61 protein-coding genes and 2 tRNA genes (1 of these 63 cut by a window edge) are annotated in these 54922 nt (G+C 63.0%); 14 read left to right on the top strand and 49 right to left on the bottom strand.

The window, feature by feature from the left end:
- Positions 1-32 precede the first annotated feature (32 nt).
- The 34 genes from JYP46_RS09155 to JYP46_RS09320 all read right to left on the bottom strand — a co-directional run bounded on the left by JYP46_RS09155 (position 33) and on the right by JYP46_RS09320 (position 24623).
- Entirely contained in the window at positions 33-320 is a 288-nt protein-coding gene (locus JYP46_RS09155) for a hypothetical protein (RefSeq protein ID WP_206547930.1), read from the bottom strand.
- A gap of 10 nt (positions 321-330) precedes the next feature.
- On the bottom strand, positions 331-3582 hold the full coding sequence (locus JYP46_RS09160) for a DUF4815 domain-containing protein (RefSeq protein ID WP_206547931.1): 3252 nt from the start codon (positions 3580-3582) through the stop codon (positions 331-333).
- A gap of 2 nt (positions 3583-3584) precedes the next feature.
- Positions 3585-4715 (bottom strand): phage tail protein, encoded by a 1131-nt coding sequence (locus JYP46_RS09165; RefSeq protein WP_206547932.1) that lies wholly within the window; start codon positions 4713-4715, stop codon positions 3585-3587.
- Positions 4712-5566 (bottom strand): baseplate assembly protein, encoded by an 855-nt coding sequence (locus tag JYP46_RS09170; protein ID WP_206547933.1) that lies wholly within the window; start codon positions 5564-5566, stop codon positions 4712-4714. The genes JYP46_RS09165 and JYP46_RS09170 overlap by 4 nt, the downstream gene beginning before the upstream one ends.
- A 37-nt stretch (positions 5567-5603) precedes the next feature.
- Positions 5604-5978, bottom strand: a complete 375-nt coding sequence (locus JYP46_RS09175) for a GPW/gp25 family protein (protein ID WP_206547934.1) — start codon at positions 5976-5978, stop codon at positions 5604-5606.
- A 5-nt stretch (positions 5979-5983) separates the two neighbouring features.
- Positions 5984-6178, bottom strand: coding sequence for a hypothetical protein (locus tag JYP46_RS09180; RefSeq protein ID WP_206547935.1), 195 nt, complete (start codon positions 6176-6178; stop codon positions 5984-5986).
- A gap of 12 nt (positions 6179-6190) precedes the next feature.
- A complete protein-coding gene (locus JYP46_RS09185; protein ID WP_206547936.1) occupies positions 6191-6448 on the bottom strand; it encodes a PAAR domain-containing protein in 258 nt (85 codons plus the stop codon).
- A complete protein-coding gene (locus JYP46_RS09190) occupies positions 6448-6882 on the bottom strand; it encodes a phage baseplate assembly protein V (RefSeq protein ID WP_206547937.1) in 435 nt (144 codons plus the stop codon). Before JYP46_RS09190 ends, JYP46_RS09185 begins: the two co-directional genes overlap by 1 nt.
- A gap of 3 nt (positions 6883-6885) precedes the next feature.
- Positions 6886-7644, bottom strand: coding sequence for a hypothetical protein (locus tag JYP46_RS09195; RefSeq protein ID WP_206547938.1), 759 nt, complete (start codon positions 7642-7644; stop codon positions 6886-6888).
- Positions 7644-8021 (bottom strand): hypothetical protein, encoded by a 378-nt coding sequence (locus tag JYP46_RS09200; protein WP_206547939.1) that lies wholly within the window; start codon positions 8019-8021, stop codon positions 7644-7646. Before JYP46_RS09200 ends, JYP46_RS09195 begins: the two co-directional genes overlap by 1 nt.
- 5 nt (positions 8022-8026) lie before the next feature.
- Entirely contained in the window at positions 8027-8398 is a 372-nt protein-coding gene (locus tag JYP46_RS09205; protein WP_206547940.1) for a hypothetical protein, read from the bottom strand.
- A 136-nt stretch (positions 8399-8534) separates the two neighbouring features.
- Positions 8535-9545 (bottom strand): major capsid protein, encoded by a 1011-nt coding sequence (locus JYP46_RS09210; protein ID WP_206546821.1) that lies wholly within the window; start codon positions 9543-9545, stop codon positions 8535-8537.
- A 9-nt stretch (positions 9546-9554) separates the two neighbouring features.
- Positions 9555-9938: a head decoration protein gene (locus JYP46_RS09215; RefSeq protein WP_236042152.1), complete on the bottom strand. Its 384-nt coding sequence runs from the start codon at positions 9936-9938 to the stop codon at positions 9555-9557.
- Between the two features lie 3 nt (positions 9939-9941).
- Positions 9942-11009 (bottom strand): head maturation protease, ClpP-related, encoded by a 1068-nt coding sequence (locus tag JYP46_RS09220; RefSeq protein ID WP_206547941.1) that lies wholly within the window; start codon positions 11007-11009, stop codon positions 9942-9944.
- A gap of 24 nt (positions 11010-11033) precedes the next feature.
- Positions 11034-11297, bottom strand: coding sequence for a hypothetical protein (locus JYP46_RS09225; RefSeq protein WP_206547942.1), 264 nt, complete (start codon positions 11295-11297; stop codon positions 11034-11036).
- A complete protein-coding gene (locus JYP46_RS09230) occupies positions 11294-12877 on the bottom strand; it encodes a phage portal protein (RefSeq protein ID WP_206547943.1) in 1584 nt (527 codons plus the stop codon). Before JYP46_RS09230 ends, JYP46_RS09225 begins: the two co-directional genes overlap by 4 nt.
- Positions 12874-14988, bottom strand: coding sequence for a phage terminase large subunit family protein (locus JYP46_RS09235; protein WP_206547944.1), 2115 nt, complete (start codon positions 14986-14988; stop codon positions 12874-12876). Before JYP46_RS09235 ends, JYP46_RS09230 begins: the two co-directional genes overlap by 4 nt.
- Positions 14985-15602, bottom strand: a complete 618-nt coding sequence (locus JYP46_RS09240) for a hypothetical protein (RefSeq protein ID WP_222474026.1) — start codon at positions 15600-15602, stop codon at positions 14985-14987. Before JYP46_RS09240 ends, JYP46_RS09235 begins: the two co-directional genes overlap by 4 nt.
- A 137-nt stretch (positions 15603-15739) precedes the next feature.
- A complete protein-coding gene (locus JYP46_RS09245) occupies positions 15740-16315 on the bottom strand; it encodes a hypothetical protein (RefSeq protein ID WP_206547945.1) in 576 nt (191 codons plus the stop codon).
- A gap of 198 nt (positions 16316-16513) precedes the next feature.
- Positions 16514-17134 carry a transcription termination/antitermination protein NusG gene (gene nusG / locus JYP46_RS09250; RefSeq protein ID WP_206547946.1) on the bottom strand — a complete coding sequence of 207 codons (621 nt, stop codon included), beginning with the start codon at positions 17132-17134 and terminating at the stop codon, positions 16514-16516.
- A complete protein-coding gene (locus tag JYP46_RS09255; protein ID WP_206547947.1) occupies positions 17134-18384 on the bottom strand; it encodes a helix-turn-helix domain-containing protein in 1251 nt (416 codons plus the stop codon). The genes nusG and JYP46_RS09255 overlap by 1 nt, the downstream gene beginning before the upstream one ends.
- Positions 18381-19076, bottom strand: coding sequence for a hypothetical protein (locus JYP46_RS09260; protein ID WP_206547948.1), 696 nt, complete (start codon positions 19074-19076; stop codon positions 18381-18383). The genes JYP46_RS09255 and JYP46_RS09260 overlap by 4 nt, the downstream gene beginning before the upstream one ends.
- A complete protein-coding gene (locus JYP46_RS09265) occupies positions 19073-19621 on the bottom strand; it encodes a hypothetical protein (protein ID WP_222474028.1) in 549 nt (182 codons plus the stop codon). Before JYP46_RS09265 ends, JYP46_RS09260 begins: the two co-directional genes overlap by 4 nt.
- Positions 19618-19920 carry an HNH endonuclease signature motif containing protein gene (locus JYP46_RS09270; protein ID WP_206548100.1) on the bottom strand — a complete coding sequence of 101 codons (303 nt, stop codon included), beginning with the start codon at positions 19918-19920 and terminating at the stop codon, positions 19618-19620. Before JYP46_RS09270 ends, JYP46_RS09265 begins: the two co-directional genes overlap by 4 nt.
- Positions 19921-19949: 29 nt before the next feature.
- Positions 19950-20237, bottom strand: coding sequence for a hypothetical protein (locus JYP46_RS09275; protein ID WP_206547949.1), 288 nt, complete (start codon positions 20235-20237; stop codon positions 19950-19952).
- On the bottom strand, positions 20234-20527 hold the full coding sequence (locus JYP46_RS09280; protein WP_206547950.1) for a hypothetical protein: 294 nt from the start codon (positions 20525-20527) through the stop codon (positions 20234-20236). Before JYP46_RS09280 ends, JYP46_RS09275 begins: the two co-directional genes overlap by 4 nt.
- Entirely contained in the window at positions 20524-21210 is a 687-nt protein-coding gene (locus JYP46_RS09285) for a hypothetical protein (protein WP_206547951.1), read from the bottom strand. The genes JYP46_RS09280 and JYP46_RS09285 overlap by 4 nt, the downstream gene beginning before the upstream one ends.
- A complete protein-coding gene (locus tag JYP46_RS09290; protein WP_206548101.1) occupies positions 21210-21479 on the bottom strand; it encodes a DUF2312 domain-containing protein in 270 nt (89 codons plus the stop codon). Before JYP46_RS09290 ends, JYP46_RS09285 begins: the two co-directional genes overlap by 1 nt.
- A 116-nt stretch (positions 21480-21595) precedes the next feature.
- Positions 21596-22756 (bottom strand): DNA polymerase III subunit beta, encoded by a 1161-nt coding sequence (locus JYP46_RS09295; RefSeq protein WP_206547952.1) that lies wholly within the window; start codon positions 22754-22756, stop codon positions 21596-21598.
- The gene (locus JYP46_RS09300; protein WP_206547953.1) at positions 22746-22934 is read right to left on the bottom strand and encodes a hypothetical protein; all 189 of its coding nucleotides are present in this window, start codon (positions 22932-22934) and stop codon (positions 22746-22748) included. Before JYP46_RS09300 ends, JYP46_RS09295 begins: the two co-directional genes overlap by 11 nt.
- A gap of 94 nt (positions 22935-23028) precedes the next feature.
- A complete protein-coding gene (locus tag JYP46_RS09305; protein WP_206547954.1) occupies positions 23029-23292 on the bottom strand; it encodes a hypothetical protein in 264 nt (87 codons plus the stop codon).
- Positions 23289-23771, bottom strand: a complete 483-nt coding sequence (locus tag JYP46_RS09310; protein WP_206547955.1) for a hypothetical protein — start codon at positions 23769-23771, stop codon at positions 23289-23291. The genes JYP46_RS09305 and JYP46_RS09310 overlap by 4 nt, the downstream gene beginning before the upstream one ends.
- A gap of 300 nt (positions 23772-24071) precedes the next feature.
- Positions 24072-24146: transfer RNA gene (locus JYP46_RS09315), tRNA-Met, on the bottom strand.
- A gap of 297 nt (positions 24147-24443) precedes the next feature.
- Positions 24444-24623, bottom strand: a complete 180-nt coding sequence (locus JYP46_RS09320) for a helix-turn-helix domain-containing protein (RefSeq protein WP_206547956.1) — start codon at positions 24621-24623, stop codon at positions 24444-24446.
- A gap of 6 nt (positions 24624-24629) precedes the next feature.
- Between JYP46_RS09320 and JYP46_RS09325 the strand changes: the two genes are divergently transcribed.
- From JYP46_RS09325 to JYP46_RS09360, 8 genes are all read left to right on the top strand, one after another.
- Positions 24630-25445: a LexA family transcriptional regulator gene (locus JYP46_RS09325; protein WP_206547957.1), complete on the top strand. Its 816-nt coding sequence runs from the start codon at positions 24630-24632 to the stop codon at positions 25443-25445.
- A gap of 108 nt (positions 25446-25553) precedes the next feature.
- Complete coding sequence (locus JYP46_RS09330; RefSeq protein ID WP_206547958.1) at positions 25554-25778, top strand: hypothetical protein; 225 nt, start codon at positions 25554-25556, stop codon at positions 25776-25778.
- Positions 25779-25898: 120 nt separating this feature from the next.
- Entirely contained in the window at positions 25899-26039 is a 141-nt protein-coding gene (locus JYP46_RS09335; RefSeq protein WP_206547959.1) for a hypothetical protein, read from the top strand.
- A complete protein-coding gene (locus tag JYP46_RS09340; protein WP_206547960.1) occupies positions 26039-26284 on the top strand; it encodes a hypothetical protein in 246 nt (81 codons plus the stop codon). The genes JYP46_RS09335 and JYP46_RS09340 overlap by 1 nt, the downstream gene beginning before the upstream one ends.
- Positions 26277-26564, top strand: a complete 288-nt coding sequence (locus JYP46_RS09345; RefSeq protein WP_206547961.1) for a hypothetical protein — start codon at positions 26277-26279, stop codon at positions 26562-26564. Before JYP46_RS09340 ends, JYP46_RS09345 begins: the two co-directional genes overlap by 8 nt.
- Complete coding sequence (locus tag JYP46_RS09350) at positions 26561-26845, top strand: hypothetical protein (protein WP_206547962.1); 285 nt, start codon at positions 26561-26563, stop codon at positions 26843-26845. Before JYP46_RS09345 ends, JYP46_RS09350 begins: the two co-directional genes overlap by 4 nt.
- 2 nt (positions 26846-26847) lie before the next feature.
- Positions 26848-27030: a hypothetical protein gene (locus JYP46_RS09355; protein WP_206547963.1), complete on the top strand. Its 183-nt coding sequence runs from the start codon at positions 26848-26850 to the stop codon at positions 27028-27030.
- Positions 27030-28070, top strand: a complete 1041-nt coding sequence (locus tag JYP46_RS09360) for a tyrosine-type recombinase/integrase (protein ID WP_206547964.1) — start codon at positions 27030-27032, stop codon at positions 28068-28070. Before JYP46_RS09355 ends, JYP46_RS09360 begins: the two co-directional genes overlap by 1 nt.
- Positions 28071-28149: 79 nt before the next feature.
- Here JYP46_RS09360 and JYP46_RS09365 read toward each other — a convergent pair.
- Positions 28150-28225 (bottom strand) — tRNA-Glu (locus JYP46_RS09365).
- A gap of 99 nt (positions 28226-28324) precedes the next feature.
- A complete protein-coding gene (locus JYP46_RS09370; protein ID WP_206547965.1) occupies positions 28325-28699 on the bottom strand; it encodes a fimbrial protein in 375 nt (124 codons plus the stop codon).
- Between the two features lie 26 nt (positions 28700-28725).
- Here JYP46_RS09370 and JYP46_RS09375 point away from each other — a divergent pair, with 26 nt between their 5' ends.
- Positions 28726-29775: an RluA family pseudouridine synthase gene (locus JYP46_RS09375; protein WP_206547966.1), complete on the top strand. Its 1050-nt coding sequence runs from the start codon at positions 28726-28728 to the stop codon at positions 29773-29775.
- 196 nt (positions 29776-29971) lie between these two features.
- The gene (rpoH, locus tag JYP46_RS09380; protein WP_113153384.1) at positions 29972-30895 is read left to right on the top strand and encodes an RNA polymerase sigma factor RpoH; all 924 of its coding nucleotides are present in this window, start codon (positions 29972-29974) and stop codon (positions 30893-30895) included.
- 112 nt (positions 30896-31007) lie between these two features.
- Here the strand turns inward: rpoH and JYP46_RS09385 are convergent, their stop codons facing one another.
- Both JYP46_RS09385 and JYP46_RS09390 read right to left on the bottom strand, forming a co-directional pair.
- The gene (locus JYP46_RS09385) at positions 31008-32474 is read right to left on the bottom strand and encodes a RodZ family helix-turn-helix domain-containing protein (protein WP_206547967.1); all 1467 of its coding nucleotides are present in this window, start codon (positions 32472-32474) and stop codon (positions 31008-31010) included.
- A gap of 75 nt (positions 32475-32549) precedes the next feature.
- Positions 32550-33848 (bottom strand): adenylosuccinate synthase, encoded by a 1299-nt coding sequence (locus tag JYP46_RS09390; RefSeq protein ID WP_206547968.1) that lies wholly within the window; start codon positions 33846-33848, stop codon positions 32550-32552.
- A gap of 240 nt (positions 33849-34088) precedes the next feature.
- On the opposite strand from JYP46_RS09390, the gene JYP46_RS09395 reads away from it, so the two are divergent.
- Both JYP46_RS09395 and serA read left to right on the top strand, forming a co-directional pair.
- Positions 34089-35264 carry a phosphoserine transaminase gene (locus JYP46_RS09395; RefSeq protein ID WP_206547969.1) on the top strand — a complete coding sequence of 392 codons (1176 nt, stop codon included), beginning with the start codon at positions 34089-34091 and terminating at the stop codon, positions 35262-35264.
- 77 nt (positions 35265-35341) lie between these two features.
- Positions 35342-36940, top strand: coding sequence for a phosphoglycerate dehydrogenase (gene serA / locus JYP46_RS09400; protein ID WP_206545739.1), 1599 nt, complete (start codon positions 35342-35344; stop codon positions 36938-36940).
- A 38-nt stretch (positions 36941-36978) separates the two neighbouring features.
- On the opposite strand, the gene JYP46_RS09405 is transcribed toward serA, so the two are convergent.
- Entirely contained in the window at positions 36979-37872 is an 894-nt protein-coding gene (locus tag JYP46_RS09405) for a DMT family transporter (RefSeq protein WP_206547970.1), read from the bottom strand.
- Between the two features lie 265 nt (positions 37873-38137).
- Between JYP46_RS09405 and JYP46_RS09410 the strand changes: the two genes are divergently transcribed.
- Entirely contained in the window at positions 38138-39502 is a 1365-nt protein-coding gene (locus JYP46_RS09410) for a sugar transferase (protein ID WP_222474032.1), read from the top strand.
- 94 nt (positions 39503-39596) lie between these two features.
- The gene (locus JYP46_RS09415) at positions 39597-40520 is read left to right on the top strand and encodes a sugar kinase (protein ID WP_206547971.1); all 924 of its coding nucleotides are present in this window, start codon (positions 39597-39599) and stop codon (positions 40518-40520) included.
- A 1-nt stretch (position 40521) separates the two neighbouring features.
- On the opposite strand, the gene pbpC is transcribed toward JYP46_RS09415, so the two are convergent.
- The 10 genes from pbpC to JYP46_RS09465 form a co-directional block, all read right to left on the bottom strand.
- Complete coding sequence (pbpC, locus tag JYP46_RS09420; RefSeq protein ID WP_206548103.1) at positions 40522-42591, bottom strand: penicillin-binding protein 1C; 2070 nt, start codon at positions 42589-42591, stop codon at positions 40522-40524.
- A 27-nt stretch (positions 42592-42618) separates the two neighbouring features.
- Entirely contained in the window at positions 42619-48081 is a 5463-nt protein-coding gene (locus JYP46_RS09425) for an alpha-2-macroglobulin family protein (protein WP_210346597.1), read from the bottom strand.
- A 133-nt stretch (positions 48082-48214) separates the two neighbouring features.
- Positions 48215-48988, bottom strand: a complete 774-nt coding sequence (locus tag JYP46_RS09430; RefSeq protein ID WP_113153393.1) for an aspartate/glutamate racemase family protein — start codon at positions 48986-48988, stop codon at positions 48215-48217.
- Positions 48989-48992: 4 nt separating this feature from the next.
- Positions 48993-50309 carry a TRAP transporter large permease gene (locus JYP46_RS09435; protein ID WP_113153394.1) on the bottom strand — a complete coding sequence of 439 codons (1317 nt, stop codon included), beginning with the start codon at positions 50307-50309 and terminating at the stop codon, positions 48993-48995.
- Positions 50309-50806 carry a TRAP transporter small permease gene (locus tag JYP46_RS09440; protein ID WP_206547972.1) on the bottom strand — a complete coding sequence of 166 codons (498 nt, stop codon included), beginning with the start codon at positions 50804-50806 and terminating at the stop codon, positions 50309-50311. The genes JYP46_RS09435 and JYP46_RS09440 overlap by 1 nt, the downstream gene beginning before the upstream one ends.
- Before the next feature lie 119 nt (positions 50807-50925).
- Positions 50926-51939 (bottom strand): TRAP transporter substrate-binding protein DctP, encoded by a 1014-nt coding sequence (gene dctP, locus JYP46_RS09445; protein WP_206547973.1) that lies wholly within the window; start codon positions 51937-51939, stop codon positions 50926-50928.
- A gap of 72 nt (positions 51940-52011) precedes the next feature.
- Complete coding sequence (locus JYP46_RS09450) at positions 52012-52995, bottom strand: 3-hydroxybutyryl-CoA dehydrogenase (protein WP_113153397.1); 984 nt, start codon at positions 52993-52995, stop codon at positions 52012-52014.
- Positions 52995-54071, bottom strand: a complete 1077-nt coding sequence (locus JYP46_RS09455) for an NAD/NADP-dependent octopine/nopaline dehydrogenase family protein (RefSeq protein WP_206545731.1) — start codon at positions 54069-54071, stop codon at positions 52995-52997. The genes JYP46_RS09450 and JYP46_RS09455 overlap by 1 nt, the downstream gene beginning before the upstream one ends.
- Positions 54072-54130: 59 nt before the next feature.
- Positions 54131-54571, bottom strand: coding sequence for a RidA family protein (locus tag JYP46_RS09460; RefSeq protein WP_206547974.1), 441 nt, complete (start codon positions 54569-54571; stop codon positions 54131-54133).
- Positions 54568-54922 carry the 3' portion of a MarR family winged helix-turn-helix transcriptional regulator gene (locus tag JYP46_RS09465; RefSeq protein WP_222474053.1) on the bottom strand. It continues 170 nt past the right edge of the window, so 355 of the gene's 525 nt are visible here — the last part of the coding sequence; its start codon lies off the right edge, out of view — the gene reads right to left on this strand; the stop codon is at positions 54568-54570. Before JYP46_RS09465 ends, JYP46_RS09460 begins: the two co-directional genes overlap by 4 nt.

Below are 54922 nucleotides of genomic sequence, written 5' to 3' on the forward strand. Positions count from 1 at the left end.
GCCGACGCTGCAAGCGGGAAACTCTGGTCGGGCTACGCCCTCCCGACGTTCCCCGCTTGCAGCGCAAAGTGGACTACTTTTGCGCCGCCCAATGGCCGACTTTTACTCCGCCGTTGACACGCGGCGGCAAGTCCGGTGATGTCGGAAACCACATGCCCATGGCCATTCTCGGATTTGAGCGCGAGCGACACGAGAATGTTTGCAATGTCCAGGTCGATGCCGGTGATTGCTCCGATCAGGCGCGCAACATCATCCTGCAACTCGTTCTCCTTGAACGGCAGCGGATAGTTCCTGTTCGGCGTGGTGTTTTCTACAGGCATGATACCCTCATCATGGTGCGCTGATGGCGCGGAAATCGTAGGCCATGGGCCGGGCGGAAGGCGTTCCTGTCAGCGTGATGCGAAGCCGGCCGACCGGGTTGGCGTCATGCCCGTCCATCTGGTAGCGCCGTTCGATCCAGCGGGGATCCGTCATCGGGCTTTGAAGCACCTGCGGCACGGCGGTCCAATTGTCGTCTGCCGCGTCCGCCTCAAGCGTGATCGCCGCCCCGCTGGGAATGTTGGTTTTCAGGTAGGAGATCAGCTTGATCGCCGTTCCCATGTCGAAAGCACGGGTGATGTAGGTGCCGGCATTTCGCACCTTGCCAGACACCGCCAGCACCACCGGGAACAGAATCGGCGACACCCTTTCAGACCCCATCAAGACGGCGCGCACCTGCACCGGCCCGCTATAGTAGTCCTGCCGTTCCCATGCCTGGCCGGGCTGCAGGATAGTGATGGAGCCATCACTGAGCTCAACCTCGAAATGCATCGATGCGGCGGCGGTCGGCAGTTCAACGTCCGCCCGGATGACAAGGTCGCTCATGTCGGCAGCGGTGAACGTGCCCACATCAACCGTCTTGGTCACGGGCGCGAAACGCGCTTCAATGAGCTGGAACGTTACGTCTTCGCCCTGATGCGGTGTCCAGGTCCGTGCGTTGGCAGAGGTGAGCATGGTGCCGACCGCATAGGGCTGCGAGGCCACAGGCATTTGCGCCACAGTGTCGAAGTCGCCCAGCGCGGCCGTATGGATCGAATGATCCGCATCGTCCGTCTTGATGACGAATGCATACTCCACGCCACCAGAAAGCCAGACGGGATAAGGCAGACGGATTTTCGTCCACTCGCCAATCACAACCGAATGCATGGGATGCAGCGCCTGCGAGATCACCTTGCGCGTCGGAATGCCGTTCTCCACCTCGACGATCTCAAGAACAATCGAATTGTCAGGATTGCCGATCTGGCAAACCTTCACATTCACACCGGCGATATGCCGACCGCCGACGAGCATGAAGGTCTGGGCGATGGGATCGGCGCTGCCGCTACTGTCGCTCCACTGGAACTCCACGCGCGGCGGGGGATTGCGCTGCACGGTTACGTCGCGGCTGACCGTGGTGGTGATGACACGGCGCAGCGTCGTGATTTCAACGGAGCCCTGCCCGATGAAAACGGCTTCCGCCTCCGAGCCGCCTGCCCCCTTCGCATAGACCAGCTTTGAACCGGCTGTGACGTTTTGGGGAATTGTGAAGGTGCCCGAAATCCTGCCTTCAGGATCGGCCGTTACCGGCCCGGCCGGTGTGATGTCCAGATCATCGAAAGACAGTTCTTCCAGAATCTCCCCGGCGAAGAACCCCTCGATCGAATAGCTGATTTCGATCTGGCGCAGGAACTGCAGCAGTTCTTCACGCTGGTCCACGGTGCTGGTTTCGGCAGTCTGACGGCGCGTCGTCGTGGTGGTCTCGGAACCCCATGCCGTGCGGTTTACCTCGGTCTGCACGTCGACAGGGACGGCCACGGCCTGCGTGCTGTCGGACGTCCATTCCGTTGCCGTCTGCGTCCAGTAATCCACCGGCGGGTTAATCCGCATCTGCGCCGGCATGGGCTCGAAGTTCATATAGGGATTGATCTTGGTGCAGCGCGTCGCAAGCGGCTGTTCAATGGCAACCTGCTCGGTCCAGTCGAGCAGCGCCACGTCAGTCAGATTGATTGAATGAAACGTCGGGTCGATGGCAAGGCGCACCAGCCCGTCAAACACGGCGGCTGTCTGCGCCTCGCCCTGATCGCGATAACGATCAGAGGTGAACGGGTCGACAAACACACCATGCTTTGAAATCGGCTCGCGGCTGTCGATATCGCGCTGCAGGCGCTCAAGCGCGGTCAGGTCGTAGAGATCGATCAGGCTGTTATACATCCGGTCGATCTTCGCCATGGTGTAGGCGCGCACACCGATATTGCGCACTGCCGGCCTCTCACCCCAGCGGTTTTCGATCATCGCCAGAGCAAGAACGTCCGCCGGCACCTGCGGCGGCAGCGGATTGGAGCGGCTGGAAATGCCCTTGATGTAGACGGGCGCGCCTTCTTCATCGAGCCCGAGAACGTCGATGCGTGGAAGCTGGAAATCATAGTCGACGTGGACCTGACCGCCGTTGACGCCGCCGGCAACCTTAATCGTGGTCGCCGTGATTTCCGTTGGAAGGACCGCGCCAAGGAAACGATATTTCACGGTGTAGGAGCTGCCGGCAGCCGGCTCGGAACCACCGGGACCCCATGAAACCCGGTCTCCGCTACGGGCGTAATCAGTGCCGGCCGCATAGGTCGTGCCGCCCTGCTTCACTTCCATGATGGCCGTGACGCCGGTGTTTGCCAGAGTGTCGAGCCCGCCGGCGGTCCCGCCCCGCGTCACGGTCTCGGTGACTTCCTTTTCAACCAGCACCTCGTTGATCGTGGCAATCGGTGCATGATTAAGCGTCAGCGTGGTCGGGTTCGCCCCGAACGTGTGCACCTCGGTCGGGATCCGCGAAAGATCGGACTGTTCTTCCTCGCGGTGGCGCATGGCCGCTTCACGCGTCCGCTTGAACCCATTGATGTTGGCGACACCTGCCTCAATCGAAAACACCTGGTCGCCGGCATCCTTGCCAAGCGCCGTCACCCGGCAGCCAGTGACGATGTAATTGCCATTGGCGTCATAGTCGTAGACCGCAAGCTGCGCATTGATGCCGGTCAGGTTCGGGGGCGGCGTCTGGTCAATGGCAACGCCGTCTTTCAGGAGATAGACCTGATAGAGATCGCCCTCACCGCCATCGCCGGCAAAACCCCACTGCAGCGAGACGATGCCGCGCGCGGCACCCGGCTCACCCTCGGACATGGATCCGGGATGGAGCCCATGGAGCGCCGGCTCGTCAATCTCGGTCAGCCATTCCTGTACCAGCCGCACGCCGACGCTCACGGCGCCGGCCATGGGAACACCGACAAGCATTGCCGCCGGCACATCCAGCACACGGCCCGCAACATAAATGCGGCCGGGGACAAGCGATACGGTTCCGGCGTCCGGATCGATGATGATGTCTGCACCCTCGACGCGGTCGCCATCCCGCGCGACCAGATCACCAACGGCCCTCAGTTTGCGGTGCGCGATGGTCTGAGCTTCAACCATCTCGGCGGCCTGGCCGATATGCCCCTCGCGCGTGACAACGCTGTCCCAGGTCGGGAAGGCCGACGCCCGGTCATATGCACCGGGCAGGCCGCTTTTGTGTTCATATGCCATGGTCAAATCCTGAATATGCCGCGCATGCGCTGCCGGTCTGTCTTGCCGATCTGGTCTGCACTGGTGGGAAAGTCTCCGACGATCACGCCGCCCGAAAGCGTGTCACCGCCCAGCCACTGAACTCCGGGTTTCGTCTCCGCCGGCGGCGCACCGCCAATCACCAGAGACCAGGAAGCGAACGCATCGCCCTCGCCTTCGGCGAATGCGGAAAGCGCCTCCACAAAGATGCGTGACGTGAACTCGTCCGCAGGCTCATAGGTGGACCCGCCCGCCTCAAACCGGCCGGCGAATGCAGGGATGACGCAATGGACCGAGCGCGCCTTTCGATAGCCGATGACGCTGCCGTCACTCCGACGAAGCACCGCCCAGAACGATTTGCCGAGAAGGCCGGCGGCAATCGCCTGCGCACGCGCTTCCTCGCCATCTGATGACCATTGGATGCCTGCCGTCGACCATGGGAACGCACCCCAGGCAAGACCGCTCCCCACCACCGGCTCGATCCACACGCCAAGTGCGGTCAGTTCCGTTTCCGTGAACCTGTGTTCGCCGCCGGCAGGCTCGTGTGTCCGTCCGAATGACCATTTGACGCCGCCCTCATGAAGCCGAACGCCTGACACATCGCCCCAGATGCTATTACCCCAGCGCGACCAGCCCCATTCAAATTCCCGGACATTGTATCCGTCATAGCCGCGCCAGAACTCGGAGCGCGCAGGCTGCGAGAGCCGCACCACCGCCTCGATCGTGTCGAGGTGCGCCTCATCATCGCGGACCCTGTCCAGATCGAGCTCGAACAGGTTCCAGCGCATGCGTCGCGACGGCGCTTCATGGATCAGGTCATAGGCATAGCCGATCCACGAGAGCGCACGGCGCACCCCCTCCGGGGTTCCCCTGACACGGCTCCACGGCACACCATAGAAAATCACGGTCGCGAGGTCGGGCAGGTAAGGCGTGATCGGCCCCAGCCCATACTCCATCACGAGTGCAGGAAGGATGCTCTCGTTCGGCACCCGATATTTGAAGGCATGGAGCGCCTCGATTGCCGGCGCAAGCTCGGGCCGACGATCAAGGGCTGCGGAGACGGCCTGCTCGGCCGCACTCGAGCTTGATGGCAGGAAGTGCTGGCGCTCACTCACCGTGCCCGCCCCTTATAGGTGAGATCGATGACACCGAACTTCGCCGCCTGATAATCGGCCATTTCCAGATTATCCGTCGGCGTCGCCAGTTCGACGCGCTGGACACCGGGCTGGTGCAGCGTCGCGATAAGCCAGGACCGGGTGACATCGAAGCCCAGTCCGCCCTCACCCGCCAGGGTCTTGCGCAGGCTCGCTTCGAGATTGTCGAACACGGTCTGTGGCGCGTCCGGATGGAGCCAGATGTCGGCAGCAACATCGATGATCGCAGCCGTTGCCGGAACCACTTCAAGGCAATCCGAGATCACACGGACATCATCCGCCGTGACAACGGACCGAACGGCATCGAGCAGAGCCTGATCAGCCTCCCCGTAATTGTCCGCCGCCAGCACCGAAACATACACGTCCGGCCTGTTATGCCCGCGATAGACGGCCGCGTCCCTGACGCGCGGGCTCGCCCGCAGCGCCGCCGCCCGATACCAGTCGGCAGGCCCCGCCGTTGAACGCCCGATAATGGAGGCAATCACGCGACTGCGCAGCGCATCGTCCGTTTCCCCGTCAAGGCGAACGACATCATAAAAGCCCGCGAGATGCTCAAGGTCTGCGCCCTGCGCATAAAGGAGCAGGTTTGAGCGGGCGGCATCATTGATCCGCGCCCGGAGGAGCATTTCGCGAAACGCACAGGCCTCGGCGACGATCTTGACCGGATCGGTCTCGAGCATGCCCACGTCGTAATCGATGCCGGCAGCGAGAAGGCGTGCCCGCACATCCGAAAGCAGATCCGCAAGGATGACCTCATAGTCGACAGCCTCGAACACCTCCGGCCGGGGAAGGTTCTGCAACACCTGCGCCATTATCGGCTCCTCTGGGCATCAACGGGTTTTCTGGCCATCAACGGTTTTTCTGGAATGTGAACGACGCCGACTGGTCGCTTGCGACGGTAAAGTCGCCAAGATGCCCCTTCGGGTAGTAGAGCCCTGAAAGGTCGAGCCGAACGCGGCCGGTTTCATCCGCTTCGGTGACCTGACAGCCGGTCACTGCAAAACGCGGCTCCCAGCGCGCGATGGCCAGGACGACGGCGGTATAGAGCGCCAGAATGACCTGATCGCTGAATGGTCGATCAATCAGGTCCATCAGCTCGGATCCGAACTCCCGCCGCATGACGCGTGCGCCGATACGCGTTCTCAAAATGACATCGACGCTCTGCCTGACATGCGCGAAGCCCGAGAGGGACTGCCATGCAGTCTGGTCTATGCCGGCGCTCACTCCATTCACTCCGACTTGACGGTGTCGGGTTTGACGGCGGCCTTCCCGCCAGCCTTCTTCGAAGAGGATGGCAGGCCCAGCTGATGCCCACGCGGCGGCAGGAAGGCCCGGGCTACACCGTCGGGCATCGAAACCTCCTTGTCAGAGGCTTCAAACCACGTGCCGCCATAGAACCCGCTGGTGTTCACGATCACTTTCATAATCAGCTCCTGTCAGTCACAAGACCATTTTTGAGCGCCGGAGATCAGCGATGCGCCGCATGCCGTCCTGTCTCCGTGTCGCGCGATTTCGCTGCCTTCGCAGAGCCAGCGGGATGAGCCATCAACGATCGGATTGACGCCATGGATCGGGCAGGCGTAGAGATCACCGCGGCGCGCGATCAACTTTCCCTCGCACCACCAGCCGGACGCCGAAGAGACGACCTGGCCCCCATGCGAACCCGCATCTCCAAGCCTGACGATTTTGGGCATCAGCGCAGGTGGCCGCTCTGTCCGACGAGTTCGATTTTGGGCGCAACCACCCTTGCCTCGCCTGCACCGATGAGAATGGTCACGTCTCCATGGACGACCATTGCCTCCGGACCATCATGAGGCCGCGGATTGCTGTTGCTCGGCGTCGACATATCGATGACCGCATCTGTGAGATCCCCGCTTTCAGAAACGAGATCGACCTGCTCCCCCACCGTTGGCGGGATATGGGACTTGATCCCGCCGGCCGCGATCTCCTTCCACGGCACCCATGGCGAGAGGAACGGCCTGTCGCCATCAGAAATCCGCACCCGGGCAAGACCCTTTTTGAGATCCAGTTCCGCTACAACGCCGGTTCGCTTGCGGTTGCGGCCCCGCCGTTCCAGCTCGGCGATTCTGCGCTCCGCCTCCACGATCCGGTCGATAAAACCAGCCATCTCTCACGCTCCCGAAGTGGTGACGGACTGGATCGTCGCACCGGGAGACACCTCGCCCGCAAGCATGGCGGTGAGTTCTTCCAGCGTGAGACCATAGCGCCGCCGGGTTCCCTGATCCGCGCCTTCAGCGCCTGAACCAAGCAGCGCATTGATCGAGGCAAGATAGGGGTGGTTCTCTTCCTGCATGGCACTCAGGAGACGGGCCCAGATGCTGGTGTCCGCAATCTCTTCGCCAAAGACAGGGTCTGCAAGCAGATCAAGGGTCAGGACGATCTGTTGCGCGGCAATCCGCACCCCCTCGGCATCCGAGGCACGGCGACGGTCCACCCTGACCACCCGGTTCGAAAGCCCGCGCCATATCTCTGCCCAGGCGTTCTCCGGATCGGAAAGCGTATTGGCGATCTGCCGCCCCACACTGTCCAGATAAAACTCCATCGCCGCATCGGTAGCCGGAATGCCGATACCACCAAGAACGGTTTCGCCGGTCTCCTGATCGAGTTCCGCCATGGTTGTGGTGATGCCGTATTCAATCACCAGCTCCGTCAGCCCTGCCCGGTGCAGCGACCGACCGCCAGCCTGATCTGACGCTTCGCTGCTGTCCACATAGACCGCGATGAACGGCTTCTTTGCCTCCGTGCGCAATGCGCCGGCACCGTCGACGTCCAGAACACCGATCTGGCTGTCCAGCACATTGTCACCGACCAGCGTTCGCCCCTTGATGGCCCCGATCGTCGCCAGTCGAACAGCAATCCGGCTCAACATCAGACTTCCCCCAGCTGCACGACCAGACGCGTCATATGGCGGTCGTCGACACCTAGAACCTCAAACCACGGCTCTCCGGAGCGTTCCGTGGCCTGCACGCGGTCACCGACATTCACGACAAGGTCCGGATACGCGATCCGGTCGACATGCAGTTCGCCCCGTTGCGCCGATATCCGCGTTCTCCAGGACCTGGTCAGACTGCCCGCGGCACTCGTTTCCTTGCCCCCGCCAATGCGCAGAACCGCCTCGATGGCGCGCTGTTCGCGACCGGGATCCAGCATGCCATCCTTCATGAATGAGAACCGCACGGGCTCGGCCATGACCGGGTCGACCTCGCCCATGAGTTCTTCCGCAAGCCCGCGAAACTCGGAGCGCATGACAGCTACTCCGTGGAAGCTGCGCCGGAAGCCCCGCTCTTGCGGGCATCGGCCAGTGCCCGTTCAGCCTCTTCAAGCGCTGCCTGCGCCTTCCCCTGGCTCTCCAGATCCTGGGCAGCCTCAAGCGCGGCGCGGGCATCTTCGACGGACTTTTCCAGATCCGCGAATTCAACGGGCTGAGGCTCAACCTTCTTCTGCGCAGCCGGCTTCATCTTTTCGGCGTCATAGGCAAAGCGGTCATCCGTCAGCTGACGTCCATATGCGACCGGCACGCTGACCGGCTCATGAGGCGGCACCGTCTTTTCCTTGCCGCCCGTGATCTCTGCGGGGAGGATCCCGCCGAACGGAAAAGCAATGCGCATTGTCTTCTTGGCCATGGGTTTTCTCCTGGTTTCCGCATGAGAAAGAACTGGTCCGGGCTCCGGGTGGCTTGCCCTGCCCGCAGATCTTTCCAATGGGGAACGGCCCCGCGCATCCCGCGCGGGGCTCGCCACCTGCCTTTACGGCTTCACATCAGGTGAGCGTGAGTTTGCGAAGCGTGCGGGGATTGGTGCAGATCGAGATCGCGTTCATCTGCACTTCGAGGTTCCGGCCCTTCCCGTTCAGCGTCGGGAACTGCTTCATGTAGAAGGGAACGCCGACGGTGTTCACCGTTTCCTCATAGTCTGCCGGTGCGAACCGGGTCAGGAACAGGTCCGGCACACCCTTGACGATGACACGCGCCTCGTCGGGCGCGATGTAGGGAGAACCGAGATCTGCCGTTGCCTTCGCGCCCGTGCGATAGCGCTCCCAGGTCGCGCCGCCGAACTCGTAGACATCGGGAACATCCTGACGAAGCACCGCCGCACCATTGTGGTAGAGGAAGGTTTCCTGAACCGTCTTGTGCGTCCACAGGGCGCGATGGAAATCACGGCCGGTGAAAACATGCAGGCCCTCATAGGGCTCATCCAGATCGTCTTCCAGGCTGTAAACCACATCCTGCCAGAGCGAACCGACCTTCGTGGTTTCGACGTCGAGTTCGAGCGAGACGGCTGCCGGGACGGCAATGCCGAAGCGCGCATAGAGATCATGCATCACCCTGCCGCTCTTCGAGGTGACAATGCCCTTGATGGCGCCGACGCGCTGATGCTCCAGCGTCATGGTCAGGTCACGCGCATGGCGCATTCCCTTGCGCAGCACCCGCTCCTCAAGAACCTCGAGCTGATCCTCCGTTCCGAAGGCGCGCACATTCTGCACCTCGTCGGCCTTCACGGCATCATCCCGCTCATAATGGTCGATGTCGAAGGGCACGCGATTGCGGCTCGTGTCACCGCTGGTTTCACCGGGACCACCACGCTCTGACGGCTCGACCAGAGACAGCTTGCCATTCTGCTCTTCGATCGAGATCCGTGTGGTCGTCACACCGTCTTCGTCAAAGATGCCAAGCGCGCTGATCTGGCCCGGCCGATAAGGCTCATGGTTGATCGCGGCGGTCATCGTTTCGATGGTGAAGCCCTCACCATCCCAAATATCTACTGCAGGCATCGGCCCCTCCTATCGTGCGATGATGGTGGCGGCGGAGAGCTGTTCCAGCTTCGCCGCGATCTTGCTCGCATTGTCGACGGTCGCATCGAAAACGAGCATCGGTTCCTTCACCTCGGCGTGCCGGGCGATCACAACTGCCTCGACATCTTCGCTGGTGGCGTCCACGCGATAGGCAAGAACCGCCATCGCAGTCTCAGCACCCTCCTTGCCAACGACCTCGGCTTCCGGTGATGCGATGCACTTTTCGGATGCCGTGATCCTGCCGAGGACGGTGCCGGCCTCGAGCTTTCCGGCGCCCGACGCGATGGTGATGACGTCGCGCGAGATCTTCCCGTTGCCCTCCGACAGCACGAAAGCGAGGTTGCGTGCGCCTTCCGTTTTGGTTTCCAGCATGGATCAGCCCTCCCTGGACTGCTTGCGGCGCATCGCATAGATCTCGCCGCGGTTGATCGAAGCGCGCACGCGCTGTTTCTGCCCTTCGGGCTGCGCCTGTCCGGATGCCGCAACGCGGCTCTGCTCGTAGCCTGCCGGGTTCGGCTTATCCGCATCGTCTGCCGCCTGCGGCGCGGATTTGGGGGCAGCGGCGAGCGCTGCGACCGCTTCATCCACCGACATCTCGGTTTCGTAAGCGAAGTGCTCGGCAAGGCCTCCCCGATCCTTTGCCTCATCGCTGGTCATGATGGCCTTGATGCGCGCCTTGGCGGCCTTCGCTCCTTCGGCCTGGGCAGTGGCGACGGCTTCACTGTTACCGGCGGCCGTCGTGTCCGCCGTCTTCTCCTTGGACATGGAGTTCTCCTTCTTGTGTCCGGTTGCAGCGGCGGACGAGCCCGCCTTTTTCCCTTTCCCGCGGAGGGTCCAGGCGTTTTTTGCAGCGAGCGTGCGAAGCTCTTTCGGGGCATGTGCGAAGACGCGGTAATCGAAGGCGGCAAACGCCTCTGCCTCATCGCTTTCCGCCGATGTGGCAAACCCCAAATCAACGGCTTCCTCGCCGTTCATCCAGAGCTCCTTCTTCATGTCCTCGCGAATATCGGACGCGGCGAGGCCCGTGCGACCGGCATAGATGCCGGCCATCTCGTCCGCCCACTTGTCCAGCACGCTTCGCTGTTTGTCGTGATCGTCGGCCGTGCCAAAGGTCACCGTCGCGGGGTCATGGATCATCATGAGCGAACCGGTGCGCATGATCCGCCTGTCACCCGCCATCGCGATGATCGAGGCAGACGAGGCGGCAATCGCATCGACATGCACCGTCACCTCGCCCTTGTGGGCCGTCAGGGCATTGTAGATCGCAAGCCCCTCATGGACGTAGCCGCCGGCGGAGTTGATGCGCACCACGACATCCGTCTCGCGCCCCAGTTCCATCAGCGCGTTGATCACGTCTGTCGACGTGAACCCCTCATCGAAATAATCGTCGCCGACGAAACCGTACAAAACGATTTCGCCGTCCTTCAGGATTGATCCTGACATGACAGTCTCCAGAAGTTTCAGGCTTCAGATGAAGCGAATGCGCTTTGCGAACCGCCGGCGGCGACCGTTCCCCCGGGAAGCCGCGCAGGCTCCCTCATACCGCTCGATCTCGCGCTCGAGCGCTTCAAGGTTGGCGCGCGAATAGCGCACCTCATCATCGCCGAAGCGAATGACTTCCGCCTGTCCGCCGGCAACAATCTGAAGCCGCACAAGCTTCAGGTTTTCCGCAACGGTACAGGGGTCGGACACATCGAATGTGCGTTTGCGGATCGTGATGCTCGTGGTCATTCTGCACCAGGCTTTCGCTCGAATTCCTCACCCGGATCGACAGACGGTCCACCGGCCCGGCGTTCAAACGGCGAGGCCATCCCCGCTTCACGATAAAGCGCGTGTTCACGAACGCGCTGCTCAAAGACTTCGTCCGGGTCGTAGCCAAGTTCCGCGCACTCGGCCGCAAGCGTCGACGTTCCATTGCCGAGCCGTTCGCTGGCAGCCTTCGCGCTTTTTCCGTCGTCGGCCGACGGCTTGGCCGGCCCCTGCCACAGCGCCCAGCAGACCGCGTCACGGTTTGCGGCAAACGCCCGATAGCCGCCCTTGAAGGGAATCCGCCCCTCCCCGATCGCCTCATCCAGCGCGTTTTCATAAATCGCCTGCGCGATGGGACCGGCTAGACGCTCACGACGCCGCATCACCACCGGCCAGATCGAGGAGTTCTCCATCCGGACCGACGAATAGGTCGAATTGCTGTGATCCATCGTCAGCCCGCCATAGGTAATGCCGATGGCGCGGGCCATGTCACGCGACAGTGCCGACCAGAGCGGCTGGAACTGCGGTCCCGGCGTGCCGGTGGACAGGAGCTTCAATTCTTCACCCGGCGCGAGATGCGACACCTGCGGATCCCCGCTGATGTTGATCGCGCTGTCGGCGGCGCGATCGAACGATGCCGCAAAATAGTCTTCCATCTCGCCGCGCAGATCATCGTCTTCAATGGCGGCGAGCGCCTCAAAGGCATCCTTTGACGGTGCCTGACTGGTCAGCGCCGCAGCAAAGACCGTCTGCAGGATGGCCGTCTGAACCGTCGCATCGACAAGAATCTCATGCTGGATATGCTGCCGGAAGCCGGGAGCGATCCTGCTGATCCCGCGCACATCCGTCGCATCCATCGGGTCAAAAACATGGATAACCTGCTGGCGCCAATCGGCGTCATGGGCACGGTAATCGCGCTTTACCCGGATGCCGGTTTCCTTGTCTTCAAGACGGTAGGCGACGGGCCGTCCATTCGGGTCATGGATCACCCCCTGAAACAGCCCCTCCATCTCGTTGGTGTCCTGAACGAGCCTTGTGGGCGGCGACATGCAGACCTTCGTCCCGCTCGTCAGACCGTAGCGCTTCCGTTCAGCCATGGTCATGTAGGACATGACGCCAAGCGCCTCGCCATAGACCATGTCCCAGCGAAGGGCGATGTCGATCATCTGCGGCACGGTGAACTTGCCGCGCAGGTCGCATTCCCGCGGGTTCCACGCCCAGCGTTTCCACCAGCGCTTCACCATCCGCGAAAACTCGACGGTTTCCTTCTGGTCATAGCCAAGCCGCGAAAGATCCGGCTGCGGGTTCAGCACAAGCTCGATCCCCACCGTGTCCGCGATGACCTGATCGACAGCCCCGCGCAGGCGTCCTGAGTTCTGCACAAGGTCATTGGCAATCGCAGCGGCACGCCGCCAGGCAACACGGATATCGTCACGGCTCGCGCGCAGGGTCGACGGGCGCGTGCTGATCACGGCGGAACGCGTGTCGCGCAGGTAGGACGCCTTCGGCATCGCCTGCCGCACGCTCCCCGCCTTCACCCGTATCCGCTGCTTCGCTGTCATTTGCGCTTTGCCCATTTCTTCCGGTTTTGAGAACGTCGCTCGGCGCGGTCCGACCTGCCCTTGCGCGACTGTTTCGTGAACGGTCCTTCGTCGGCAGCCTCAAACAGATCGGGCTCCGGTTTCCTGCCATGAACCTCAAGAAGAAGATCCGCCCAGCGATCAGCCGTCAGACGACGTTTGTGCTCGAGATGCCATGCCAGTGCGAATGCGTAGACCGTCGCGTCAAACCAGTCGTTCTTGCGACCGACAATCCGCTTCCACTCCCGTGGCGCTTTCGGACTGATCAGCCGCCGCGCACGCCGGCTCACGCTCGCCCTTGCCTCTTCATCCGGGTCGACCAGACGTTCGGCGGTCATTTCCTGGGCGAACTCTTCGTCACACAGGTCCGGCGGCATATGCAGCGTGTTGCGCGGCCAGATGCCCTTTTGATCCGGCCCCTGAACGAGATTGGCGAGGCCGGCCATGATCTCGGTTTTGATGTCGTAGTTTCCGACCGGGTAGAGGAGAACCTTCGCGACCACCCGCCTTCTCTGGTCCCGGATGTCCTTCTTTACCGGTGTACCAAGCCACGGCAGCCCCTGGCTGTGCCGGCCATCGACGGCAAAAACGTTCGGGCGGCCGGCGCAAAACCGGTAGACGCGATCCGTGGCAAAGCCCGAATCCACGCCCGACAGATCAATGCCCTTCTCCATGTCGCCGTCAGTCGGATAGGTCCGGCCCAGCGCATCCGCCAGTTCGATCCATGCATCATCAACCTGATCGGGCGCGCCTTCGAAGATCTCCCGGTCGATCAGCCAGCGCTGGCCACGCGGGCCGATGGCCCAGACCAACCATTTGATGCCATATCCCTGAACGTCCGCAGCCGAGACCACGAGTGCAGCGTCGCGCGGAATGCGCCGGGCCGGTGTGCGATACCCGCGCACCGCCTCGACGATCTTTTCCCATTCAACAGCGACGCCGCCGGGATCATAGGGCTCTGCCAGATCCTGCTGACAGAACACACGCATCTTCGTGGTGTCGCCCTGCGCCTCCTGGAACCGCGCCCATATGTCGGCAAAACGCTCGCGCGGCGCATAGGCTGCCCAGAGATGATAGCTCGGCTGCCAGTCCCGGCACCGCCCCTCAAGCGGCGGGCAGGCCCATTCCTCGATCTCGGATGCTGGAATGGCGTGTGGAACGGGATCCTCGCCCTCGCGGACCCGTCGTGCAATCCAGCGACCGCGCGCATTCATGTCGAGCTTGTGCCCGTCCAGCATCACGCCGTCGCAAACCACGCATCGCAGATGCACCGGCAGATCCTGCTCGGGCTCCGCTTCACGCATCTGATCGAAGGCAAGCGCCTGAAACGTGTCGCAATGCGGGCACGGCACATAGAAGAACCGCTGATCCCCGCTCTCGAAATCCGCAGAGATCTCGCACTCACCCGTGACGCCCGGCGTGGAGCCCTGCCACTCCTTGGCAAGATCGCCATACATTTTCTGACGGGCACGCGCCTGATCTCGGGGGCTGCCGCGGCCATCCACATCCTTCGGATACCCCGTGACCTCATCCATCGCCAGATACTTGATCGAGACCATCTGCAGGCCCTTGGAAGAACCGGCGTTCACGATCTGGCAGAAGCCGCCCGCATAGCGCTTGAACGATGTCGTCGAGCCCTGCTCATCCCGGCTGTTGACCGGCAGCACCTTGTGCGCGATGCGCGGGCTCGCCTCAATCGTGGGCTGAAGCTTCACCCGGTTGAACTTCGTCGCCTCTTCAAGCGTGGGCAGCACGATCATCATCGAGCCCGGCGCCTGGTCCACCACGAAGCCGAACCAGTTCTCGATCGCCGTCGACTTGCCGAGCTGCGCAGCCCACCGCGCGGTCACCCGGCGCGCGGGATGATCCGGATGGAGGCAATCCTGCGGCTCCCGCAGATATGGAACCCGGTCGGTCCGGAATTTACCCGGCCATGGCGAACCCGATTCAGCCGAGACGACCCTGTAGCGATCCGCCCATTCGCTGATCGACAGATCCTCGACCGGGCGACTGGCTGCCTCAAGAGCCTTGAACAAAACCGCCGCACCATCAGACAGCTCCGGAAACCTGAGCCGCGTTTCATGAAACGTCATGAATGGAGCGCGTCCATGCCCGTCTCGCCCTCACCGCTCGGTGCTCCGGCTCGGCTGAGCGCATCGAGGCGACCGAGGATTTCGCGATGAAACACATCCAGTCCGGTGCGCGCAAAACCCTTCAACGCAATGCGGACGGTTCGTTCATCCCAGCCATATTTGAGCGACACCGTTGCCGCCTCGGTCTCTATCGCACGCTCAAAGGCGCTCTGCATCAGCGCAACGGCATCACGCCCCGCCTGATCCACTTCGGAGGTGGGCGTAAGCTCCTTGCGGCGCTCCGCCACGTCCATCTCGCGCAACTCGGCATCGGCCTGCGCCTTGCGCGCTGCGCCATCGGACTGGCTGCCGGCAAACCGCGTGGCCGGTCGCTTCGCAACACGTTCGCCTGCCACCGGTTCGACAGGGACAGTGCGGATGCGGATATTCTCGCCGCGATGCGCAACCAGCGCGTCATAATCAACCAGGTTCGACTTCCCCGATCGCCTGAGCGGCAACGCCTCGGAGTGCTGCTTCAGATACCGCGACAATGTCGAACGGTCCACGGCGTCGCCGGCAGCAGTCAGGCGCGTGGCGGCTTCCGTGATCGAGATCCAGTCACCGTGTTCCATCATTCGCTATCCGTGCATCTCACGTGTGCAGCACGTGTATCCGTGTACCGGTTTCAAACCCGCCTACTGGCGAAAACCCGGGCGCTTTCCGCACCGTGGGGCTGGCAGGCAAAAATACGGTCCCTAAACCCTGTCGGGGGTCATTTGAGGAGGCGGCCCAGCTCATGCTCGACGCGACGCGGGAGATTTGCCCGAACCGAGGCCTGAAACGCCTCGGCCGTCTGGCCCTTGACCATTTCGGCAGGGATGACGACGCCGCTCTTCTGCTTTTCGAACTTTCGTCCCCATTTGGGGTTTGACGTCTCTGGGAGGAACACGTGCCCCCCCATGCCCAATCGGACGCGACCAGGAAACTTGCCGCCCCGGATAAAGGTATGGGGAAAAACCTTTCGCTTTCCGAATGGAGATGCACTGACGCCCTTGCGGGTTTCGCGCGCCGAAAAATACTTGAGGGCGATGTCGCCGCCCCGCGTCCGCATCACGTAGTTCAGGCTTTCGAAGCTGGGCCGGGTGACCTTCACCGCACGCACAATCATCTCGCGCTCGAGGCCTGTCTGCTTGGTCAGCGCGCGAATGACCTGCGTGCGCGCCATGTCACCAGTACGGGCCACCGCCCTTCGCAACGCATGGGGAGCTTTCTCACCCAATGCGCCGATCTGATTCTCGAACCGCTTCAGACCAGCGACTGCGTGCCACCGGATTGCCAGTCCCGACATGAAGGCTCCATTCGATGTGAAACGTCATGAGCACTTCTGTTGGAAGCGCCGAAGCATGGGTCAGAATATTTGATAAAGCTTCGCCATGAGGCCCGATGTTCACCGGCTGATCGCCGTCTCATCAAGCTGGGTTGCCGCGGCGTCGAACGCTTGAAGAAGCGCCTGCGTCCTGCGGCAGTGGCCTATGGGCAGAAACCGCTAAGCCAGTTTCGTCAAATGGTCAATCCCAATCCGGCAAGGCGTCATACGCCCGAATATGTCGATCTCGATATCGACCTCATGACCGCTGCCCTCATCCTTCGAGACGATCCCTTCCAAAGAAGCGAACGGGCCGAGCGTCACAACAGCCCGATCGCCAGCCAGAAAAAGCTTCGACTTATCAACTAGCTCACCGGAGCAACCTGATTGAATTTTCGCGATAAATCGCTCCGGTATTGGCTGCGGCGTTTCACCATTTCCAAGCAGGCAATCGACGCCGTCGAACGTCATCAGGCCAAGCCAGGCCGCCTCAAACTTCACCAGACGAACGAAGAAGTAACGGGAGTAGAGCGGGCTCTCGACAGCAACCTTGATGCGCTTGCGAGGAAGCCTTTTCACAACTTTCTCGGTCGGGCAGTAGACGGTGATACCCTGCTCCCTGACCACATCGGCGACCGAATCAGCATTCGGCTTTTTGGTGCGGACCACATACCAGAACATCTCATCGTCCTGTGCCGCAGCCTGATCGCGAAGCCAACAGACCATTTCACGAACCTTGCGGGATTTCTGCCAGGCGCGCTCTTCTCGCTCGCTCAGTTCGTGCACCAGACCCTCACGCATCATTCCGCCGCCTCGCTGGTCTCTGCATCATTGGCACTGATTGCCGCTTCGAATTTCCTCAGCCCACCCGGCCCACCTGCCGGGAAATAGACCACACGCTGCTCCCCCGTATTCGGGAGCCATGGCCACCCTTTCCGCTCATGAAACAGCTTCCATTCCTCCCAGCGCTCTGATCCGACGAGCACCGGCTCCATCAGCCCTGCAAACGCCTGCAGCGCAGGCGCCACAGAAACGCCCTGACGATTTGCCGCCCGTTCATGCATCGCGTTCACCACAGGCCAGCCATATCGGGCCTGCCGCTCGCGAAGGACTTCGCCAGCGTCAATGACACCCTGATCAATCATTCTGCGCTGCGCAGCCGTCATCGGGGGTGCATCCTTCGGAGCAACAGTCAAAAACTGCTTCACGCGCACCAGCCCCCACAACGCACCCCATGGCTTCGCCAAGAGGTTTTCCGGAGCACGCTGTTCCGGCAGAACCACACCCTTCCAGAGCTTTTCGGAGAAGTACGTCGAGGGAGCCGGCACATGCCGTTTGCCCTGAGACTTCAGCAGCGCAAACCAGCGATCACGCTTGCGTTCAGCGTCGGCGCGCTCATCCGCCGTAAGCGCAAACCATGGACGCATTGCCGGTTTCTTCGGCATCCCGGCAAACCCCGGCCAATCTTTCACCACCCGCCAGAACGCCCGTTCCACCGATTTGGGATCCTCGCTCTGCGATCCATCTTCCGGATTTTCCAGATCATCCCTCTCTCGCGCGCCTTCGCGCGCCCTCTGAGAGGTTCTACTGGTAGGTTCTATGGGAGGTTCTTCCTTATAGGCCCGGAACTGATTGCCGGTAGGCGTGTCGTCAACTGCCGGTAGGTCGGCGTCTGGTTGCCGGTTGGTCCTACCGGCAGATTCTGCCGGTAGGCCATCAGTGACGGCTGCGTCTGAACCTTTGCCACTCCGGCAACGCTCCACCCCATCAAGAACGCTCACATCCAGCTTGAGCACGATCATGTCGGCAGCGCGCGCGCCGTTGCGCCGGGTGCGTCGCGTGCGGGCGATCAGCCCCCAGTCCTCCAGCCGCTGCAGCCATTCGCGTGTGGTGCGCTCGCTCACTTCCGCATCCTGCGAAAGCTGCTCCTGGCTCGGCCAGCAGGCCGCCTTCTCGGCGTCGGCATAGTCAGCAAGGCAAAGCAGGATCGCCTTTGCAGCCGGCGAGCCGAGGCGCTGCTCTTTCGCCCATGCAGATGCTTTCCAGCTCATTCCGCGGCCTCCAGCGCAAAATCATCGAGGGCAGCACCGCCCCATTGGTCGGCCATGGCCTCCGCCATGCCGGGGAAGAAGCGGCTGCGCTCCTTGCCGCGATCCGCACCCGGCGACATCCGCCACACGCGGTTCCAGCGCTTCCATTCATCACTGCCCTTTTCGGGCTCCGGCAGCCGGTCCGTCTCTGCAAGGGCAGGAAGCCCGCGCAGATACCAGCCCGTCGCCTTGTATTCCGGATTCCCAAACCAGAACGGCTGCACGATCTGCGGGCGCGGCAGGTCAGCCGGCATCCGGGCCTTGGCAAGGTCGTGCATTTCCGGGTTTTCAATCGCCACGCGGGGAATGGGCGCGCGCCAGCAGGCAACGAACAGGTCAATGCCCTGCTCGAACTCCGTCTTCATGCTCTCCCACGTGCGGCCCTTGGGCAGCTTCTTGGGCGGCGTCATATTGCCCGCGCCCGATAGCCAGCGACGGCCAGACCGGCACAGCCGAGTGCATGGCGGATGCGCGACAATGAGCAGATCCCAGCCATCATGCAGGATCTCGCGCACATCGCCGACGATATGCCGGTTGCTGCGGTCATCCGCAGGCAGCAGGTCGCAGGACCACGCATCATGCCCGCGCGCGGCAAAGGCCCGCCGCACGATGCCCGAATACTCGCAACCCACAAGAACGCGGAGACCATTCATCCCACAGCCCTCCAGGCCTTGAATGCAGCTCTCAGCGCCTTCCAGCGCTCGGCCGCCTGTCCATTTCCGTTGAGTTCGCGCCGCGAGGTGATCGCGAGGATCGAGCGCAGCTTCACCACCGCGCGGTCCTTCGTCAGCGGCGGTTCCAGCCCGTGCTGCTCCGCCAGAAAGCGGCGGAAGGCGGGCTCATCGCATTTCATGGTTGCCTCGGCGGCAAAGTCGCGCGGCGCGTCCTGCCGGACCGGTTCGGCCTGCTGGCGCGTGGCCGCTCCCCTGCGCGCCTTCTCAATGGCGCGATCCACCAGCCCGAGCAGGAAACCGGCCATCTCCGGTGCGTCGGCGATGAAGGCGATCTCGTCAAACGTGGCGCGCGGCGTGAACCGCGCCAGCTCAACGAACTCGCCGTGCTCATCGCGCGCTTCCAGAAACTCGCCATGATCATCCATGGAGCGGTGCCAGCGCGCAGGCTGGATCCGCGCCAGCCTGTCGCGGGCTGCCTGAAGACGCTGCAATTCGGTTCGGGGTTCTCTGGCGGCCATGTTCATTCGGCTGCCTCCAGCGCCGCAGCGGCAGCCGCCGCCCGGCGCTTCTGGTTCTGGCGGTGCGTCACAAGCTCCAGATGGCTTTCCCGCACGCAGAGGCGCTGCCGGCACTTGTGGTCGAGCTGCTTCTTGCCGGGAATGAACCCGTTCTCGTTGGTCCACGAAACCTTGTGCACGGCCACGGTCTGCCCATCGAGCGACATGCGGGCATACTGCCCGCCGCGCCCGTCGCCGCTGGTCGGCCCGGTCCAGATATGGCAGGGCGTCTCATGGCCAGTGTCGACCACCTCAACGCGCGCCATGATCTTTTCGCGAATGCGCTCACGCCGGCTCACGGGAACCTCCCGTGCTTGGTCATCACGGTTTTCAGCCGCCGCGCCGCCGCTTCGAGGTTCCTGCGCGCGCGAACTTCCGGCCCGCCGGCAAACTTCGCCTGCTGCAGTCGGTCAAATGCTTCGCCAACCTGACGACAGGCGTTCATGACCTCCTCATCCGCCTTGCGCACGACAACGCGCGGCGCGGGCACGCGCAGCTTCTCCACCTCTTCCATGAGCACCTGACCAACCACACCGGCCAGCCGCTTCTTGATGCCGTCGATTTTGTCGATGGGCGCCGTCATGTCCGGCCCCCATCAGCAAATGCGCCCAGCTGCGCGCCGAACTCGGCAAGCGCGTCGGCAACAGCGGGCTTCAAGCGCCCCTGCCCGTCCCGCACCGAGCGCATGGCGTTGAGCCGCAGCTCGAGATAGGCCTCGCCCGGCTCAAACTGCCGCTTGCGGCAGATCTTGCGGATGACGCCCTGATACTTGCTCATGATCATGTCCGGAGCAGCCAGCAGCAGCCGCGCGAGCGCACGGCTATCCTTGGCGTCGTGCATCTGGCGCAGAATGGGGAGCATGGTGTCGGTCATTCCGCCGCCTCCACGCCAAAGAGCTCGGACTGCGCCAGGTTGACACGATCCATCATGCGAAGGACGGTTTCACCGGTATGGGCGCGGTCCCAGACAAACCAGCCATTCAGCATCGGCGGCGCGCCCTGCCCCGTGAAATCGATCTTCCAGCGCATCAGATAGACCCGTGCCGGTGGGCACCTGGCCCAGAGCGAGCCCAGTCCAGCAGCAGCCGGCCAAGACCAGCTCAGCAGGAGCGCCATGTATTCGACGTCCAGATCTTCAAGCGCATGACGGATCCAGCGGCCGCGCCCATCACGCCAGTTGCACTCGTTGAATGGAGGATTGGTCACTATCGCGCGGGAGGGTCGCGACGCCGCGGAAAACCCATAGAAGCTCTGGATCAGCGCACCACAGCCACGATCCACCAGATCGGACATGAACACGTCATGTCCCTCCGCCTCCATTTCACGCCCCATCGCCCCGTCACCGCAGGCCGGCTCCCACAGCGTTGCGAAATCGCCAAGGCGTTTCCGCTCAGCGTGGAGCAGCGCGCGAGTGGGTTCAGGCGGCGTCGGGTAAAAGTCTTCTGCCGCGCGCTCCAACTCATCGACGACAATGACCTCGCCATCGGCTCCAACCACGGAAACCGGCTTGCTCTTTTTCCCGGTCGCCCGAAACAGACCGCGCGCGGATTGCGTCATCACGCCATCCCCAGCGCGGCTTTGTAGAGGTCGATCATCGCCTCTTCTTCCTGTCGCTCCGCCTGATCCTTCTTCCGTAGGCGGATGATCGCGCGCACGGCCTTGGTGTCGAAGCCATTGGCCTTCATCTCGGCGTAGACGAGCTTGATGTCGTCACCGACCGACTTCTTATCTTCCTCCAGGCGCTCGACCCGCTCCACGAACGCGCGCAGCTGACCGGCGGCAACCGTGTTCACACAGGCCTCACCAGTCTCTTCCTCGGAGAACATCGCTTCATCGGTTGAAGCCTCGGGCTCAGGCTCTGTCGCCTTGCGCGCCGCAGCCTTTTTCGCCTTTGCGCCAGCCGAGTGTTTGGGCTCACGCGCGCTCCACGGATCATGCTCCATCACGCCACCTGCTTTTCGGTGGCCGAGGCGGGCTGCGACCATTCCCGCAGCGCCTCATTGGCCAGATCCAGCCCCCGCGAGCCTGCCCGCTGCGGCATGAGCAGGGTAAACGGACCATCCTGCGAGCAGCGGAAAAGGCTGACCGACCCGGCATCACGTACGAACATGGAAACGCGGACTTCCGCTGGAAACGCTTCGAGAACACTGGCCAGATAGGTGCTGTTGAACTCGATATGCGCATCCGCAGCGACACCGCTGATCGCCACATCGGAAAGATATTCACGCGCCATCAGGCCATGGTCCGACGCACCGCCGAGAGCTATGCTCTGCTGGTTGTAGGCAAGGGCCACGCCCCGCAGGCCACCCGTGGCGTTCAGTGCAGCCGACACCCGGCGCACAACCTTGAGCAGCGCACGGCGGTCCAGTGTGAGGCAATGGCAATCTGCCGAAATCTCAGGCACGACACGACGCCAATCAGGATAAGTCCCGTCGATCAGCTTCGACGTGATCCTGACACCTGGCATGTCGAAACGCATGACTGGCTGCTCATCTCTCCCGGTGAAAATGCGAGAGGGATCCGGAAGCTTGGAAAGCAGCGCCAGACTGGTCCTGCTGATTATTGGTGCACAGGTCTCACCGGCGAGTTCCGCCACGGGATAGACCGCCATGCGGTGCCCGTTGGTCGAAACCATATGCCCGTCGGCAAGGCAGATGCCGTTCAGGTAGTAGCGGGTTTCTTCATCGCAGACGAACGGAAGGCAAAATCGCATCCCCTTCTTGAACGCCGCACCATCCAGCGCCATCGGCTTGAAAAACGCGCCAGACATCCGCAGGTCATCACCCTCGACGGTCGGCAGGTCATATCGCCCACCGGAAAACCGCAGCGTTACCCCCTGCGCACCCGCCTCCAGAGTGATCGTGTCATCCCGATCGATATGCCTCACCAGCGCAGCAAGCGGTCGATGCAGGATCGACGCCTTGCCTTCCGCTCTGGTTACCGCGAGATCCACCTCAACATAATTGTTCAGGTCCGTGGCCCGAGCCGTCGCGCCATCAAACTGCACACTCTGCATAAGCGGCACTGCAGATGCCTTTGGCACCACGCGCCCCAACACATCGAGCGCACTCCTGAGCGCGCCTGCGGTCGTCTCAAGTCTCATGGCTTTCTCCATCGGTTGAGGCCCGATACGTGTCACGTAGACGCCGCTGAATGCGCAGCAGCGCATCACGCACAGGCAGGTTGCGCTCCACGTCCATGCGCGCGGCATCATCCGGCGCACGCTTCGCAAGCGCGGATCCGGGCAGGGTCAGGTTTGGGCTTTTATCCTGGCTGCGCATCAGCCGGCCCTCGGTGTGATGGCGGCGAGCCAGAGTAGCAGGAGACAGAACAGCAGAACGGCAAAAGCCGCCGCCCGCCATGCGCGCGCCGCCGTCATGCCGCCTTCTCCTCAGCCACGCTTTCGCAGCGGGCCAGATAGTCGCGGTGAAATGCGCAATAGCGGCTGTGCTGCCCGCCGCCGGCCCAGTTCTCTGGCTCCACAGCGGCGGCACAGAAAAACGTGGTGCCCGGCTCACGCCGCACGGGAAAGAGGCAGAAAGCCCCTTCGATCTCCAAAAGGCTGCGCCCGCCGGCCACGCCAGCAGGCGCTTCCGGCGCATTGCGCTCCTGCACCATGTCTTCGACGGAGCGGATCATCGCGCGTCCCCGAGCTTCGCTGAAAGCCTGTAGAGGACTGCTTTTGCCTCTGTGACTTCACGGAGCAGATCGCTCCGATCAGTAGCGTCGAGACGCTTCCCACTGGTCAGCAGGCCAAGCAGCAAATTGACAACGTCGCCGGTTTCCTTGGCAATCGCCTGCGCATCACCGAGATGAAGATCGTCTTCTTCTTCCGCGCCAATGGGGCGTAGTTCGAACCCCTGCATTCTCGCCAACACCCCGGTTATCATCGGGGCGCCGTTGTGCCGGTCGAGCTCAAGTATAATGTCGAGCGGTACGAAGTGATCAGGCTCGGCCCTGCCGCCGTATTTTGAAAGGGCGGCCTTTTTCACTCGCGTATGAGGCTCGAATTCGGCCCCACCCGCCATTTTCACCGCCCGTGCGGTGATGGATTTGAGGCGGCGTCGCTCGTCATCTGTAGACTCGCGAGGAATGATGCGAAGTTCATCGCCAGACATTCAGGAAACTCCAGGCAAAGCTCGACCGGTCAAGGAAACAATTGCGAAAATTGTTTCCGTGATCGAAAGCGCGTGAATTGGTTAGCGTGCGGGCATGGAGCAGAAGCCAGACACCCGCGAAATCATCGGCCTATGGCGGCGACCGGAGAGCGCCCCGAGGCACGCCCTCCGGCCCCTTCTCGCTCTCAGGGTTATGGGTTTGCGCCACGCAAGGCTGCGACCGCAGCCCGCCCGTTTTTTCGGGCGCGTTGTCCGCAGGCCAGCGGGGCGAAGCCTCGCGCTCGGCCGGGAGGGCGCAACTGGTTGCAGGGGGCAGATTCGAACTGCCGACCTCTTGGGTATGAACCAAGTGGGATACCGCTTCCCCACCCTGCTGAAACTGATTTGCTGCGCCGGCCTCAAGGTCGCACACGGCGCGCAGAAGGCGCGGAATGCCTGCAGCCCTGGCGCGCTCGGCGGCCATGTCGGCAATCAGCGCGTCGACACTGGCGAACCTCTCATAGGCGGCAATCGCCTTGAGCAGGATCATCATGGCCGGCGAAACGCGAATGGAAGAGGAGGCCGCGCCTGCCGGGAAACGAGCCCCGTAACCCGCAGGCGCGGCCAGCGCCACATTTCCGGGGAGGAGGTCGGAAACGCGGTCTTGGGAGGAACAGCGTTGACGAAGCGCGCTCATTCGGCGGCCTCCCGAATAGGTCGGAATGACGTTGCGGTCGTGAACAATTCTTCAACGCCGTTGCTGTCTGCAGCATCAGCCAACATCGAGAGGAGCCGCAGAATGGCACCACTTGGCTTTCGCCCATTCTCCAAATGGGAAACGGTTGAGCGGTCGACGCCGAGAAACTCGGCCATCCGCTCTTGCTTCCAATTGATGCGCAGGCGAAGCGCTTTGACGTCGCAGATATCACTCATGGCGGAAACGTGCATAACGCACGGTTCATTGTCAAGTCGAAACGCACGGCTCAACTGTGCATTTTGCACATGATGGAACACGATGACAGGCCAGACAGCGCCAAAAGGCTTGAAAAGGCGCGCATCAGCAGAGGCTTCACGAGCGCAGCGGACGCCGCCCGCTACTTCGGATGGTCCTATGACACATACATCCAACATGAGAACGGCACACGCGGGATTGTCCGCGCCGCACAGAGATATGCGAAAGCGTTTCGTGTAACGCCTGGCTGGCTACTTACAGGCGAAGGCGCTGGGCCAGGCGAACTGCCTGTGAACGGTGTAACGAGCGCAAGGATGGTGCGAGTGAAGGGCTTTGTCCAAGCTGGCCACTGGGCCGAAACGTGGGAGTGGCCGGATGACGACCAGTATACGGTTCCAGTACCTTTTGACGAGGGACTTTCGCCTTTCTCGCTCTACGGCGCAGAAACACGCGGCCCATCGATGGACAAACGCTACCCGCAAGGCACCGTTTTGATCTTCACAGACGCCATCGAGACGCACGAAGACGTCGAGATTGGCGCACGCTATATCGTCGAGAGAGAACGGCCGGACGGAATGCGCGAAGCCACGGTAAAAACCCTCTGGCGAGATGACGCAGGTGAAATGTGGCTCCTCCCCGAGTCAAACGATCCGCGCTTCCAAGAGCCTATACCGGTAAACGGCGACGACGACGATACCATCCGCATTGTCGGTCGCGTGCGTTACGCCGTCTCCCGAGAATAGCGAAAACGAGATAGCGTGCATTATGCACGTTTTTTCTTGACATAAATCTGTGCGTTATGCACTCTTCTCTCATTCCCCACCCGGGGACCACTCGAACGGAGAGATGCAATGATCCAGTTTCAGAAGGCCGGAAATCCGGCCACGGAAGCCGCCCACATCGAAACCGACCCCGTGAAGCTCATGGCCGACGCCATGCTGGTCATTCAGGGCGGCGGGCGCACGGTTGACCGCGATGCCCTTTCCCTTGAGGGCTTTTCCGCAGCTGAGATCGACAAACACGGCGTCGAGGCCCGCGACCTTGCCAATGCCCTGTCGCAGAGGCGGGCGGCATGAAAGCCGCCCTCGCCTTTCTGGCACGCCGCCGCATCGAGCGCGCGGCCATGATGGCGCTGGCCCTCGCCTACGGCGTCGGCCTGCCGCTCATCTACGCGACCACGTGATGAGGGCGGCGTCATGTCTCCCGTCCTCGCCACCCTCGCCGGCGCAGCGTTCGGCCTTTGCCTTGTCGCGGCGCTGATCATCGCCCTGAAACGCCGCGAGCGCCGCACCGGCGCCGACGATTTCCTTTCAGACAAGAACGATTGGGGAATGTGATGGCTGCGCAGCCGCCGCCGCTGACCAAGCGTCAGCGCCACGTCCTTTTTCTGCAGGGCGCGCTGAACCGCGTGGCGCACTGCTACACCCCGCCTGCCCGACCAGATGCACTGGCCGAGTTCCTGCTCGGCGGCGAAATGGTCGACCGCGGCTACATCGCGATCACCGATCTGGCCGGCGCGAAATCCTTCATCGACGACATCAGAACAGGCCGCAGGCCGGTTCGGGAGGAAGCCCATGGCTGACCGCACGAACACCAAATGCCGCAACTGCGGCAACGCCATGCCGCCATCCAACTTCCGCGCTTGCGAGGCCTGCCGAGCCGAATGGCGGCAATACGCCAGAAAGCCCGGAGGCCCGGCCGAACAGCGCGAGCTGCTTGAAGAGCTCATCGCCGTCACGAAAGACGTGACACGCATGCTTGAGGCCGTCCGCTACACCTCCGGCCTGGGCCAAGGCCAACTCGACCGCCTGCAGAAAGCGAAATCCGCGATCATCAGGGCGGAAGGAGCATTCAAGCAATGACCATCGAAACCCATGACGGCCGCACGCAGGTCACCTGCGACCACTGCCCGGCCTGCTACCCGAACACCTACGCCCGCGAAGATTTCGACGTGATGATCGCCGACGCAAGAACGGCCGGCTGGCGCATCGTGAAGGCGAAGGTCGACTCGGCAAGCGGCGAAGGCACGGTCGAGCTTTTTGGCCAGACTCCACGGATAGCCGGGGCGAAATTAAGGAGACAGCCCTATCTCCACGTCTGCCCGAACTGCCAGTCGCTGCCTGAAGAGCATCGGAGGATCTAGGTATGAGCCGCGCACTCGCGCTTACACAAAGACAGGTCCGCGCCCTTTGTGAGGGGGCGAAGAAGGCGGGTTTTGCCCCCATTGTTCAGATTGGCAACGTCCTGGTACGGCTTGTTCCGGAGGAGCACGCCATCCCCGAACGCCCGGACGGCAAGCTTGACAAAGAAGAACAGGGCTATTTCTGATGTCGGATATGCCGCGTCGTCGCAAACCATATGTCCAGAAGGAAATCACACGCCACAACACGACAGTGTGGTATTTTCGGCGCGGAAAAGGCCCAAGGATCAGACTCCCTGGCCCCTATGACAGCGATGAGTTCAATGCAGCTTACGAGGCTGCACTTTCCGGCGAAACACAACACCGCCGCTCCTCGCTGCTGGAACACAGGCAGGGGTCGGTAGCCTGGCTCATCCGACAGTACCGGCTCTCTGCTGCATACCGGAATCTTGCCGACATCACGCGAAAGAATCGTGACGCGATCCTGAAACAGGTCGAGCAGACCGCGGGCAACCTCACTGCGGCAAAAATCACGCCGGACCACATTCGGGCTGGATTGAAACGGCGAGAAGGAAAGCCAGGATCTCAGCGCAACTTCCTTCGCGCCATGCGACACCTTTTTCAGTGGGCGGTGCCAGAGCACGTGCCATCCGATCCAACGGCGGGGGAAAAGGTAAGGATGCCGAAAACTCAGGGGCACGCACCATGGTCCGTCGACATGATCGACAGATACCACGCCAAGCACAAGCTGGGGACAAAGGCGCGGCTTGCGATGGACCTAATGCTCTATACGGGCCTTCGCCGATCAGACGTGGTCAGACTGGGCCCTCAGCATATACGTGACGGTGTGTTGACGATCAGGCTCAAGAAGTCGCAGGAACTCACCGAAGTGATCCTGCCCGTGCTTCCTCCGCTGAAGGAGAGCATCGACGCCACGGAAGTGGGTGACCTGGCGTTTCTGGTAACGCAATACGGGAAACCATTCACTGCCGCCGGTTTTGGCAACTGGTTCGCGGATCAATGCATTGATGCCGGCGTCGAAGGGCGGGCGCATGGCCTGCGCAAGGCAGCAGCAACCTTCGCGGCAGACAATGGGGCCACGCCTCACGAACTGATGGCGATCTTTGGATGGCAGAATCTCAAGGAGGCGGAGACCTACACTAAGGCCGCCGATAGGAAGCGCGCAGCTCTAAAGCGTGCGCATCTCATTCTCAGGACCAAAGCATGAACTTCTATTCCCGCACCTTGTTCTCCGGTGCGGGGATTTGGCCGGAAAGCCAAATGAAATCAATGCCACTGGAACGGAATGGCACTCCCAAGGGGACTCGAACCCCTGTTTCCGCCGTGAGAGGGCGGCGTCCTAGACCGCTAGACGATGGGAGCGCAGCGATTGCGGCGATATAGGCGCGTTCGCGGCCGAATGCAACAGCCGTTTTGCGATCTTTGTGAATTCGGCCAAGTTTTTTTGGCCGACCCCGATCATCAGGGCTGCAACGTAAACCGTGCAGCCATGTTACCGTTCGAAAGATCGTAAAGACGAAGCTCTTCATCGCCATCGGCCAGACGCACATGCAGGGAGATCCGCGCGCCGTCGAGCGACTGCGAAAGAACCCGTGCGCCCTCAGGCAGATCGATCACGCCTTCCATGGCGTCACCCGGCAGGGCAATCGCGTCCGCCGGCTCCTCCGGCTTCTCGCTCAGCGTCTTGTAGACAAAGGCGAGCACGACCGCCATAACCGCGGTGAACAGAATGGCCAGATTGATGCCCATGAAGCGGACCATCTTGCGGCGCACTCGCTCGGCTGCCGGATCGAGCGTCTCCTGCTCCGGGGTTTCCTGTTCTTCTGGCGTGGCCATGTCTCACCGTTTTGAAAGCAATCTCAATGCGCGATCCTGATACCGAAGACCACAACGAATGGGAAGACGCAGACGCAAGCAAAGCGTTCACCGTTGACCCCGAAGACGCCGGAGAGCGGCTGGATCGCTGGCTTTCGGGCCGGCTGGGCGCGGCGGTTTCACGCAGCCGCCTGCAGTCGCTCATTCGCGCAGGCGCCGTTCGCTGCGACGAAATCCCGGTCACCGAGACCAAGCACAAGGTTGCGGAAGGCGAGGTTTACGCCCTCATCGTGCCCGAGGCGGAGCCGGCGGAACCGGAGCCCGAACCCATCCCGCTCGATGTTCTCTATGAAGACGCCTCGCTGATCGTCATCAACAAACCGGCTGGCCTCGTGGTGCACCCCGCCCCCGGCAACTGGTCGGGCACACTGGTCAACGCGCTGCTTCACCATTGCGGCGACAGCCTCGCCGGCATTGGCGGCGTGCGCCGACCCGGCATTGTTCATCGCCTCGACCGCGACACCACGGGCGTAATGGTCGTGGCCAAGACCGACAATGCCCACCGCATCCTGTCGGAAGCCTTTGCCGATCACGGTCGCAGCGGCGACCTGGAACGCGCCTACACCGCCCTTGTCTGGGGCGCGCCGGAGCGCATGGCAGGCACGATCGACGCGCCGCTTGGCCGCCATGCGCAGAGCCGCACGCTGCGCGCCGTGGTGCCCGCCGGCCGCAGCGACGCCCGCCACGCCGTCACCCGCTACAAGGTCGAGAAGCGCTATGGAACCGATGGCGCGGGCAATGCATTTGCTTCACGGGTGGAATGCCGGCTGGAGACCGGACGCACGCACCAGATCCGCGTGCACATGGCGCATATCGGCCATCCGCTCATCGGCGACCGGGATTACGCCCGCGCCTTCCGCACCAAGGCCAACAGGTTACCCGAGGAGATACGCCCCACAGTCGCCGCTTTTCCGCGTCAGGCTCTGCATGCTCACCTTCTCGCCTTCCGGCATCCGGAAACCGAAGAACTGATGCGTTTCGAGGCCGATCTGCCCGCCGATCTGCTGGCATTGACAAAGGCACTTGATATTTTGTAATAGTCGGTACAATAATAGTGTCCACCATCTGGTGACACAATGTTGACAGCAGAGTGAGACTTTAACTGTCGGGAATCGTTCCTATATGGGATATGGTGCGGTGCATCAAAGATGATCGCGCTGTTTCCCATCCCAGCAAACGCCAAGACATAAGGCGTCCCCGCATGAGGGCGGATCCGGCAAAGGAGGGTGCTTAATGGCCCAGACATTACCCAGCGTCGCCACGGGCGAAGGCGGTCTGACCCGCTACCTGGAGGAAATTCGCCGTTTCCCCATGCTGCAGCCCGAAGAAGAGTACATGCTTGCGAAGCGCTATTCGGAGCATGACGACACGGCGGCTGCGCACAGGCTCGTGACAAGCCACCTGCGCCTCGTGGCCAAGATCGCCATGGGGTATCGCGGTTATGGCCTGCCGATCGGCGAAGTCATTTCCGAAGGCAATGTCGGCCTCATGCAGGCCGTCAAGAAATTCGAACCGGAGCGCGGCTTCCGCCTCGCCACCTATGCGATGTGGTGGATCAAGGCCTCGATCCAGGAATATATCCTGCGCTCGTGGAGCCTCGTGAAGATGGGCACCACGGCCAACCAGAAACGGCTGTTCTTCAACCTGCGCAAGGTGAAGAGCAAGATTCAGGCGCTCGATGACGGCGACCTGAACCCCGAGCAGGTTTCCGAAATCGCCACCCGTCTCAAAGTGAGCGAGGAAGAAGTCGTGTCGATGAACCGTCGCCTGTCGGGCGATGCGTCCCTCAACGCGCCGATCCGCGCCACGGAAGGCGAGTCCGGCGAGTGGCAGGACTGGCTGGTGGATGACGGCGAGAGCCAGGAAGACATGCTGGCCGAACAGGATGAGCTGGAGACACGCCGCCAGATGCTTGGCGACGCCATGTCCGTGCTCAACGACCGCGAGAAGCGCATCTTCCAGGCACGGCGTCTTTCCGAAGACCCGCTGACGCTGGAAGAACTGTCGGGCGAGTTTGACATCAGCCGCGAGCGCGTTCGCCAGATCGAGGTCCGCGCCTTCGAGAAGGTGCAGGAAGCGGTGCAGAATTCGGCCCGCCAGCAGGCGCTGGCTGCGAAGACACTGGCCGCCGAGGCCCATCGGCAGGCAGGCGCCTGAACGCGCCTTCCGCAATTGAGAATGAAAAAAGCCGGCGGTGATCCCGCCGGCTTTTTTGTTTCATCCAATTTCACGCCTGCCGTCAGACAGGGCGCCTGACCTGCAAGAGGCTCTAGCCGCTCGTCGCGTTCTGCCAGGCTGCCAGAACATCGTTGAAGACCTTCTCGCCTGGAATGCCCTTCTCAAGGGTGATGAGCGCACGCCGTCCGGACTTGTAGACGATGGGAATGTCGATCCAGCGCTGGCGACGCAGCAGCAGAAGATTGGTCTCGATATCGGCCGCGCTGTCGCTGAGCGCCACGAGGAAGAAGCCATCTGCAATCTTGGCCGGAATGCCAAGCAGCGGATTGCCCGTATCCTGCTCGGAGCGCTTCAGGGAAACGCGCAGGACATTGTCGATGCTGCCGCCCTCGAACTCGTCGGGCGTCAGGAAAATCACTTCCATGATGTGGCTTGCCGGCAGTGATTCATCCGCATTGCGGCGGATCGTCATTTTCAGCTGCAGGTTCTTCTGGGGAATGGTCGCCTCGGCGCGAATGGCCGGCTCCGGCGGAAGATCATTGCCCGGCGATTCCTGCACCACGGACCAGACCACGGCGCCGACATCGGCAGAGCCCTGCGAAACGCTGGTGCGCTCTTCATAGAAGATCGCCTTCTGGCCAACCGGAAGCGCCTGATCGGCACCCGCATCGCCATTCTGGGCAGGTGCGCCCTGCGAAGCCCCGTCACCAGTCTGGGTCGCCTGCGCGACCGAAGTCCCCTCGCCCACTCCCGACTGCCCGCCAGCCGGCCCGTCATCCACCTCGCGGCCATCGGGCAGGAGGCGCTGCGTAAACTTGCGCGCCGGTTCGGGCGCTGCCGGCTCGGCAGTGGCGTCTTCGCCGCCTGCGGCCGCAGTGTTTGCGCCGTCGTCTCCGGAACTCTCACCGGCGGCAGGCGTGGCCGCCTCACCGCTGTCGGTCGCGACCTGCTCCCCGCCGCCACCGACGAGACCTGCAAGATCGTCCTTGTAGAACCATGCACCCGCGGCAATCGCCACGAGCAGCAGAAGCGCCGCGATCAGACCGCCGGAAACGCCCTTGCGCCCCTTGGCGCGCGGCGGCGGGGGCGGCGTTTCCAGCCCCGCTTCCGGTCCATCGACGCCACGATCCCTGTCGGACGCCTGCTCTTCCACACCGGCAACGACAGGGTCTTTCGCACCGTCATCCGCCTTTGCGGCATCGCCGGTTTCAACAGGGGCGGGAGCCTTCTCGTCAGGCCGTGCGGCGAAATTGCCGTAGAGCGGGTCGGCCGGTTTTACCGGGTCGACATCAAGCTCGGCAAAAATTTGGTCCAGCTCGTCCTGATCAGGCTCTTCGGGCGGTGGCGGTGGTGCGTATTCAGCCTCAACCTTGGCGATGGCGTCTTCGAGCAGCTTGCGCTGACGTTCCACCACCGCCGCAGAGGGCGCCGGCTTCACGCTGGCAAGCTTGTTCTCGATTGTCATTCGGGCTTTCTGATAAACGCGCTCACGCGCTTCCGGAGAATTCTCCGAAAGCGCATCGATCGTTTTCTTCAGAACCGCAGAAAAATCCGCCATGCCTTATCAAACCTGTTTTACTTTTTTGATCGCGCAGCCGCCCCACGGACACGCAAAGCAGTTCTGCCCGCGAAACTAGTCCTGAAAAGGATCGGTCACAAGTATGGCGTCTTCGCGTTCGGGGCTGGTGGAAAGAATAGCCACCGGCGCGCCGATCAGCTCCTCGACGTGACGCACATATTTGACAGCCTGCGCCGGCAGGTCCGTCCACTTGCGCGCGCCCTTGGTCGTGCCCTTCCAGCCTTCCAGCGTTTCATAGACCGGCTCGAGGCGCGCCTGTGCGCCCTGGCCCGCCGGCAGATAATCGATCAGTTCGCCATCGAGCTTGTAGCCCGTGCAGATCTTGATCTCGTCCATGCCGTCCAGAACGTCGAGCTTGGTCAGCGCGATGCCGTTCATGCCGTTTGCGACAACGGCCTGACGCACGAGAACCGCATCGAACCAGCCGCAGCGACGCTTGCGGCCCGTGACGGTGCCGAATTCATGACCGCGCGTTCCGAGGAACTCGCCAACCTCGTTGTCCTGCTCGGTCGGGAACGGACCTTCGCCAACACGGGTCGTGTAGGCCTTGGTGATGCCGAGCACATAATCGATGGAGCCCGGCCCGAGACCGGAGCCCGTAGCTGCCTGACCGGCAATCGTGTTGGAGGAGGTCACGAAGGGATAGGTGCCATGATCGATGTCGAGCATGGTGCCCTGCGCGCCCTCGAACAGGATGCGCTGGCCGGCGCGGCGCGCGTCCTCGAGGATCTTCCAGACGCGATCCACATAGGGAAGGATCTTGTCGGCCACGGATGTCAGCTCTTCCATGATCGCCTCATGCGTCACTTCTTCATGGCCGAGGCCACGGCGCAGCGCATTGTGGTGCGTGAGCAGACGGTCGATCTTCATCGGCAGCGTGTCGGTGTTGGCCAGATCCATGACGCGGATCGCACGACGGCCGACCTTGTCTTCATAAGCCGGGCCGATGCCGCGGCGGGTGGTGCCGATCTTCGTGCCGGAATTGGATGCGGCGTCCTCACGGAAACCGTCGAGTTCACGATGCAGCGAGAGAATGAGCGCCGTGTTCTCGGCGATCTTCAGGCGGTCGGGGGTGACATTCACGCCCTGCTCGGCCAGACGGCCCATCTCGGCGACAAATGCATGCGGGTCGAAGACCACGCCATTGCCGATGACCGAAAGCTTGCCGGGACGCACGACGCCGGAGGGCAGCAGCGAAAGCTTGTAGCTCACACCATCGATGACCAGCGTGTGGCCGGCATTGTGGCCGCCCTGAAAACGCGCAACCACATCGGCGCGTTCCGACAGCCAGTCAACGATCTTGCCCTTGCCTTCGTCGCCCCACTGCGAGCCGACAACCACCACATTTGCCATGAAAAAGTCCTTCCCGGCGCAACGTCCGGCGGGTCCCCCGCCTGGATGATTAAGAAAACGAATGGCCTCTATAGAGCCTCAAGGCTCCCATGGAAACCATGCTGGCATTGTCGCTGCATGTTTTAACGCCGCATCGGGCGATCATGCCGCACTTGACTGGAAAAACGGATCGGCGTAACTCCGTCCGTGGGCCACCTCTCCCCACCGAGAGGCGTGCTATCTGTAAGGATAGGATATATCATGAGCGCACTCCCCACGCCGGACAACCGTCCGGCCAATACCCATTTTTCTTCAGGTCCCTGCACCAAACGTCCCGGCTGGTCGCTTGACGCGCTTGCCGACGCTCCCCTTGGCCGGTCGCACCGTTCGTCCGTCGGCAAGGCGAAACTGGCAGAGGCCATCGACCTTACCCGTGAAATTCTGCAGGTGCCCGCGGATTACCGCATCGGCATCGTGCCCGCATCCGACACCGGCGCCGTCGAAATGGCGCTCTGGTCGCTTCTCGGCGAACGCGGCGTCGACATGGTTGCATGGGAATCCTTCGGCGCCGGCTGGGTGACGGATGTCGTCAAGCAGCTCAGGCTCGAAGACGTGCGCCGCATCGAAGCCGACTACGGCGACCTGCCCGATCTCGGCACAATCGATTTCGACCGCGATGTCGTCTTCACCTGGAACGGCACCACTTCGGGTGTCCGTGTTCCCGATGGCAATTTCATTCCCGCCGACCGTGCGGGCCTGACGATCTGCGACGCCACCTCGGCTGCATTCGCCCAGCGCCTGCCCTTCGACAAGCTCGATGTCGTCACCTTCTCCTGGCAGAAGGTTCTGGGCGGAGAAGGCGCGCATGGCGTCATCATCCTGTCCCCGCGCGCCGTCGAGCGTCTGGAAAACTACGCACCGGCATGGCCGCTGCCGAAGATCTTCCGCCTCACCAAGGGCGGCAAGCTGATTGAAGGCATCTTCCGCGGCGAGACCATCAACACGCCGTCCATGCTTTGCGTGGAAGACTATATCGACGCGCTGAACTGGGCGAAGTCCGTCGGCGGCCTCGACGGTCTTGTCGACCGCGCCAATGCGAACTTCGCCGTGATCGACGAGTTCGTGCGCAAGAGCGACTGGCTCGATCATCTGGCCAAAGTGCCTGCCACGCGCTCCAACACTTCGGTCTGCCTGTCGATCGTCGATCCCGAGATCGCCGCACTCGATGCGGCCGATCAGGCGGCCTTCGCCAAGGGCATGGTTTCGGCTCTCGCCAAGCAGGGTGTCGCCTACGATATCGGCCATTACCGCGATGCGCCTTCGGGTCTGCGGATCTGGGCCGGCGCGACTGTCGAGGCATCCGATCTGGAAGCCCTGATGCCGTGGCTCGACTGGGCATTCCAGTCGCAGAAGGCCGGCCTCAAGGCCGCAGCCTGACAGGCTCACGCTGAATTTGCGGCTCCGCGCGCGGAGCCGCCACCCCTGATTTCATTGCAAAGCAACAGGAGGCCCTGATGGCGCCCCGCGTACTCGTATCCGATAAACTTTCGCCCACCGCCGTTGAAATCTTCAAGGATCGCGGCATCGAGGTGGATTACCTGCCCGACCTCGGCAAGGACAAGGAAAAGCTCCTCTCCGTCATCGACCAGTATGATGGCCTCGCCATCCGCTCGGCGACCAAGGTCACCGAAAAGCTGATCAACAACGCCACCAATCTCAAGGTTGTCGGCCGCGCCGGCATCGGCGTCGACAATGTCGACATTCCGGCTGCCTCGCGCCGTGGTATCATCGTGATGAATACGCCTTTCGGCAACTCCATCACCACCGCCGAGCATGCCGTCGCCATGATCTTCGCCGTTGCGCGCCAGATCCCGGAGGCCAACACCTCGACCCACGAAGGCAAGTGGGAAAAGAACCGCTTCATGGGTGTCGAGATCACCGGCAAGACGCTGGGCGTGATCGGCTGCGGCAATATCGGTTCCGTGGTCGCCATGCGCGCCATCGGGCTCCGGATGCACGTCGTTGCCTTCGATCCGTTCCTTTCGGCAGAGCGCGCGGCAGAGCTGGGCGTCGAGAAGGTCGAGCTTGAAGATCTCTTCAAGCGCGCCGATTTCATCACGCTGCACACGCCGCTCACCGACAAGACGCGCGGCATCATCGACAAGGACGCCATCGCCAAGATGAAGAAGGGCGTGCGCATCATCAACTGCGCGCGCGGCGGTCTGGTCAACGAAGCCGATCTGGTGGAAGCACTCAAATCGGGCAAGGTCGCAGGCGCCGGCATCGACGTGTTTGAGACGGAGCCGGCAACGGAAAACCCGCTCTTCAACATGCCCAACGTGGTCTGCACCCCGCATCTGGGCGCATCGACCAGCGAGGCTCAGGAGAACGTGGCCATCCAGGTGGCCGAACAGATGTCGGATTACCTGACGAAGGGCGCGGTCACCAACGCGATCAACATGCCCTCGATCAGCGCCGAAGAGGCGCCGCGCCTGAAACCCTTCATCAAGCTCGCTGAAGTGCTCGGTGCGTTTGTCGGCCAGGTGACCGACGAAGCCATCGAAGAAGTCGAGATCCTGTTCGACGGCTCCACCACGGAGATGAACCGCCGCGCGCTGATCAGCGCCGCCCTTGCCGGTCTGATCCGTCCGCAGGTGGCCGACGTCAACATGGTGTCCGCACCGGTGATGGCCAAGGAACGCGGCATCATCCTGTCGGAAGTCAAGCGCGACAAGTCGGGCGTGTTCGACGGCTACATCAAGCTGACCGTCAAGTCCTCGAAGAAGACGCGCACCATTGCCGGCACGGTGTTCTCCGACGGCAAGCCGCGCTTCATCCAGATCAAGGGCATCAACCTCGACGCCGAGGTCGGCCAGCACATGCTCTACACGACCAATTACGACGTGCCGGGCATCATTGGTCTGCTGGGCTCGATCTGCGCCAAGCATCAGGTCAACATCGCCAACTTCCAGCTGGGCCGCAACCGGCCGGGCGGCGATGCGATCGCTCTCCTCTATCTCGACGCGCCGTTCCCTGCGGATGTCCTGAAAGAGCTCCGCGCAACCGATGTCATCCTGTCCGCCAAGCCACTCTCGTTCGACGTGGCCGGATAAGCGACCGGTTTCAGAATCGGGAAGACAGAATGCCGGCGCTATGCGCCGGCATTTTTGCGTCCGCTGTGTTCTGCCAGCCAGATGCCGCCGAGCACCAGCGTCAGCGCAACGGCGTGATAGGCAAAGAAGTCCTCGCCAAGAATGACGATGGAAAGAAGCGTCCCGAAGATCGGCACGAGATTGATGAACAGCCCGGCACGGTTGCCGCCGATCAGTTCATTGCCGCGAATATAGAGGCTCTGGGCGAGGAGCGACGGGAACACGACCACATAGCCAACGACCATCCAGCCCTGTGCATCCGGCACGATCAACCGGTCCGTCGCCGCCTCCCAGGCGACCAGCGGGAACGAGGCGAGAAGGGCAAACAGCGACAGCACGAACATCAGGCTCAGCCAGTGGATATCTGGCTTGAGACGCAGGCCGACCGTATAGGCTGCATAAAGCAGGACCGCGACAAGCATCAGCGCATCGCCGAAATTCACATCCAGATCGAGCAGACGCGCGAACTCGCCGTGGCTCGCGACAATCGCCACCCCCACGAGGGACAGCATGAACCCGGCAACCTGCAGAGCGGTCACGCGGAGCCGGAAAAGAAGGAAATTCACGACGAAAATCACCATCGGGATCGCCCCCTGCTCGATGGCGATGTTGATTGCCGAGGTGAATTGGGCGGAGCTGTAGAACAGCGCGTTGAACCCGGTGAAGCCCATCATGCCAAGAAACGCCAGAAGCGGAAGCTTTGCGCGAATGGCCGGCCAGTCACGCTTGAGATGCGGCCACGCGAAAAAAACCAGCAGTGAGGAGCTGAGGATCCAGCGCAGCGTTGTCAGCATCATGGGCGAAACATGGCCGACAGCAAGGCGACTGGCCACGGCATTGCCGCCCCAGAACAGGGTTGTCAGACACAGAAAAATATAGGCTTGGCGATACATGAGACGAAACAACCTGCTGAAACGCGGGCTTGATAGGACCTCAGTGGCCAAACGTAAATGCCAGTGTCACAATTTGACAGCCGCACCATTGCATAAGGGGCGTTGCTGAGTTCAGAAACCGGGGCAAAGCGAATCGGCGTTTTTCATGAATTACTTGCTTCCAACTGGTTGTAAATAAAACATAACCAACTGAAGATTGCGAAGGTGATCAACATATGGCAAAGCGCAATGATGGTAGCTTGTGCATGCTGGACAGGAACAAGATTTGAACGACGCCTCCAAACCAACGGGAAAAAAGTCCGCTCCCGTTGAGGACAAGGCCAGACGCGCTGCGAAGCGCAGCCCGTCTTTGGAGGCAACGCCCGATCTTGAAGATGTTCTCGATCGCGGTGCATCCCTGCGCAAGCGCCGCCTGCTGCGCAATCTGCGCCCCATGCTGCCGGAAATCCTCGCTGCGGGCGTTCTTCAATGCCTTGTCTATACGGCTTTCATCCTGAATGCATCGCGCAGCGACTGGGGCAATCTCGCCATCGTCTGCGCGATCCTGTTGGCGCTGCCTTTCGTCATAGCGCTCGCCTTGCTTGGTTTTCGCCGGCAACGAAACACGTTCACGATCGCCATCTTCATCACATTCGTGGTCTTCACAACGGCCGTTGCCTTTCTCTCGGGCCTGCGCATTCGGATCAGTTATTCTGCTTTGCTGGTCGCCTATCTGGTCGCGAACGTGTTGATGTCGATAGCCAATCTGCGTCTTCACCGCTCGCTGGAAGATCACATCGCGCTTCTGGATTTTCCAGGCGCAAGGCAGGTGGCCTCCCGCCTTTCAGGCAAGGTCGCCGTCATCACCGACAAGAATGCCGATATCGGCGCTTACGACCGCATCCTGATCGACAGCAAGACCCATCACAATCCCGAATGGTCAGGCTTTCTGACCAAGGCCTACATGGTCGGCGTCGATGTCACGCCCTGGTTCAATTTCCTCGAACTGCGCGATGGCCGTGTCGATGTCGATGCATTCGACGTCTCGCATCTCGCATACACGCCCAGCCAGATCTATTATTCCAAGGCCAAGCGCGCGCTGGATCTGTTTGCCGTCATCATCACAGTGCCGCTCACCGTGCCGCTGGGCTTTGTGATCTGGCTTTACATCCGCATGCTGGATGGCGGCACTGCCATCTTCGTGCAGCAACGCCGGGGCTATGGCGGCCGCTCCTTCAACATGCTGAAGTTTCGCACCATGTATCATGGCCGCCAGGGCGGCTCGACGCAGGTCAACGACGACCGCATCATCAGGGGGTGCCGTTTTCTGCGCCGGCTGCGGCTCGATGAACTCCCCCAGCTCCTCAACATCTGGCGCGGCGAGATGAGCCTTGTGGGCCCACGCCCCGTGGCCGAATACGTGGCGCAGGCGAGCGAGGCGGAAGAGCCCAAATTCATTCACCGCACCATGGTTCTTCCGGGCATCACTGGCTGGGCACAGGTGAATTCCGGCTATGCAAGCACGACCCGGGAAGAGATCACCAAGCTCTCCTACGACCTCTACTACATCAAACACCTGTCGTTTGATCTGGACATGCTGATCATTCTCTCGACGATCAGAACGGTCCTGTTCGGGCGCGGCGCACGCTGAAGCGCCCCCGTACACGGCACAACATTCCACCCGCAATAAAAATGCTCTAAAGAGAAGCCCGCGCACGCTGCGACAACAGGAGGAGACTGCCGATATGAGCCATCCGAAGATCATCTGCATGGGCGAACCGCTGATCGAGTTCAACCAGGTGGACGACACGGGCCGTTACCTCTTCGGCCATGGCGGCGACACCTCCAACTGCGCCATCGCAGCCGCGCGCGCCGGCGCATCGGTCGGGTTCTTCACCGCGCTCGGCGCAGACGAGTTCGGTGACAGCCTGATGCAGCTCTGGGCAGACAATGGCGTGGACGCCCGCCATGTCCTGCGCAATCCGGATGCCCATACGGGTGTCTACTTCGTCAGCCATGGCGAGAACGGCCACGTCTTCTCCTATCTGCGCAAGGGTTCGGCGGCGAGCCGCGTCGCCCCGCGCGACCTGCCCCGCAGCGCCATCGAGAATGCCGACATCCTGCATGTCTCGGGCATCTCCATGGCCATCAGCGCCGATGCGAGCGATGCGGTTCTCGAAGCGATCGACATTGCCCGTGCCGCCGGCGCCAAAGTCTCGTTCGACACCAATCTGCGCCTGAAACTGTGGCCGCTCGAGCGCGCCCGTGCGCTGACCGAAGCCGCCATGCGCAAGGCCGACATCGCGCTTCCCGGTCTGGAAGACGCCGAACAGCTCGTCGGCATCAGCGACCCGGACGCCATCGCAGATCATTATCTGGGTCTTGGCGCAGGCATCGTCGCGCTGACGCTCGGCAAGGATGGCTGCCTCGTCGCCACGCCCGACGAGCGCCGCCGCGTGCCCGGCATCAGGGTCAGCGCCGTAGACGCCACGGGTGCGGGCGACACGTTCGATGGCAATTTCCTCGCCGAGCTCAATCGCCATGGCGACCCGTTCGAGGCAGCGCGCTACGCCAATGCGGCCGCTGCCCTTTCCACTCAGGGCTTTGGCGCAGTCGCTCCCATGCCCATGCGCGAAACGGTTTTGAAGGCGCTCGCGGAAGCCGCCTGATCTATTCCAGAAAAACATCGACGCTGGCGGAACGTCCGGCCGCGTCGATCACCGTCAGGGTCGATGCGCCGCCGCCATCGGGCACCCAGCTTGCCCTGCGCCGCCGATAGGCGTCCGGCAGCGGCTCGCCATTGGCCAGCCAGCGGAACGGCGCGCGCCCGCCATTGATCTTGAGCGCCAGCGGCATGACCCGCGCCCCACGCGCAAGCCCCACATCGATGCGCGCACCCTGCGGCGGGAACACGATTTCCGGCGCGGGCTCCACCGGTGCACCGGCGCGAAACCCGCCGCCCGAGACGGAGAAACGCCGCATGGGAAACGGAAGATCGGACGCGGCAAGCCGGATCGCGCCTGCCGGTGCAGGCGGGAACGGAACGATGCCCACGCCCGAGCGTGAAAACGCCTCGAACAGGATGGGAGCGGCAGCCAGATAGCCGGTCAGCCCCGGCACCGCGCCGCCATCGGGCCGCCCGGCCCACACGCCCAGCACATGCCGCCCGTCATAGCCGACCGACCACGCATCGCGGTAGCCATAGGACGTGCCCGTCTTGTATGCGATGCCGAGACGCGGCGCGTCGCTGGGCGGCGCGACACCGGACAGGATGTCCGCGACCTGCCATGTGGCCTGTGGCGTCAGCACGGAAGGGGGATGCGCGGCAATCTCTGTATCGTCCAGATAATGCAGCGGGCGCACCCGCCCCCGATTGGCGAGCCCGCCATAAAGCTGCACCAGCCCTTCAAGCGTCAGCCCCGCACCGCCAAGCCCGATGGCAAGGCCCGGCGTCTCGCCGGGCGGAAGCGCGGGCGGCACGCCAGCACGTCGCATGCGCGCCACCAGCCGCACCGGCCCCACTGCATCGAGCAGCCGGATCGTCGGCACGTTGAGCGACATCTGCAAGGCCGTGCGCACCGAGACGTCGCCCTGATAGGCCATGTCGAAATTGCGCGGGCGATATCCCGAGAAATTGCCGGGCCGGTCTTCGATCATGGTTTCCTGCATCACCAGCCCCTCCTCGAAGGCAAGGCCATAGATGAAGGGTTTGAGCGTGGAGCCCGGCGAGCGCTCTGCCACGCTCATGTCGATCCAGCCCGCGCGCGCGGCGTTGAAATACCCTGCCGACCCGACCCGCGCGAGCACTGCGCCGGTCTGCGCATCCGCCAGCACCATCGCCACGGAAACGCGCGGCCCCAGCCCGCGCGCGGCTCTGGCGGCAACTTCCTCAAGGCCCGCCTGCGCGCGCCGGCTGATGGTCAGGTGATGCACACGCTCATCCGGCTCCGCCTGCACCACCGCATCGGCCAGATGCGCGGCATAGGCGGGCATGGGCAGACGACGCCCGGCAAGCTTCGCCTCAGACGCGCGCGCGACCTCGCTTTCGATGATGACGCCAGCCCCCGCCATGCGCGCAAGCACCCGGTCGCGCGCGGCTTTTGCCGTCTGCGGATGCCGGTCAGGCCGGCGCGCTTCCGGCGATTGCGGCAGGGCGACCAGAAGAGCAGCCTCCTCCAGCCCCAGCTTGTGCGGCTCCTTGCCGAACCAGGCGAGGCTCGCCGCGCGCACCCCTTCAAGATTGCCGCCATAGGGCGCGAGCGTCAGGTAGCGCTCCAGGATCTCCCGCTTGGAAAGCCTGCGTTCGATCTGAAGCGCGCGCGCGATCTGCCGAAACTTGGCGCTGAAGCTGCGCGCCGCGCGTGGCTCGGTGAGGCGGGCAAGCTGCATCGACAGTGTTGACCCGCCCGAGACGATGCGCCCGTTCCGCAAGAGCTGCAATGCGGCGCGGCCAAGCGCGCGCATGTCGACACCCGGATGCGACCAGAAGCGCTTGTCCTCATAGGCGACCAGCATCTTGAGAAACTGCGGGTCGAGCGTGTCGATATCCGCCGGCAGACGCCAGCGCCCGTCAGACGCCGCATAGGCCCGCAGCAGCGCCCCGTCTCGGTCGAGCACCTCCAGCGAAAGCGGGGCGGGATCAAGCGGCGGCGGATAGGCGGCGTCCAGCCGGTCGAGCGTCACCGCCCCGCCAATGGCGAGCAGGGCCGCAAGGCCAGCGGCCATGGCAACCCGGCGCATATGTCGACGCGTTTTCATCGCCGCCGCCTACTGCCCCACGATCTCCATGAAGCCCGTGGCCGTGCGGGCGGAGAGCTGCGGACGGTACATGTCTTCCACGCTCGCCGCCGGATGCGTGTAGACGCCCGGCGTCACCGCACGCACCACATAGGCGAGCCGGAACTTGCCGCCGCCATTGCGGTCGAAGGCGGCGATGAAGCGGTCGTCACGGAACTCGGTGTGAACCGCATCCGTCTCGCCAAGCCACTCGAAATTCGCCAGTTCGGCGCTGCCCACCAGGCGCGGATTGTCGATCTCGAAGCCCGCCGGCAACAGGTCGGAGACCAGAACGCGTGAAGGCCAGGCGTTCTGTTCCATCATCTCCAGAACCACCACATAGCGCTCGTTCTGGCGCGCGTCGGAGACATTCGCCTCTTCACCGTCCAGCGTGTAGTAGCGCCGCTCGATGGTGAAGCCCTCGCCGCCCGCCGGCAGCGGCTGCTGCGGCGCGGCCACGGTGGTGATCACTGCATCGACCGGCTCGTTGCCCTGATTGGCCACCGTCAGCGGCGCGGCCTCGATCTCCAGTCCCGAAAGCCGCCGCGAGAACGCGCCCGCATGGGCGTTGCCGTCCACGGTCAGGCGCAAATCGTCGCTCGACTGGCTCAGCGCACGGGCGGCCAAAAGCATCCACGCCTCGTCCTGCGTGCTCATGTAACGCGTGTCACCGCGCACATCGGCCACCAGATCGATCATCTGCGGCACCAGCGCCGGTTCGGGCCGGCTTTCCGCCGCCAGCGCCAGCATCGCCGCACCGTCGCGCAGACGCGATCCGTAATCGGAGCGCGCCGTGTAACGCCCGCTCATGCCCTGAGCGAGACGGAAGGCGGAGGCAAAGCCCCGTTCCGCACGTTGCGCATCGCCGTAGAGCGCGAGACCCGCGGCAAGCTGCGCACGGGCCAGCGGCGTGGAGAACTCATCGAGCCGCGTGTCGAGATAGTAGCGCAGGTCACCGGCCGAAGCCTTGCGGTTGCGCGCCAGCACATAAAGCGCATAGGCGATCTCGCTGCCGCGCGAGGAGACATCCGTGTCATAGGCGAGCGTGTTCGAGAGGTTCTGCAGCGCTTGGCCCATCGCCGCCTCGGGCACGGCAAAGCCCTGCTCGCCGGCGCGGGTCAGGAAGTCCGTCACATAGGCGTCGAGCCACAGGTCGCCCGATCCCGGTCCCCAGAGACCGAAGCCGCCAGACGAAGACTGCGCGGCAAGCACGCTTGTGATGGCGTCCTCAATGCGCCCCTTCAGCGCCGGATCCTCTTCCAGCCCCGCAGCCTTTGAAAGCTCGCTCACATAGAGCAGCGGCAGCGCGCGGCTCGTGGTCTGCTCCGTGCATCCATAAGGATAGCGGTCGAGCGACATCAAAAGTGCCGGAATGTCGAACCCGTCGGCCCGCGAGATGTTGAGGCTCACCGACGCGTTCTCGGCAAAGCTGTCTTCCAGAAGCGCGCCGTCCAGCGTGACACTGCCGCCATTGGCTGCAAGCGTCACCACGCTGCGGCTGGCAACCGGCATCACGCCAGGCCGCACCGGCAGGGGCACGCTTTTCTCCACGGCAAGCCCGCTCTCATGCGCAAGCGCCACCGTCAGCGCGCCCTCGCCCGTCTGGTTCGTCGCCGAAACAGGCACAGAGAGCGTGGCCCTGCCACCCGCCTCAAGCGTCACCGTATCGGAGAGCGACCGCAGATCGGCGTCCACCGGCCCTTCGGCCATCACCGTGAGGCGATAGTCACCGGCCGGGCCATCCGTGTTGGCGATTTCAAGCAGAAGCCGCGCCTCGTCGCCCGGCGCCAGGAAGCGCGGGAGGCTGGTGGTCAGCACAACGGGATCGCGGATGATCACATCCTGCTGCGCGCTGCCCACGCCCTTCTTCGACCAGGCGACCGCCATGATGCGGGCCGTGCCGTTGAACTGCGGTATCTCGAAGGAGACCTCCGCTTTCCCGTCATCGTCCACCTTAACGATGCCGGAGAAAAAGGCGACCAGCTTCTGCGTCGGCGCGCTGCCGGTGGGCGCCATGCCCCCGCCATCGCCGCCGGTGCGCAGCCGGCCCATCGCGCCGAGCGAACCATCGATCAACCGCCCGTAAATGTCGCGCATCTCGATGCCCAGCATGCGCTGGCCGAAATACCAGGCGTCCGGCTGTGGCGGCTCGTAGCGCGTCAGATTGAGAATGCCCACATCGACCGCCGCAACGGTCACATAGGCTTCTTCACCCGGTTCCAGCCCGCCAACGCTGACGGGAATTGAAAGGGCAGCATCGGGGCGCGCCTGTTCCTCCACGCCGAGTTCAACCGAAAGGTCACGCGCACCCGGATCAACCTTGAGCCAGCGCACGCCGATGGCGCGCATGGGCAGGCGGTTTTCGGCATCGTCGCCGGGGCGGAACAGCGTTGCGGTCACATAGGCCCCGGCCCCCAGCGTGTCGGTCACCGGAATGTCCACGGTCGCGCCGGCTTCCGGCACGTTTGCGGTAAAGGTTTCAAGCAGGCTCTCGGACCCCACCGTCACCAGAACCTCGCCGGCAAAGCGGGGCGAAATCTTCAGCTTCGCCGTCTCACCCACCGCATAGGCGTCTCGGTCGAGCGCCACTTCCAGCCCGTCCGGCGTCTCGGTGGAACCGGCCTCCACATACCAGCCGGAATCGAACGCCGCGCTGGTGATCGGCCCGCCCGCATCCGGGCTTTCCACCTCAAGGCGATAGCGCCCCCAGTCCACGGAAACGCCGATCTGCGGCTCGCTGTCGGCCTTAGCATCCACCGTTCCCTCGCGCACGAGGCTCGTCGTGGTGATCGGCTCATAGTTCCAGGAACCGCCATCGCGATACCACTGATAGTGCCGCTCCACCTTCAGCAGTTTCCATTCGAGGCCGTCCATGGCGATGCGCTCACCCTTCGGATCGACTGCGATCACGCGGAAATTCGCCGTCGCTCCCTCGGCAACGCGACCGCCGGTGAATTCCGGCTTCAGGCCGATCATCGCGCTTTCCGGCTCGACACCGATCTCCAGCGCACGCTCCACGGCGCGGCCGCCGGCCTCGCGCATGCGCACGCTGACATCCGCCTTCAGGAGACGCGTGGTGGATGGCGCGCCATCCAGCGCCACCGGGAACCGCGCCTGCCCTTCCGCATCGGTCTCGGGCAGACCGGGCAGCGAAACGCGCAGCGCCTCCACATCCTCCTCGTCATCAAGGCCGAAGACATAGCCGGGGAAGGCTTTCCATTCGCGCGTCGGCGCGACCGTCAGTTCGCCTTCAAGCGCAAGCCCCGCCGCCGGTGCACCATAGAGATAGCGGCCATCGACGGTCACATCCGTCACACCACCGACCGGCACGGTCTCATCGGCGCTCGCAAGCTCGAACTCGGTGCGGTCGGGCACGAAATCCTCGACCAGAAAATTCTTTTCGGCCAGCGCCGGCTTTTTCGGATCGGCATAAATGCCGAGCACCCAGGTGCCGCGCATCGCGCTTCCGGGCAGATCGAGCGCCACCGCATGACCGCCAAGCGCCGCGCCATCCGAAACGACGCGCCGGTCCTCCACGCCGTCGGGGCGGCGGAAGATGAAGGTCAGCGGCAGATCCTCGACCGCATCCGAAGCGGGATTGCGCGTGAGCGCGCTCGCATGCACCGTCTCGCCGGCGCGATAGATGCCACGCTCCGTCCAAGCGAACACGTCGAGCGGTCCGGGCGAAGGACGCCCCGTCACGCCACGATCCGAAAGATCGAAGCCCGCGCGCGTCATGTCGAGGAAGACGAAATCCTCAGTCCCGTTTTCAGCAATGATCGCCGCCGGCGCGAGACCGGAAGAACCGCGCGCCAGACCGGGATCGAAGCGCGCATGGCCATCGCCATCGGTCTCCACCTCGCCAAGCACCTCATTGTTGCGCGCCACGAGCTTGAGCTTCAGTCCATCGAGCGGCTTCGCGCTCGCAAGCGAACGCGCGAAGACCGAAAGCCCGTCCTCACCGGCAAAGGTGGAAAGCCCGATATCGGAGACAAGGAACCACTGCGTGGCGCGGTTGTCCCAGTTCTGGCTCCGGTCGCCCTCCGGCACCGCCGTCATCATGTAGACGCCGGGTTTGCGCTCCGGCACCGCCTCATCGATGGGAATGCTGGTGACAACATCCTTGTTCAGTTCGGCGTCCACCTCGATCATGCCTTCGAAGACGGGCGCGCCCATCTGGTCGGCCACCTCGTCCACCGCATATTCGTTGAGCTGGCGCAGGAACTGCCCCTCGCTCAGAAGACGCGCCAGCGCGCGGTCACCGACGCGATACACGGACAGCGTCGCGCTGTCGGCATTCACGGAAACGAACGGGATGCCCCGGCGCGCCGAGGACGGCAGCACGAAATTGTCGCCGGTAAAGCGCAGCGAAGGCGCGCGGTCCCGCACGTAGATTTCGAGCGGCACCGGCTCGGCAATCACCTCGCCAATGGCCGCCGGCAGGCCCTGCCGGATGACGATGCGGTACTGTTCGCCATGCTTCAGACCGCTGACGCAAAGCTCCTTGTCGCTGCGGTCAACGGCGAAGGAGCGCAGATTGTCGACGGTCACGAACTGGGCGTAGTCGACGCCGCTCTTCACCAGCTCCTCGGAAAACTGAACGCAGGCGCGCGGCGTGGCGCTGTCGGAATCGACCGAATGATCGATCACGCGGAACCCCTTGCGGCGCTTGAGATCGGCATAAGCCTCCTGCACATCGCGCGCGGTCCTGAGCGCCAGGCTCGCCTCATAGGCGCTGAGCGCGGGGCGGAACAGGTTGCGCCGCTCAAGAGCCGGCGCAAGAACGGCCAGCGCTTCGGCGCGATCATCGGTGCTGCGCGACAGATTGTAGGCGTTCACGGCTGCACCCGTGCCGGCGCGCTGCAGACGATAGAGGTTCATCTCGCCGGCTGGCTGCGCCACCGTCGCGGCGCGCGCAAGCCGAGACCACAGGCCCGCATTGTCAGGCTCCACCACAAGGGCTGCGGTATAGGCCCGGATCGCATTGAGCGGATCATTGTTCGCAAGCGCCTGCCCGCCTGCGGCGGTCAGGGCAGCGAAACCGGCATTGACGGCATTCTGCGTGCGCAGCACCTCGTCACGATATTGATCCGCCTCGCGCAGCACATGTTCGGGCACGAAGCGCAGCGCCGGCGGCGCGCCAAGATCGGCAGCAGCGCCGCTCACCACCACCTTGCCGGCCACCGCTCCCTCGAACGGATCGAGGCGGTTGAAATCCGACTTCAGGAAGCACCATTGCGCGCTGGTGTTGTAGGTGAAGGCCCGGCACTGCGGATCGGCAAGGCACACCGCCTTGCACTGGTCGAGCGTCACATCCTTTTCGGTGCGCAGGTCGAAACCGAAATAATCGGCATTCTCGCTGGTCACGATCCGGCGCGCATCCTGCGCGGCAGCCATTGCTGCAAACCCGAAAACAAAAATAAAAAACAGGGAGAGTCCGCGTGCCGCACGCATAGCAATCCTCCAGGCGCTGCCGATATCGTCCCCTTGATATTGGGACAGCTTAGCAAAAGCCAGTCAACAGGCCCGGAGAATTATTGCCCAAAGGCGCGAAGACGCCCTCTTATGCTTACAGACCCTTTTATGGTTACAGACCCCTGGGATGGGTCATGAACTCTTCGATGATCTCTTCCGGCGGTTTGACGAAATCCGAGGTGCGGCTGACGCCAAGGCCGGTCAGCCCCTTCAGCTTCACGGCCATTTCCGCCAGCTTCACGACAATCGGAATGCCGTTGATCACCGGCGCGCCATCCACCCGGTGCGCCTGCAATTGCGAGAACAGAAGCATGGGAATGCCGCCGCCGGGTATGAGCACGTCCACGCCCTCATCCACCAGCGGCCGGGCCTGCTCCTCAAACAGGGCGCGCACGGTTTCAAGCCGCTCATCGGAACCGAAGGCGGCAAGGATCTGCCCCGGCTCGAAATCCATGGCGTGCACACCGGTCACGCGTTCGCCGAGACCGTATTTGCCGATCTGGTGGTGAAACCAGGGAATGTAACGCCGGTTGATGGTGACGATGCCCGAGCGCTGGCCAAGCTGGCAGGCATGCAGCATGGACGCCTCCCCCATGCCCAGCACCGGAATGTCGACCACCGACCGCGCTTCATAGAGGCCGGCATCCTGAAAATGCCCGATGATGAAGGCGTCATAGCCCTCGCGCTCGGCCCGCACCGCATTGCAGATCACCTCGCGCGCGCAGCGAAACTCCACGATGGCGTGGGCGTAGCTGTCATGCGGGGTAATGCCCTTGATGTCGATCTCAGTGCCGGGGTCCACAATGGCGTCGAGATGCTTCCTCAGTTCATCCCAGTAGCCCGCGCCATTCTCGTAATCGACATAGCTTTGATACCAGATCTTCATGACGTCAGCTCCTGATGAGGCCCGGCAGCCAGAGGGCCAGCTGCGGGAAAAGCGCAAGCAGCACGACCAAAAGCAGCGTGCAGGCGATGTAGGGCAGCGCGGCCCGCGCCACCTGCCCGATGGTCGTCCCCCTCGGGCTCACGCCAACCATGACGAAGAGCAGGAGACCGAAGGGCGGCGTCGCAAGACTGAGTTCCAGCGCCAGAAGCATCACCACGCCGAACCAGATCTGGTCGAACCCATAGAGCCCCACCAGCGGCATGAAAATCGGCAGGGTCAGCATCATGATCGAGAGCTGATCCATGAACATGCCGAGAAGCAGAAGCACGAGGAACATGACCGCAAGCACCACATAGGCGTTGAGCTCGAAACTGGTGGCAAACGAGATCAGGCCCGAAGACGCGCCGGAGAAGGCGAGGATCTGCGAGAAGGTGGTCGAGCCGACGATGATCATCAGCATCATGGCCGACACTTTGAGCGTGCCGGTCAGCGAGCGCACCACGGCCTGCCAACTCAGCGTGCGATAGCACGCCGCCAGCACGACGACGGACAGCGCACCGAAGGCTGCGGATTCGGTCGGCGTCGCCCAGCCGAGCAGGATCAGCCCGACCACCGCGAACACGACGATGCCCATGGGCATGACGTCCACCAGAACCGCCCGCATGATCTCGGAAAGGCTTGCCCGTTCCGCCGCATAGCCGGGGGCGGCATCCGGATCGAGCGCGATCTGTATGCGGATCGTGGCGATGAACAGCGCCGCCAGAAGCAGCCCCGGCACCAGCCCCGCGATCAGCAGCGCACCCACATCGATGCGCGCCAGCGAACCAAGCAGCACGGCCAGCGAGGATGGCGGAATGATCATGGCCAGACCGCCGGTCGCCAGGATCGGCCCCATGATCATGTGCGGCTTGTATCCGCGCTTGATCATGTCGGGCATCAGCGTCGTGCCGAGCATCGCCGTGTTGGCCATGGACGATCCCGACAGTGTGGCGAAGATCGTGCCGCCGCCCACGGTCAGATAGGAAAGCCGCCCCTTGATGCCGCCAAAACACTTGTCGAGCGCATCGAACACGCGAATGGCAAGCCCCGTGTGGAACAGAAGCTCGCCCATGATGAGAAACAGCGGCACCGGCACCAGTGCGAAACTGGTGACGGATGTGGAGGCATTGGCGACAAGCTGGTCGATGCCGATCATGCCGCCCATGAAGATGTAGACGCCGACAATGTTGATCGCCAGAAACGCGATGGCCACCGGCATACCGAAGAACATCAGGAACAGGAGCCCCCCGATCATCAGGAGGGCGGATTCGTACCAGACCATCAGTGTGCTCCCCCGCTGCCGGTATAGGTTTCGCCGCGAAGCAGCATGCGCAGGAACTCCAGCGCCATCAGGCCGAAGCCCGTGGACAGCATGGCGTAAAGAACCCAGGAGGGAATGTTGATGGAGCGCATGTCGACCGCGCGCGACTGCACCATTTCCAGCCCCACCGCCGCCGAGCGCCAGCACAGGAGGCCAAGCGTCAGGATGGCGAGAACCAGCACGACCCGCCCCGCCAGAAGGCGCGCGCCGTCAGGCATCGCCCCCACGAAGGAGGAGATCGCCACATGCCCGTTGTTGCGCACCAGCCAGGGCGCGGCCGCCATGGTGGAGAACAGCATCACATATTCGACGATGGCGCTGGTCGACTGGAACGGCCGGAAACCGGTGTTGCGCAGCACGACATCGACAATGATGGCGGCAGAAATGAAAACGAGACTGGCTGCGCCCAGCACAGCCAGTCCGTTGATGATCCAGTTGTAGATGCGTAGCAGAAACATGGCGCGCGGCTTTTCAAAAGTGGTGCGGGGGAATGCCCTGCGGGCAACCCCGGAGCGATGTGAAACGCCTCTCCGGGATCGCCCGTCAAGGGAAGCTCAAGGCTTCCGCCGGCACGGGATCAGCGGTCGTAATACGCTTCGCGCAGTGCGTCGTAATACTCCGACCCGGAATCCTTCATGCGCTTCCAGGCGCTGTCATAGGCAAGGTCCAGGAACGTCGCCTGCGCATCGCCCTCCAGCTCGATGATCTCCATGCCGTTCTCGCGAACCGCCTTGTCGGTCTCCTCGATCACCTTCTGGAAATTGTCGTAGGACGTCTGCTCATATTCGGCAGCGGCGTCGTTCAGGATCTTCTTTGCTTCATCGCTCAGGCCATCCCATTTGGCCGGGTTCACCACCACGGCGAGATCCGTCTGGAAGAAACCCGGATCGATGCGATAGCGCAGGAACTTGTCCCAGGAGAGATCCTGAATGCCGACAATGGGCCAGCCCGAACCATCGAACGTGCTGCGCTCAAGGCCGGTATAGACATCCGGCACCGGCACGGAGACGGGAATGGCCCCCAGCGCCTCGAAGAAGGCGTTGTAGATCGGCTGCGAGCGGATGCGCTGGCCATCGAGATCGATGCCGCCATCCTCGGTCCGCTTGGGCTCGTTGATCGTGTAGATGTAGAATTTGACGCCGGTGTCGAGATGGGCCAGCAGGTTCACGCCCAGCTTCTTGGTGAACGCCTCCTGCATGATGCCGAAGCCGCCATTCTCGCGCGCCTCGGCGGCCGTGACGGTGGACGCCACCCAGGCATCTGCCTCGGGCATGGTGCCCAGATAATAGGAGGCCGGGCCATACTGCATGTCGACCACGCCACGGCGCACCGCGTCTACCTGCTGGTTCGGCGGAAACATCTCCGGCCCGCCCGCATAGTTGATCTGGATGACGCCCTTGCCGCGCTCGTTCACCAGATCGACAAAGCCCTTGAAGCTCTGCGAGAAGGCAAGCGATTGCGGGAAGGCGGAAATCGCCTTCAGCGTTTCTTCCGCACTGGCCTGCCCGGCAAAGGCAACGCTGGTCAGCGCCGCTGCAAGAAGGCCGCGTCTGATGGTCCTGGCGATCGATCTGGTCGTTGCTTGGTTCATGTCATCGTCCTCTCTGGTTTTCCGGACTTGTTCCGTCCGGTCTGGTTTCACACCCTGTTTCAGGCACCGGGCCTAAAGCACGGGTGGCCGCACGAGCCCCGCATTGTCGAGCGCCTTCAGGAAAGCCGCCATGCGGCGCTGGCGGTAAGCGTCGACGTCCACATCGGCGTAATCGAAGAAGCCGGAACCCGTCTTCAGGCCGATACGCCCTTCCTCCATGTTGCGACTGATGATGCCGGGAGCCGCATAGCGCTCATCATCGAAAGCCCCGGCGAGATAGCGGCTCGCATAGTAGAGAATGTCGCCGCCGCCCCAGTCGATGAATTCCAGAAGGCCCAGCACGCCGAAGCGCAGGCCGAACCCATAGGTAACCGCCTTGTCGACATCCTCGGCGCTCGCAACGCCTTCCTCGACGATCCGCGCCGCTTCATTCATGGCGAGCGCCTGAATGCGCGGCACGATGTAGCCGGGCGAAGCCTTGCAGACGATCGGCACCTTGCCGATGCCTTCAAGATAGGCGCGCACGAAAGCGGTGGTTTCCGCATCCGTCTCATCGGCCGGGCTGAGTTCCACCAGCGGCATCAGAAAGGCCGGGTTCAGCCAGTGCGCATTGAGAAAGCGCTCGGGCGCAGAGGTGAAGCCCGCCAGCTCCGTCGACAGCATGGTCGAGGTGGTCGAGGCCAGAATGGCGTCGCCATCGGCATGGGCGTCGAACAGCGCAAACGCATCGCGCTTGGCGTCCGTCACCTCGGGCACACCCTCGAACACGATGCGCGCGCCGGCAAGACCCGCCGCCGCCTCGCCGCGCGGCACGATGCTCACCCGGTCCATGATCTGTGGAACGGCGTCCACCCTGAATGCGCCAAGCGCGGCGATGGAGGCCAGCGCCGTGCGGATCTCGTCCAGCGCCTCATCGCGCAGTTTTGCAAAGGCGTCGGCGTCACGCTCTTTCGCATCGATCAGCCGCACCGCGTGGCCGGCATAGGCGACGCATTGCGCAATGCCCCGCCCCATGCGACCGGCGCCGATGCAGGCGATGGTCACCTCGCCCGTCATCACAGGCCCTCACGCAGCATGGTCTGCACCGCCTCGCGGCTTTCACCGGCAAGACCGATCTGCTCCATTGTGCGGCCCTCGGCGCGGAAATCACGCTCGGCCACCGCGCCGGCAATCGCCAGGAGGCCGGTCGCCACCGGACAGGGCACGCCGGCCCAGTCGCCCACCGACACCATGAAGGCGAGGCCCATGCCCACATCCTCCAGCATGTAGCGGTGCGACTTCAGGTCCAGCTTCTCATGCCAGTCGCCGGAATCCACCAGCTTGTCATGCGCGAGATTGCCGTACATCCAGTCGCTGGTCTCGTAGTGATCGGCCAGCGGAAAGTGTGGCGCGCCATAGCCCAGCGCCTCGCGGATCGCCATGCGCTCATTGTCGAGCGCGGTGTGGGTGCGGCGGATGGAAGCCTGCGTGCCCTCATTGTGAATGTCCCAGCGGTCGAAATGCTCGATGGGACCGGCATTCATGAGGATCAGCGGCGGGTGAATGATCGGGCCGGCGTTCATCAGCGCGCCCGACAGCGCATCCTCCACCGGCTCGATGGAGGCCGGGAACACCGCCGCAATGGCCTTGATCGCATGATCCGTGTGCCGCGCCGGCAGCACGCCGGTCGGCAGGCGCGAGGCCCGCGTCGTCACGCGCACTTCGAGCGGCCCCTGCTTGCGCGTCAGCCATGGCAGCGTGCCCGTCTCGGCAATCGCGATGTCGGCCTTCGAGCCCGCTTCACGAATGCGCTTCATCATCAGATAGGAACCGAACGTGCCCGGCGGCAGGTAGATCACCTGCCCGTCTTCCAGATGCGGCGCGAGGCGGGTGGCGATGTCCTCCTGCGCGAAGGCCGGCGTCGGCGCGACGATCAGCTCCGCGCCTTTCAGCGCCGCAGCGAGATCGTCGGTCGGCACGACCGCGATCTTCCGACTGCCCTCGTGGTCGGTGAGGGTGATGCCGCCTGCCTCCTCGACATCGGCGAAACTTGCCCGGTCGCGCCGCCACCAGCGAACCTCATGGCCCGCCTCGGCGAAATCCGCCGCAGCCGCGTATGACCCGTTGCCTCCACCCAGAACAGCTACTTTCATGTCTGCACTCTCCTCCTTGCCCGCACACAGTCACGGGCATTTATGTCACTCACATTGGTTCAACCCCGGGGCAAAACCGCCGTCGCCTCGATTTCCACGACCGCCTCCGGCTCCACCAGACGCGTCACCTCCACCGTGGCCATGGCCGGGAAACAGCGGCCGAACACATCGCGATAGGCTCTCCCCAGCCCTTTCGGATCGGCCAGATAGTCCTCGACACTCGTCACGTACCAGGTGAGGCGCGTCAGATGTTCCGGCCCTGCGCCCGCCGCTTCGAGCACGTCGCGGATGTTGCGAAACGTCTGGTGCGCCTGGGCGACGAACCCTTCCGGGAAGCGGCCCTCGCGATCCCAGCCGACCAGCCCGCCCGTGTAGATGATGCCGCCATCGGTCATCACGGCATTGGCGTAGCCCTTCGGCTGCGGCCAGCCTTCCGGGCACACCGCTTCATGCAGGAGCCGCGGCTCGTCGGGTTTCGGGGTTTTCTCCAGATCGCTCATGTCGGTCTCGTCTCCAGTTTCACGGGCTCGCGAACCGGCGCAGGCGTGATGCCGCTGCCGGCGCGATAAAGCGCGTGAACATGCTTGAGGGCGTTCTTCAGAAGCGCTGCTTCGCCGGGGCGCAGCCGCGCGATGATCTCTTCTTCATGCGCCTGCGCTTCATCAACGAGGCGTGCGCCAAGCGCGCGGCCTGCAGCAGTAAGGAACACGCGCACACGACGCCGGTCGCGCTCGTCACTCCGGCGTTTCACCAGTCCTTTCGACGCCATGTGATCGATGATCTTGGTCAGATGCGACTGTTCCATCAGCGCAAGCTGGGCGAGCTGCGTCACCATCTGACCGTCCTCATCG

This window comes from Nitratireductor aquimarinus, from assembly GCF_017255295.1.
GTDB classification, from domain to species: Bacteria; Pseudomonadota; Alphaproteobacteria; order Rhizobiales; family Rhizobiaceae; genus Nitratireductor; species Nitratireductor aquimarinus.

Coding starts and splice junctions, on each gene's coding strand:
- JYP46_RS09345 (WP_206547961.1), top strand. CDS start 26,277: ATGGCTGACCGCACGAACACCAAATGCCGCAACTGCGGCAACGCCATG.
- JYP46_RS09415 (WP_206547971.1), top strand. CDS start 39,597: ATGAGCCATCCGAAGATCATCTGCATGGGCGAACCGCTGATCGAGTTC.
- JYP46_RS09205 (WP_206547940.1), bottom strand. CDS start 8,398: ATGGCCAAGAAGACAATGCGCATTGCTTTTCCGTTCGGCGGGATCCTC.
- serA (WP_206545739.1), top strand. CDS start 35,342: ATGGCGCCCCGCGTACTCGTATCCGATAAACTTTCGCCCACCGCCGTT.
- JYP46_RS09170 (WP_206547933.1), bottom strand. CDS start 5,566: ATGGCGCAGGTGTTGCAGAACCTTCCCCGGCCGGAGGTGTTCGAGGCT.
- JYP46_RS09450 (WP_113153397.1), bottom strand. CDS start 52,995: ATGACGGGCGAGGTGACCATCGCCTGCATCGGCGCCGGTCGCATGGGG.
- JYP46_RS09320 (WP_206547956.1), bottom strand. CDS start 24,623: ATGGCCGAGTTTCTCGGCGTCGACCGCTCAACCGTTTCCCATTTGGAG.
- JYP46_RS09275 (WP_206547949.1), bottom strand. CDS start 20,237: ATGACGGCGCCCATCGACAAAATCGACGGCATCAAGAAGCGGCTGGCC.
- JYP46_RS09210 (WP_206546821.1), bottom strand. CDS start 9,545: ATGCCTGCAGTAGATATTTGGGATGGTGAGGGCTTCACCATCGAAACG.
- JYP46_RS09215 (WP_236042152.1), bottom strand. CDS start 9,938: ATGCTGGAAACCAAAACGGAAGGCGCACGCAACCTCGCTTTCGTGCTG.
- JYP46_RS09185 (WP_206547936.1), bottom strand. CDS start 6,448: ATGCCCAAAATCGTCAGGCTTGGAGATGCGGGTTCGCATGGGGGCCAG.
- JYP46_RS09300 (WP_206547953.1), bottom strand. CDS start 22,934: ATGCGCAGCCAGGATAAAAGCCCAAACCTGACCCTGCCCGGATCCGCG.
- JYP46_RS09270 (WP_206548100.1), bottom strand. CDS start 19,920: ATGGCGCGCGTTGAGGTGGTCGACACTGGCCATGAGACGCCCTGCCAT.
- JYP46_RS09180 (WP_206547935.1), bottom strand. CDS start 6,178: ATGAAAGTGATCGTGAACACCAGCGGGTTCTATGGCGGCACGTGGTTT.
- JYP46_RS09195 (WP_206547938.1), bottom strand. CDS start 7,644: ATGTTGAGCCGGATTGCTGTTCGACTGGCGACGATCGGGGCCATCAAG.
- JYP46_RS09405 (WP_206547970.1), bottom strand. CDS start 37,872: ATGTATCGCCAAGCCTATATTTTTCTGTGTCTGACAACCCTGTTCTGG.
- JYP46_RS09260 (WP_206547948.1), bottom strand. CDS start 19,076: ATGAATGGTCTCCGCGTTCTTGTGGGTTGCGAGTATTCGGGCATCGTG.
- JYP46_RS09240 (WP_222474026.1), bottom strand. CDS start 15,602: ATGATGGAACACGGTGACTGGATCTCGATCACGGAAGCCGCCACGCGC.
- JYP46_RS09310 (WP_206547955.1), bottom strand. CDS start 23,771: ATGTCTGGCGATGAACTTCGCATCATTCCTCGCGAGTCTACAGATGAC.
- JYP46_RS09220 (WP_206547941.1), bottom strand. CDS start 11,009: ATGTCAGGATCAATCCTGAAGGACGGCGAAATCGTTTTGTACGGTTTC.
- JYP46_RS09375 (WP_206547966.1), top strand. CDS start 28,726: ATGCGCGATCCTGATACCGAAGACCACAACGAATGGGAAGACGCAGAC.
- JYP46_RS09285 (WP_206547951.1), bottom strand. CDS start 21,210: ATGACGCAATCCGCGCGCGGTCTGTTTCGGGCGACCGGGAAAAAGAGC.
- JYP46_RS09395 (WP_206547969.1), top strand. CDS start 34,089: ATGAGCGCACTCCCCACGCCGGACAACCGTCCGGCCAATACCCATTTT.
- dctP (WP_206547973.1), bottom strand. CDS start 51,939: ATGAACCAAGCAACGACCAGATCGATCGCCAGGACCATCAGACGCGGC.
- JYP46_RS09305 (WP_206547954.1), bottom strand. CDS start 23,292: ATGATCCGCTCCGTCGAAGACATGGTGCAGGAGCGCAATGCGCCGGAA.
- JYP46_RS09200 (WP_206547939.1), bottom strand. CDS start 8,021: ATGCGCTCCGAGTTTCGCGGGCTTGCGGAAGAACTCATGGGCGAGGTC.
- JYP46_RS09340 (WP_206547960.1), top strand. CDS start 26,039: ATGGCTGCGCAGCCGCCGCCGCTGACCAAGCGTCAGCGCCACGTCCTT.
- JYP46_RS09235 (WP_206547944.1), bottom strand. CDS start 14,988: ATGACGTTTCATGAAACGCGGCTCAGGTTTCCGGAGCTGTCTGATGGT.
- JYP46_RS09330 (WP_206547958.1), top strand. CDS start 25,554: ATGATCCAGTTTCAGAAGGCCGGAAATCCGGCCACGGAAGCCGCCCAC.
- JYP46_RS09160 (WP_206547931.1), bottom strand. CDS start 3,582: ATGGCATATGAACACAAAAGCGGCCTGCCCGGTGCATATGACCGGGCG.
- JYP46_RS09370 (WP_206547965.1), bottom strand. CDS start 28,699: ATGGCCACGCCAGAAGAACAGGAAACCCCGGAGCAGGAGACGCTCGAT.
- JYP46_RS09350 (WP_206547962.1), top strand. CDS start 26,561: ATGACCATCGAAACCCATGACGGCCGCACGCAGGTCACCTGCGACCAC.
- JYP46_RS09360 (WP_206547964.1), top strand. CDS start 27,030: ATGTCGGATATGCCGCGTCGTCGCAAACCATATGTCCAGAAGGAAATC.
- JYP46_RS09425 (WP_210346597.1), bottom strand. CDS start 48,081: ATGCGTGCGGCACGCGGACTCTCCCTGTTTTTTATTTTTGTTTTCGGG.
- JYP46_RS09385 (WP_206547967.1), bottom strand. CDS start 32,474: ATGGCGGATTTTTCTGCGGTTCTGAAGAAAACGATCGATGCGCTTTCG.
- JYP46_RS09355 (WP_206547963.1), top strand. CDS start 26,848: ATGAGCCGCGCACTCGCGCTTACACAAAGACAGGTCCGCGCCCTTTGT.
- JYP46_RS09230 (WP_206547943.1), bottom strand. CDS start 12,877: ATGACAGCGAAGCAGCGGATACGGGTGAAGGCGGGGAGCGTGCGGCAG.
- JYP46_RS09440 (WP_206547972.1), bottom strand. CDS start 50,806: ATGTTTCTGCTACGCATCTACAACTGGATCATCAACGGACTGGCTGTG.
- JYP46_RS09255 (WP_206547947.1), bottom strand. CDS start 18,384: ATGAGCTGGAAAGCATCTGCATGGGCGAAAGAGCAGCGCCTCGGCTCG.
- JYP46_RS09225 (WP_206547942.1), bottom strand. CDS start 11,297: ATGACCACGAGCATCACGATCCGCAAACGCACATTCGATGTGTCCGAC.
- JYP46_RS09430 (WP_113153393.1), bottom strand. CDS start 48,988: ATGAAGATCTGGTATCAAAGCTATGTCGATTACGAGAATGGCGCGGGC.
- JYP46_RS09295 (WP_206547952.1), bottom strand. CDS start 22,756: ATGAGACTTGAGACGACCGCAGGCGCGCTCAGGAGTGCGCTCGATGTG.
- pbpC (WP_206548103.1), bottom strand. CDS start 42,591: ATGCGCCGGGTTGCCATGGCCGCTGGCCTTGCGGCCCTGCTCGCCATT.
- JYP46_RS09265 (WP_222474028.1), bottom strand. CDS start 19,621: ATGAACATGGCCGCCAGAGAACCCCGAACCGAATTGCAGCGTCTTCAG.
- JYP46_RS09435 (WP_113153394.1), bottom strand. CDS start 50,309: ATGGTCTGGTACGAATCCGCCCTCCTGATGATCGGGGGGCTCCTGTTC.
- rpoH (WP_113153384.1), top strand. CDS start 29,972: ATGGCCCAGACATTACCCAGCGTCGCCACGGGCGAAGGCGGTCTGACC.
- JYP46_RS09290 (WP_206548101.1), bottom strand. CDS start 21,479: ATGTTCTCCGAGGAAGAGACTGGTGAGGCCTGTGTGAACACGGTTGCC.
- JYP46_RS09245 (WP_206547945.1), bottom strand. CDS start 16,315: ATGTCGGGACTGGCAATCCGGTGGCACGCAGTCGCTGGTCTGAAGCGG.
- JYP46_RS09390 (WP_206547968.1), bottom strand. CDS start 33,848: ATGGCAAATGTGGTGGTTGTCGGCTCGCAGTGGGGCGACGAAGGCAAG.
- JYP46_RS09335 (WP_206547959.1), top strand. CDS start 25,899: ATGTCTCCCGTCCTCGCCACCCTCGCCGGCGCAGCGTTCGGCCTTTGC.
- JYP46_RS09190 (WP_206547937.1), bottom strand. CDS start 6,882: ATGGCTGGTTTTATCGACCGGATCGTGGAGGCGGAGCGCAGAATCGCC.
- JYP46_RS09455 (WP_206545731.1), bottom strand. CDS start 54,071: ATGAAAGTAGCTGTTCTGGGTGGAGGCAACGGGTCATACGCGGCTGCG.
- JYP46_RS09155 (WP_206547930.1), bottom strand. CDS start 320: ATGCCTGTAGAAAACACCACGCCGAACAGGAACTATCCGCTGCCGTTC.
- JYP46_RS09460 (WP_206547974.1), bottom strand. CDS start 54,571: ATGAGCGATCTGGAGAAAACCCCGAAACCCGACGAGCCGCGGCTCCTG.
- JYP46_RS09280 (WP_206547950.1), bottom strand. CDS start 20,527: ATGACCGACACCATGCTCCCCATTCTGCGCCAGATGCACGACGCCAAG.
- nusG (WP_206547946.1), bottom strand. CDS start 17,134: ATGCGTGAGGGTCTGGTGCACGAACTGAGCGAGCGAGAAGAGCGCGCC.